50 protein-coding genes and 2 pseudogenes (1 of these 52 running past the window's edge) are annotated in these 56,186 nt (G+C 65.7%); 18 read left to right on the top strand and 34 right to left on the bottom strand.

Annotated elements, in window-relative coordinates; translation table 11 throughout:
- The 3 genes from ligD to ACREPD_RS03260 all read right to left on the bottom strand — a co-directional run.
- Positions 1 to 1,962, bottom strand: the 5' portion of a protein-coding gene (ligD, locus tag ACREPD_RS03270; RefSeq protein ID WP_431597957.1) for a DNA ligase D. 540 nt of this gene lie to the left of the window's left edge; only the first 1,962 of its 2,502 coding nucleotides appear in the window; it begins with the start codon at positions 1,960 to 1,962; its stop codon lies beyond the left edge, outside the window.
- 6 nt (positions 1,963 to 1,968) lie between these two features.
- Positions 1,969 to 2,916 (bottom strand): Ku protein, encoded by a 948-nt coding sequence (locus ACREPD_RS03265; RefSeq protein ID WP_431597956.1) that lies wholly within the window; start codon positions 2,914 to 2,916, stop codon positions 1,969 to 1,971.
- 102 nt (positions 2,917 to 3,018) lie between these two features.
- Complete coding sequence (locus ACREPD_RS03260) at positions 3,019 to 3,417, bottom strand: hypothetical protein (RefSeq protein ID WP_431597955.1); 399 nt, start codon at positions 3,415 to 3,417, stop codon at positions 3,019 to 3,021.
- A gap of 159 nt (positions 3,418 to 3,576) precedes the next feature.
- Here ACREPD_RS03260 and ACREPD_RS03255 point away from each other — a divergent pair, with 159 nt between their 5' ends.
- Positions 3,577 to 3,924, top strand: a complete 348-nt coding sequence (locus ACREPD_RS03255; protein ID WP_431597954.1) for a hypothetical protein — start codon at positions 3,577 to 3,579, stop codon at positions 3,922 to 3,924.
- A gap of 121 nt (positions 3,925 to 4,045) precedes the next feature.
- Here ACREPD_RS03255 and ACREPD_RS03250 read toward each other — a convergent pair whose 3' ends face one another.
- Entirely contained in the window at positions 4,046 to 6,130 is a 2,085-nt protein-coding gene (locus tag ACREPD_RS03250) for a TonB-dependent receptor family protein (protein WP_431597953.1), read from the bottom strand.
- Positions 6,131 to 6,331: 201 nt separating this feature from the next.
- Between ACREPD_RS03250 and ACREPD_RS03245 the strand changes: the two genes are divergently transcribed.
- The 3 genes from ACREPD_RS03245 to ACREPD_RS03235 all read left to right on the top strand — a co-directional run bounded on the left by ACREPD_RS03245 (position 6,332) and on the right by ACREPD_RS03235 (position 9,716).
- Positions 6,332 to 7,534, top strand: coding sequence for an aromatic amino acid transaminase (locus tag ACREPD_RS03245; RefSeq protein WP_431597952.1), 1,203 nt, complete (start codon positions 6,332 to 6,334; stop codon positions 7,532 to 7,534).
- A gap of 269 nt (positions 7,535 to 7,803) precedes the next feature.
- Positions 7,804 to 8,820, top strand: coding sequence for a class 1 fructose-bisphosphatase (locus tag ACREPD_RS03240; RefSeq protein ID WP_431597951.1), 1,017 nt, complete (start codon positions 7,804 to 7,806; stop codon positions 8,818 to 8,820).
- A gap of 185 nt (positions 8,821 to 9,005) precedes the next feature.
- Positions 9,006 to 9,716, top strand: a complete 711-nt coding sequence (locus tag ACREPD_RS03235; protein WP_431597950.1) for a 2OG-Fe(II) oxygenase — start codon at positions 9,006 to 9,008, stop codon at positions 9,714 to 9,716.
- A 353-nt stretch (positions 9,717 to 10,069) separates the two neighbouring features.
- Here ACREPD_RS03235 and ACREPD_RS03230 read toward each other — a convergent pair whose 3' ends face one another.
- From ACREPD_RS03230 to ACREPD_RS03205, 6 genes are all read right to left on the bottom strand, one after another.
- Positions 10,070 to 10,438 carry a DUF6404 family protein gene (locus ACREPD_RS03230; protein ID WP_431597949.1) on the bottom strand — a complete coding sequence of 123 codons (369 nt, stop codon included), beginning with the start codon at positions 10,436 to 10,438 and terminating at the stop codon, positions 10,070 to 10,072.
- Between the two features lie 158 nt (positions 10,439 to 10,596).
- A complete protein-coding gene (gene hxsA / locus ACREPD_RS03225) occupies positions 10,597 to 11,151 on the bottom strand; it encodes a His-Xaa-Ser repeat protein HxsA (protein WP_431597948.1) in 555 nt (184 codons plus the stop codon).
- A gap of 2 nt (positions 11,152 to 11,153) precedes the next feature.
- Positions 11,154 to 12,323 (bottom strand): His-Xaa-Ser system radical SAM maturase HxsC, encoded by a 1,170-nt coding sequence (gene hxsC / locus ACREPD_RS03220; protein WP_431597947.1) that lies wholly within the window; start codon positions 12,321 to 12,323, stop codon positions 11,154 to 11,156.
- A complete protein-coding gene (hxsB, locus tag ACREPD_RS03215) occupies positions 12,310 to 13,806 on the bottom strand; it encodes a His-Xaa-Ser system radical SAM maturase HxsB (protein WP_431597946.1) in 1,497 nt (498 codons plus the stop codon). The genes hxsC and hxsB overlap by 14 nt, the downstream gene beginning before the upstream one ends.
- Complete coding sequence (locus tag ACREPD_RS03210; RefSeq protein ID WP_431597945.1) at positions 13,793 to 14,101, bottom strand: hypothetical protein; 309 nt, start codon at positions 14,099 to 14,101, stop codon at positions 13,793 to 13,795. The genes hxsB and ACREPD_RS03210 overlap by 14 nt, the downstream gene beginning before the upstream one ends.
- Before the next feature lie 139 nt (positions 14,102 to 14,240).
- Positions 14,241 to 14,867, bottom strand: coding sequence for a response regulator transcription factor (locus ACREPD_RS03205; RefSeq protein WP_431597944.1), 627 nt, complete (start codon positions 14,865 to 14,867; stop codon positions 14,241 to 14,243).
- A gap of 814 nt (positions 14,868 to 15,681) precedes the next feature.
- Between ACREPD_RS03205 and ACREPD_RS03200 the strand changes: the two genes are divergently transcribed.
- From ACREPD_RS03200 to ACREPD_RS03185, 4 genes and pseudogenes are all read left to right on the top strand, one after another.
- Positions 15,682 to 15,906: a hypothetical protein gene (locus ACREPD_RS03200; RefSeq protein WP_431597943.1), complete on the top strand. Its 225-nt coding sequence runs from the start codon at positions 15,682 to 15,684 to the stop codon at positions 15,904 to 15,906.
- A 292-nt stretch (positions 15,907 to 16,198) separates the two neighbouring features.
- Positions 16,199 to 17,260 carry an alpha/beta hydrolase gene (locus ACREPD_RS03195; protein WP_431597942.1) on the top strand — a complete coding sequence of 354 codons (1,062 nt, stop codon included), beginning with the start codon at positions 16,199 to 16,201 and terminating at the stop codon, positions 17,258 to 17,260.
- Positions 17,257 to 17,754, top strand: a pseudogene (locus ACREPD_RS03190) ((R)-mandelonitrile lyase); the annotation flags it as partial. The gene ACREPD_RS03195 and the pseudogene ACREPD_RS03190, both read left to right, overlap by 4 nt.
- A 12-nt stretch (positions 17,755 to 17,766) precedes the next feature.
- Positions 17,767 to 18,420 carry a carboxymuconolactone decarboxylase family protein gene (locus tag ACREPD_RS03185; RefSeq protein ID WP_431597979.1) on the top strand — a complete coding sequence of 218 codons (654 nt, stop codon included), beginning with the start codon at positions 17,767 to 17,769 and terminating at the stop codon, positions 18,418 to 18,420.
- A gap of 83 nt (positions 18,421 to 18,503) precedes the next feature.
- Here ACREPD_RS03185 and ACREPD_RS03180 read toward each other — a convergent pair whose 3' ends face one another.
- Together ACREPD_RS03180 and ACREPD_RS03175 are read right to left on the bottom strand one after the other, a co-directional pair.
- Entirely contained in the window at positions 18,504 to 18,995 is a 492-nt protein-coding gene (locus ACREPD_RS03180) for a hypothetical protein (protein ID WP_431597941.1), read from the bottom strand.
- Between the two features lie 247 nt (positions 18,996 to 19,242).
- Positions 19,243 to 20,313 carry a hypothetical protein gene (locus tag ACREPD_RS03175; protein WP_431597940.1) on the bottom strand — a complete coding sequence of 357 codons (1,071 nt, stop codon included), beginning with the start codon at positions 20,311 to 20,313 and terminating at the stop codon, positions 19,243 to 19,245.
- Positions 20,314 to 20,616: 303 nt separating this feature from the next.
- Between ACREPD_RS03175 and ACREPD_RS03170 the strand changes: the two genes are divergently transcribed.
- Entirely contained in the window at positions 20,617 to 21,216 is a 600-nt protein-coding gene (locus tag ACREPD_RS03170) for a hypothetical protein (protein WP_431597939.1), read from the top strand.
- Between the two features lie 52 nt (positions 21,217 to 21,268).
- Here the strand turns inward: ACREPD_RS03170 and ACREPD_RS03165 are convergent, their stop codons facing one another.
- The 17 genes from ACREPD_RS03165 to dnaA form a co-directional block, all read right to left on the bottom strand.
- Positions 21,269 to 21,700, bottom strand: a complete 432-nt coding sequence (locus tag ACREPD_RS03165) for a hypothetical protein (RefSeq protein ID WP_431597938.1) — start codon at positions 21,698 to 21,700, stop codon at positions 21,269 to 21,271.
- Positions 21,701 to 21,920: 220 nt separating this feature from the next.
- Entirely contained in the window at positions 21,921 to 23,012 is a 1,092-nt protein-coding gene (locus ACREPD_RS03160; RefSeq protein WP_431597937.1) for a PA0069 family radical SAM protein, read from the bottom strand.
- 307 nt (positions 23,013 to 23,319) lie between these two features.
- Complete coding sequence (locus ACREPD_RS03155; RefSeq protein ID WP_431597936.1) at positions 23,320 to 24,063, bottom strand: pyridoxine 5'-phosphate synthase; 744 nt, start codon at positions 24,061 to 24,063, stop codon at positions 23,320 to 23,322.
- A 4-nt stretch (positions 24,064 to 24,067) separates the two neighbouring features.
- On the bottom strand, positions 24,068 to 24,337 hold the full coding sequence (locus tag ACREPD_RS03150; RefSeq protein WP_431597935.1) for a hypothetical protein: 270 nt from the start codon (positions 24,335 to 24,337) through the stop codon (positions 24,068 to 24,070).
- Positions 24,338 to 24,405: 68 nt separating this feature from the next.
- Complete coding sequence (cls, locus tag ACREPD_RS03145) at positions 24,406 to 25,875, bottom strand: cardiolipin synthase (RefSeq protein WP_431597934.1); 1,470 nt, start codon at positions 25,873 to 25,875, stop codon at positions 24,406 to 24,408.
- A gap of 103 nt (positions 25,876 to 25,978) precedes the next feature.
- Complete coding sequence (locus tag ACREPD_RS03140; protein WP_431597933.1) at positions 25,979 to 26,392, bottom strand: ExbD/TolR family protein; 414 nt, start codon at positions 26,390 to 26,392, stop codon at positions 25,979 to 25,981.
- A gap of 3 nt (positions 26,393 to 26,395) precedes the next feature.
- On the bottom strand, positions 26,396 to 26,821 hold the full coding sequence (locus ACREPD_RS03135) for an ExbD/TolR family protein (RefSeq protein ID WP_392923058.1): 426 nt from the start codon (positions 26,819 to 26,821) through the stop codon (positions 26,396 to 26,398).
- 57 nt (positions 26,822 to 26,878) lie between these two features.
- Complete coding sequence (exbB, locus tag ACREPD_RS03130) at positions 26,879 to 27,640, bottom strand: TonB-system energizer ExbB (protein ID WP_431597932.1); 762 nt, start codon at positions 27,638 to 27,640, stop codon at positions 26,879 to 26,881.
- Between the two features lie 86 nt (positions 27,641 to 27,726).
- The gene (locus tag ACREPD_RS03125) at positions 27,727 to 28,395 is read right to left on the bottom strand and encodes an energy transducer TonB (RefSeq protein WP_431597978.1); all 669 of its coding nucleotides are present in this window, start codon (positions 28,393 to 28,395) and stop codon (positions 27,727 to 27,729) included.
- Between the two features lie 145 nt (positions 28,396 to 28,540).
- Entirely contained in the window at positions 28,541 to 29,728 is a 1,188-nt protein-coding gene (locus ACREPD_RS03120) for a tetratricopeptide repeat protein (RefSeq protein ID WP_431597931.1), read from the bottom strand.
- A gap of 132 nt (positions 29,729 to 29,860) precedes the next feature.
- Positions 29,861 to 30,667, bottom strand: coding sequence for a M48 family metallopeptidase (locus tag ACREPD_RS03115; protein WP_431597930.1), 807 nt, complete (start codon positions 30,665 to 30,667; stop codon positions 29,861 to 29,863).
- Positions 30,668 to 30,737: 70 nt separating this feature from the next.
- Complete coding sequence (locus tag ACREPD_RS03110) at positions 30,738 to 31,577, bottom strand: CPBP family intramembrane glutamic endopeptidase (RefSeq protein WP_431597929.1); 840 nt, start codon at positions 31,575 to 31,577, stop codon at positions 30,738 to 30,740.
- A 73-nt stretch (positions 31,578 to 31,650) separates the two neighbouring features.
- On the bottom strand, positions 31,651 to 34,110 hold the full coding sequence (gene gyrB, locus ACREPD_RS03105; protein ID WP_431597928.1) for a DNA topoisomerase (ATP-hydrolyzing) subunit B: 2,460 nt from the start codon (positions 34,108 to 34,110) through the stop codon (positions 31,651 to 31,653).
- Between the two features lie 110 nt (positions 34,111 to 34,220).
- Positions 34,221 to 35,318 (bottom strand): DNA replication/repair protein RecF, encoded by a 1,098-nt coding sequence (recF, locus tag ACREPD_RS03100; protein WP_431597927.1) that lies wholly within the window; start codon positions 35,316 to 35,318, stop codon positions 34,221 to 34,223.
- Positions 35,319 to 36,265: 947 nt separating this feature from the next.
- Positions 36,266 to 37,366, bottom strand: coding sequence for a DNA polymerase III subunit beta (gene dnaN / locus ACREPD_RS03095; RefSeq protein WP_431597926.1), 1,101 nt, complete (start codon positions 37,364 to 37,366; stop codon positions 36,266 to 36,268).
- Positions 37,367 to 37,387: 21 nt separating this feature from the next.
- On the bottom strand, positions 37,388 to 37,639 hold the full coding sequence (locus tag ACREPD_RS03090; RefSeq protein WP_431597925.1) for a hypothetical protein: 252 nt from the start codon (positions 37,637 to 37,639) through the stop codon (positions 37,388 to 37,390).
- Between the two features lie 17 nt (positions 37,640 to 37,656).
- On the bottom strand, positions 37,657 to 38,991 hold the full coding sequence (gene dnaA, locus ACREPD_RS03085; protein ID WP_431597924.1) for a chromosomal replication initiator protein DnaA: 1,335 nt from the start codon (positions 38,989 to 38,991) through the stop codon (positions 37,657 to 37,659).
- A 252-nt stretch (positions 38,992 to 39,243) separates the two neighbouring features.
- On the opposite strand from dnaA, the gene rpmH reads away from it, so the two are divergent.
- The 6 genes from rpmH (at position 39,244) to ACREPD_RS03055 (ending at position 47,059) form a co-directional block, all read left to right on the top strand.
- The gene (rpmH, locus tag ACREPD_RS03080; RefSeq protein ID WP_006404565.1) at positions 39,244 to 39,384 is read left to right on the top strand and encodes a 50S ribosomal protein L34; all 141 of its coding nucleotides are present in this window, start codon (positions 39,244 to 39,246) and stop codon (positions 39,382 to 39,384) included.
- Positions 39,385 to 39,389: 5 nt separating this feature from the next.
- On the top strand, positions 39,390 to 39,878 hold the full coding sequence (gene rnpA / locus ACREPD_RS03075; RefSeq protein ID WP_421568190.1) for a ribonuclease P protein component: 489 nt from the start codon (positions 39,390 to 39,392) through the stop codon (positions 39,876 to 39,878).
- Positions 39,878 to 41,581 (top strand): membrane protein insertase YidC, encoded by a 1,704-nt coding sequence (gene yidC / locus ACREPD_RS03070; RefSeq protein ID WP_431597923.1) that lies wholly within the window; start codon positions 39,878 to 39,880, stop codon positions 41,579 to 41,581. The genes rnpA and yidC overlap by 1 nt, the downstream gene beginning before the upstream one ends.
- A gap of 131 nt (positions 41,582 to 41,712) precedes the next feature.
- Positions 41,713 to 44,385 (top strand): polysaccharide deacetylase family protein, encoded by a 2,673-nt coding sequence (locus ACREPD_RS03065; protein WP_431597922.1) that lies wholly within the window; start codon positions 41,713 to 41,715, stop codon positions 44,383 to 44,385.
- Between the two features lie 3 nt (positions 44,386 to 44,388).
- Complete coding sequence (gene mnmE / locus ACREPD_RS03060) at positions 44,389 to 45,732, top strand: tRNA uridine-5-carboxymethylaminomethyl(34) synthesis GTPase MnmE (protein WP_431597921.1); 1,344 nt, start codon at positions 44,389 to 44,391, stop codon at positions 45,730 to 45,732.
- Positions 45,733 to 46,003: 271 nt separating this feature from the next.
- Positions 46,004 to 47,059 (top strand): glycerophosphodiester phosphodiesterase, encoded by a 1,056-nt coding sequence (locus ACREPD_RS03055; protein WP_431597977.1) that lies wholly within the window; start codon positions 46,004 to 46,006, stop codon positions 47,057 to 47,059.
- A 133-nt stretch (positions 47,060 to 47,192) separates the two neighbouring features.
- Here ACREPD_RS03055 and ACREPD_RS03050 read toward each other — a convergent pair whose 3' ends face one another.
- A complete protein-coding gene (locus tag ACREPD_RS03050) occupies positions 47,193 to 47,963 on the bottom strand; it encodes a rhomboid family intramembrane serine protease (RefSeq protein WP_431597920.1) in 771 nt (256 codons plus the stop codon).
- A gap of 97 nt (positions 47,964 to 48,060) precedes the next feature.
- Entirely contained in the window at positions 48,061 to 49,020 is a 960-nt protein-coding gene (locus ACREPD_RS03045) for a TerC family protein (RefSeq protein ID WP_421568183.1), read from the bottom strand.
- 280 nt (positions 49,021 to 49,300) lie between these two features.
- Between ACREPD_RS03045 and ACREPD_RS03040 the strand changes: the two genes are divergently transcribed.
- Positions 49,301 to 50,473: a class I SAM-dependent rRNA methyltransferase gene (locus ACREPD_RS03040; protein ID WP_431597919.1), complete on the top strand. Its 1,173-nt coding sequence runs from the start codon at positions 49,301 to 49,303 to the stop codon at positions 50,471 to 50,473.
- 11 nt (positions 50,474 to 50,484) lie between these two features.
- Positions 50,485 to 51,753 carry a dipeptidase gene (locus ACREPD_RS03035; RefSeq protein ID WP_431597918.1) on the top strand — a complete coding sequence of 423 codons (1,269 nt, stop codon included), beginning with the start codon at positions 50,485 to 50,487 and terminating at the stop codon, positions 51,751 to 51,753.
- 38 nt (positions 51,754 to 51,791) lie between these two features.
- Here ACREPD_RS03035 and ACREPD_RS03030 read toward each other — a convergent pair whose 3' ends face one another.
- The 3 genes and pseudogenes from ACREPD_RS03030 to ACREPD_RS03020 all read right to left on the bottom strand — a co-directional run bounded on the left by ACREPD_RS03030 (position 51,792) and on the right by ACREPD_RS03020 (position 55,059).
- Positions 51,792 to 53,222 carry an amino acid permease gene (locus ACREPD_RS03030; protein ID WP_431597917.1) on the bottom strand — a complete coding sequence of 477 codons (1,431 nt, stop codon included), beginning with the start codon at positions 53,220 to 53,222 and terminating at the stop codon, positions 51,792 to 51,794.
- Positions 53,223 to 53,448: 226 nt separating this feature from the next.
- Positions 53,449 to 54,075 carry a leucine efflux protein LeuE gene (gene leuE / locus ACREPD_RS03025; protein ID WP_431597976.1) on the bottom strand — a complete coding sequence of 209 codons (627 nt, stop codon included), beginning with the start codon at positions 54,073 to 54,075 and terminating at the stop codon, positions 53,449 to 53,451.
- A gap of 13 nt (positions 54,076 to 54,088) precedes the next feature.
- Positions 54,089 to 55,059, bottom strand: a pseudogene (locus tag ACREPD_RS03020) (LysR family transcriptional regulator).
- An 87-nt stretch (positions 55,060 to 55,146) separates the two neighbouring features.
- Here ACREPD_RS03020 and ACREPD_RS03015 point away from each other — a divergent pair.
- Positions 55,147 to 56,154, top strand: coding sequence for a zinc-binding alcohol dehydrogenase family protein (locus ACREPD_RS03015; protein WP_431597916.1), 1,008 nt, complete (start codon positions 55,147 to 55,149; stop codon positions 56,152 to 56,154).
- Positions 56,155 to 56,186: the final 32 nt, after the last annotated feature.

Below are 56,186 nucleotides of genomic sequence, written 5' to 3'. Positions count from 1 at the left end.
GGGGTGCAGCTCCAGCGTGTTCATCTGCACCAGCTGCAACAGGCCGTCCACGTCCTCGATGTAGAGATAGTCCTCGCGGCCGCTCTTCTGCTCCAGGGGAATAGCCTTCACCGCCTCGCCCAGCCCGGTGCCATGGTGCTTCTGGAAGAAGCACTGCTTGTCCACGCCGTCGGGGCAGCGCAGCAGTGACAGCGGGCGCCGCGCTACTTCAGGCAGGATCCAGCGCGCCATCTGCCGGTAGTAGTCGGCCACATCGCCCTTGGTGAGCTTGGCCTTGGCGAACACCACGCGTTCGGGGTGGGAGATGTTCACCTCATTCGCTGCGTGATCCGACGCTTTCGCTTTGGCAGCAGCCTTCGTCGGCTTCGCGGCCTTGCCCGGTGACGCCGCGCCCAGATCGGTGGCCGTCTTGTCCTCGCGCAGTCGCTTGAAACTCGCCTGGCGCAGCAACCCTTCCTTTGCCCAGCCACGGAACGCGACGTCGGCGACCAGTGTCGGTTTGACCCAGTGCACGCTGCCCGCTTTGAACGGCACGTGCGAGGGAAGCTCGACAGCGGCCTTGTCGGTATGCAAGGCCTTGAGCTGGCGATGCATCGACGCCAGCTTCGCGTCGTCGAACCCGGTGCCCACACGCCCCACGTAACGCAGCGCCCCCTTGTCGGGCGTGGCCATCAACAGCGAACCGAAGCCGCTGCGCGAGCCCTTCGGATCGGTATAGCCCACCACCACGAACTCGTCGGTGTTCTCGTGCTTGATTTTGACCCAGCTGGGCGAGCGCGCGTTGACGTACGGCGCGTCCACGCGCTTGCTGATGATCCCTTCAAAGCCGGCGGTGCCGCTGGCATCGAACACCGCAGGCCCATGGTCCAGCACATGGTCGCTGTAGGCCAACGTGCCGGGCACATCGCCCAGCAGCTCCTTCAGCAGCGCCTTGCGGGCCAGCAACGGCGAGCGGCTGATATCCACGCCGGCCACGCCCGGCATGTCGAACACCACATAGCGCAGCGGCTGCTTGGCGGTGCCGTCGATGACCTTCTGCAGCGCGGTGAAGTCGCTGCGGCCCTGTGCATCCAACACCACCAGCTCGCCGTCCAGGCGCAGGTCGGTGACCGGCAGTGCGGCGATGGCCTGCACGACTTCCGGAAAGTCCCCGGTCCAATTCAGGCCGTTGCGCGAGCGCATCGCCACCACGCCGTCGCGCACGTCGGCCAGCAGGCGGTAGCCGTCCCACTTGATCTCGTGCAGCCACGCTTCGCCGTCCGGCGCGCTGGCGCGGTGGTCGGTGAGCTGCGGCTTGAAGTCGTGCGGGTAGGGGGTGGCACGTGCGTGCTCCAGCGCCAGCGCGCGCTTGGCCCAGCGCGCGTCGGCGTTTCTGCGCACGGCAGGTTTATTCTTCGCTGCCTTTGCCGTGCTGTTGCGCCCGTTCGCTGCGCGCTTCGGCGGTACGGTTTCTTCCAGCAACGCGTCGGCATCCGCATCGCGCGCGTCTTCGTCATCGCGCTTGATCAACAGCCACTGGTGCTGCTTTCCCTTCATAGTGGTGCGCACCAGCTTCCAGCCACCCTTGAGCTTGGTTCCGTGCAGCACGAAGTCGACCTTGCCGGCGGCAATCGCCTCCAGCGGGTCGCCATCGCAGGCCCAGGTGCCGTGGTCGTACACGTCCACATGGCCGGCACCGTAGTGGCCTTCCGGAATGTCGCCCTCGAAGGTGGCGTACGACAACGGATGGTCTTCCACCTCCACCGCCAAGCGCTTCTCGCCTACGCGCAACGAGGGCCCCTTCGGAACCGCCCAGCTCTTGAGCGTACCGTCGGCTTCCAGGCGGAAGTCGTAGTGGCGCGAACTGGCGTGATGCAGCTGCACCACGAAGATCGGTCGGCGCGCGGCAGCACCACGACGTTCGTCGTCGGGTTCGGGGGTCTCACCAAAGCGGCGTTTGCGGCGGTATTCCTGCAGCGACATGTCCGCTTACCCGGCCTTGCGCGTGGTGCTGCGCTTGGTGGCCTTCTTGGTGGCCTTGCTCGCCTTCGTCGTTGGCTTGGCGGTCTTGGCCGCCTTCTTCGCCGGCGCCTTCTTCACCACCTTGGACACGGCCGCGCTCTTCTTGGCCGGGGTGCGCTTCTTCGCGTCCAGGCTCTTCTGCAGCAGCGACATGAAGTCCACCACGTTGGTGGTGGCGTCATGCGGGGTGGCCGGTTCGTCTTCCACCTTGGTGGTGCCGCCCTTGGATTTGATGCGCTTGGTGAGCAGGGTCTGCAGGCGTTCGCGGAATTCGTCGTGGTAGTCGTCGGGCTTCCACTCGCCGGCCATGGATTTGATGAGCTGCTCGGCCATGGCCGTTTCCTTGCTGCTGATCCGGTACTCGGACAGCGAGCCGCTGGGCAATTTGTAGTCTTCCGGGTCCACCAGCTCCTGCGGGTAGCGCAGGATCATCAGCACCAGCGCGTCGTCGTGCGGCATCACCGCGCACAGGTACTCACGGGTGCGCACCACCACGCGCGCGATGCCAACCTTGCCGGTGCTGCGCAGGGTTTCGCGCAACAGCACATAGCCCTTCTCGGCCTTCTTGGCGGGCACCAGGAGGTAGGGCTTCTCGTAGTAGCGCGGGTCGATCTGGCCGGCATCGACGAAGCTTTCCACTTCAACGGTTTCGTGGCTTTCCGGCGCGGCGGATTTGATATCGCTTTCTTCCAGCACGACATAGCTGCCCTTGTCGTACTCGTAGGCCTTCACGATGTCCTTCCACGGTACTTCCTCACCGGTATCGGCGTTGACCCGCTCGAATCGGATCGGCTTGCGGTCGCGTGAATCCAGCATGCGGAACTGCAGGTCGACCTTGCGTTCGCCCGACATCAGCGACACCGGCACATTCAGCAGCCCGAACGACAGGGTTCCGGTCCAGATCGGTCGGGCCATGGCGGTGCCACTCCACTGCGGAAACGAGGGAGGCCAGCTGTACCGCGCAGGGCGTGAAACGCCTGTGTCCGCGGCGTGCAGGCCGGCTGCACGGCCGCCGGCTTACTGCAGCAGGCCGTGCACCGCGGCGGCGGGCATGTGGTCCAGCGCCAGCCAGGCGTCTTCCACGATGGTCCGGGCCTGCAGCCAGCCCAGCCGCGACTGCCCGCGCATCTGTTCCCAGTGCTCGGCCAGTTCACCGTCGGTATCGTCGTCGTTGCCACGCGGCCAGTCCGCGTAGTGCGTGGTCAGCGCGAACGCGTAGGCGGGGTAGAGGTCCTTCCAGCTGCGCCGGCCTTGTGCACGGCGGCGCTCGTAGTCATTGCGCATGTACTGCAGGTAGTCCTGCGCCACGGCCTGCGGGTCTTCGGCATGCGTGTCGCGTCCCCGGCGTGTGCTCCGTTGCGGTTGCAGGTAGGCGTTGAAGAGCGCGGGCGCGGCGCGGCGGTCCAGGCGGGGCATGGCACGTCTCCTGCGGTGGGGCAGGCAGGAATAGCCCCGCCACCGTTAGCCAGACGTGACAGATCTGTTGAGGGTTTCCACGTTTCTTCGCGGCGGGCTTCACGGCAGGCATCCACCGTAGGTGGGTACGCTTCCACCACCGCTCCCTGGAGACACCCCATGCAACGCGATCCCCTGCGCGAAGCCACTGCCCCGGTCCCCGGCGAGCAGCGTGCCAAACATGACCTGCAGGACGCTGAAGACCGCGGCGCCGGGATGCCTGCGCCGGAGGAGAAGGCCAGCAGCAGCGGCGCGGCCGATCATCTGCCCATCGCCGCCAGCTCGTCGCACGGTTACCGCGACCGCAAGGACCCCACCGGCGCGCCCGCACCGGCGACCAAGGAAAGCGAGCACCAGCGTAGCGAGCGCAAGGCGCACGCCAGCGACAACCAGGACGAGGCGCTGGACGAAACCTTCCCGGCCAGTGACCCGACCTCGCCGTTCGTGCCGGCCAAGCCACCGCGCTGAATGGGCGTGGCGCGTGAGGCGGTCGCGCGGGTCCGGTTGTTCAGCCACGCAGGGCGTGGCTCTACGTGACCGTTCAAGGTTTGCGGGTAGAGCCACGCCATGCGTGGCTGTTCGCGGGCCGTCAGCGCCACGTCCATTGCGCGCCGACGCTGTAACGCCGGTCCGGCCCGGGCTCGAAGAAGCGCTGGTTGCCATCGTTGACGATCACCGAACCGATGTAGCGCTGGTCCAGCGCATTGTCGATGCGCGCGAATACCCGCAACGCGCCCTGCGCGGTCGTCCAGCGGTGCGCCGCCTCCAGGTTCAGCAGCGCGTAACCCGGTGCACTGTCGGTGGCCAGGTCGTTCACCACCGTGTCGCTGGAGGCCACCACTTCACCCGCCCATTCCCACTCACCCGGGCGGTAGTCCACGCGGCCGAACCACTGCTGCTCGGGCACCCCGGGCAGGCGTGAGCCCGCCGCCACCGGCGTATTCGGCGTAGCGCAGTTGCTGGCGGCGCACACCAGGTAGGGCTCGCGCACGGTGGCTTCCACGTAGGTATAGGCCAGCGTGGCCTGCACCTGGGCGCCCAGCGGCAGCTGCAGGCTGGCCTCGGCGCCCTGGCGGCGGGTCTTGCCGATGTTGCGGTAGGTGCTGCGCCCGAACGTGTTGCTGGCCACGGCCAGCTCGTCGTCGGTGTCGGCGCGGAACAGCGCGGCATCGAACGCCGCCCCGCCGCTACCCCGCCATTTGCCACCCAGTTCCAGGTTGCGGCTGCGCGCGGCCGACAGATCCAGCGCCAGCCCCGCCTGCCCGTCGGCCCGGTAGCCCAGCTCGTTGAACGTAGGCGTCTCAAACCCGCGCCCTGCCGAGGCGTACACCCGCCACGCGTCGCTCGGGTGGAACACCACACCGGCCACCGGGGTGGTGGCGTCGTAGTTGCGCGCGCCGCTGTCGTCGGGATTGCGCGCGGTCACGTAGCGGTCCTCGGAGCGGAAGCGTACGGTGCTGTGGCGCGCGCCCAGCAGCAGCGACCAGCGCGGCGCCCACTGCCAGAACGCCTGCGCGAACTGGTCCACGTTGCGCACCCGGTCGCGCTGGTCGCGGCGCAGTGCGCCCCGCACGCCCAGCTGGTCACCCACGAAGTTCTCGTAACCGCGCCGATTCTGCAGCTGCTGGTCGGCATTGGCGCCGATCACGAACTCCAGCGGCCGCCCCGCCACCTGCCCCTGCCACGCCCAGCGCGCGTCCAGCCCGCCGTAGCCGCCGTCCAGGTCGATCACCCCGCCGGCATGCAGCGGGTTGGCCTGCGGGCCCGGCGGGATGGCCAGGTACTGCTCCACGCTGCGCTGGCCGGCGTAGCCCATGGTGCGCCAGGTCTGCGCGCCCTCGGTACGGGTGAATACCAGCCCGGCCTGGCCCTGCCGGGCCGATTTGCGGGTGTTGTACTGGGTGGCAACCGCAGTGGCCTGGCGCGGGTCCTGGCGCACCTGCTCGCGGGTCAGGCCCAGCGGGTCCTGCGCGTCGGGGGAATCGAAGTAATTGAGCACCAGCTCCAGCTGGCCATCTGCGACATCCGTACCCAGCCGTGCATTCAGCGATTCGCGCCGCGCGGCGCTGTGGTCGCGCCAGCCGTCGGTGCGGAAGTGGTTGGCGGCCACGTTGTAGCGCACCGGTCCCTGCTCGCCGCGCAGCTGCGCGCCCGCACTGAGGGTGGCGTCGCTGCCGGTGGCCACGCGCAGCCGCCAGGGGTCGCCGGCCGCGCCGTCGGCGCTCCACACCTGCACCACGCCGCCGGAGGAGTTGCCGTAAAGGGCCGAGAACGGTCCCCGCAGCACCTCCACCCGCTCTGCGGAGAGCAGGTTGGCGTGCGAGAGCTGGCCCTGGCCGTCGGGCATGGTGGCCGGCACGCCGTCCACCAGCACCCGCACCCCGCGCACCCCGAAGGTGGAGCGCGCGCCGAAGCCGCGAATGGAGAGCTGGGTGTCCTGCGCCAGGTTTTGCCGGTCGCGGGCCACCACGCCGGGAATGCCGTTCAACGCCTCGCTGAGCTGGGCCAGGTTGCCGTTGGCGTCATCACCCAGCCAGACCGTGCTGATGGAGGCGGGCAGGTCCACGTCGGCGACCTGCTGTCCGCGTGCCGCCTGGACCTGAACCGTGGGCAGCCGTTCAATCGGCGGCGACGGCGGGGCAGCGTTCTGGGCCTGTGCCAGGTTCGGCAGCATGGCGGCCGATATCAGCGCGCAGCAGCACGCCAGCGGGGTGGGACGGAACGGGCGCAGAGGGGTTCTCCTGAATTCGGGGGTCCGCACGCAATGGTACGGATCCAGACGTGACGGCGTCTGCCGCGCCCGCGCCACGGCTTTGTTACGATTAACTCGTTTCGCGCACACCTCCCCCCTTCCGTCATCCGAATGAGTACCGCCGTGTCCTTCTTTGCAAATGTGGAACTGGTCCCAGGCGACCCGATCCTGGGCCTGACCGAGGCGTACAACGCCGACAGCCGTCCGACCAAGGTCAACCTGGGCGTGGGCATCTACTACGACGAGAGCGGCCGCATTCCGCTGCTCCGCGCCGTCAAGCAGATCGAACAGCAGCTGGCCAATGAGGCCAAACCGCGCGGCTACCTGCCGATCGACGGGCTGCCTGCCTACAACCAGGCCACCCGCGAACTGGTCTTCGGCAAAGACTCGCCGCTGCTGGCGGCCGGCCGCGTGGCCACCTCGCAGACCGTGGGCGGCAGTGGCGCGCTGCGCGTAGGCGCGGATCTGCTGCACCGCCTGCTGCCGCACGCCACCATCGCCATCAGCAACCCCAGCTGGGAAAACCACCGCGCGGTGTTCGGCGCGGCCGGCTTTGACGTGGTGGAGTACAGCTACTTCGACCCGACCACCCACGGCGTGGATTTCGCCGCGATGCTGGCCGATCTGAACAAGCTGCAGCCGGGCACCGTGGTGCTGCTGCACGCCTGCTGCCACAATCCCACCGGCGCCGACCTCACCGTGGCGCAGTGGAAGCAGGTGGCCGAGCTGCTGAAGGAACGTGAGCTGTTCCCGTTCATCGACATGGCCTACCAGGGCTTCGACAAGGGCATCGATGAAGATGGCGCCGCCGTGCGCATCATCGCCGAGGCCGGTATCGACAGCTTCGTGGTCGCCAACTCGTACTCCAAGTCGTTCTCGCTGTATGGCGAGCGCGTGGGCGCCCTTTCGGTGGTGGCCCCGGATGCGAACGCCGCCAAGGCCGTGCAGTCGCAGGTCAAGCGCATCATCCGCACCATCTACTCCAGCCCGTCCACCCACGGCGCCGCCCTGGTGGCCGGCGTGCTGACCAGCCCCGAGCTGCGCCAGCTGTGGGAAGCGGAGCTCACCGAGATGCGCGAGCGCATCCACGCCCTGCGCCACGGGCTGGTGGACAAGCTGGTGGCCGCCGGTGCGCCGGAGTACGCCTTCATCAACGACCAGGCCGGCATGTTCTCGTACTCGGGCCTGACCCGCCCGCAGGTGGACCGCCTGCGTGACGAGTACGGCATCTACGCCGTCGGCACTGGCCGCATCTGCGTGGCCGCGCTGAACCAGGGCAACCTGGAGTACGTGGCCAAGGCCGTGGCGACGATCGCCAAGGGCTGAAACCGCAGGTTTATTTGAGGAGGGTATCGACCAACGGTCGATACCTACCCGGCGGGCAGCTGGTCCGCCGGGGCTTGCCCCGATAGCACACGACCGTTGGTCGTGTGACGGCGTAACGCGCCGCGCTCTTCGCCTTGCCCCGAACGCGTACCGACCAACGGTCGGTACCTGCCGGCGTTGCGTGTAACCGCTTACGTGTTCCCCCAACCTCGTAATGCCGCCACCAACGGGCCACAATACGGCCCCCAAATGTCTGTGGCAGCCATTCCATGTCCCGTACGTCGCTTACCCGGTACCTCATCGAAGAGCAGCACGCCGGCCGCATCAACGCCGACCTGCGCCAGCTCATCGCCGTTGTCGCCCGTGCCTGCACCAGCATCTCCATCGCGGTGAGCAAGGGCGCGCTGGGTGGCGTACTGGGCGAGGCCGGCACCGGCAATGTGCAGGGCGAAGCGCAGAAGAAGCTGGACGTGATCAGCAACGAGATCCTGCTCGAGGCCAACGCCTGGGGCGGCCACCTCGCCGCCTGCGCCTCCGAGGAAATGGACCACTGCCAGCCCGTGCCGGACACCTACCCGCGCGGCGACTTCCTGCTGCTGTTCGACCCCCTCGATGGCAGCTCCAATATCGACGTGAACGTCTCGGTCGGCACCATCTTCTCCGTGCTTCGCTGCCCGCCGGGCACCGAACAGCCCAACGACGCCAGCTTCCTGCAGCCGGGCACCAGCCAGGTGGCCGCCGGCTACTGCATCTACGGGCCCAGCACCCAGATGGTGCTCACCGTGGGCCACGGCACCCATGCCTTCACCCTGGACCGCGAGAAGGGCGAGTTCGTGCTGACCACGCCGGACATGCAGATTCCGGCGGACACCCAGGAATTCGCCATCAACATGTCCAACCAGCGCCACTGGGAAGCGCCGATGCAGGGCTATGTGCAGGACCTGCTGGAAGGCAAGGAAGGCGCGCGCGGCAAGAACTTCAACATGCGCTGGATTGCCAGCATGGTGGCCGACGTGCACCGCATCCTCACCCGCGGCGGCATCTTCATCTACCCGTGGGACAAGAAGGACCCCACCAAGGCCGGCAAGCTGCGCCTCATGTACGAAGCCAACCCCATGGGGCTGCTGGTGGAACAGGCCGGCGGCGCCGCCACCACCGGCCGCGAGCGCATCCTGGATATCCAGCCCGACCAGCTGCACCAGCGCGTGCCGGTGTTCCTGGGCTCGCGCAACGAAGTGGCCGAAGCCACCCGCTACCACCGCGAGCACGACACCGCGCAGGCGTAACCGGGTCTCGGCGACCGGCGCACCACCATCTGGGGTCGCCGACTGGGTAGAGCGGACTGTTAGTCCGCTGCCGTACCGCGACGCACGCCACACCTCTGAAAAATCCCCCGTTCCCGCACATGGCAACGGGGTGACACCTGCACCAACACAGGTCACCATCGGGTCAAATGCCCACGGATGACCCCATGACGGCCGAAACACCGCTCGACTTCATAGAAGTAATCCACAACGCGATCCCCGCCGAAACCTGCGCCGCCATTCGGGCCCAGATGCGCGCCAGCGCACAGTTGCAGCCCGGCGAAGTAGGCAGCGGCGTGTTCCCGGAACTCAAGCACAGCAAGGATCTGCGCATCAGCGGCCGCGCCGAGTGGCGCCAGGTGGAAATACAGCTGCAGCAGGCAGTATTCAGCGCGGTTTTGACTTATCTACGCCGTTATCCACAGGCGCTGATCTCCCCACTCATGTTGCAGGTGCAAGACAACGATGGCACCACCCGCCGCCTGAGGGCCGAGGATTTCCCCGGCATGGACGACAACGCGCTGTCCGAACTGGCCCGTACCTGCCTGCGCCCGGGCGCCATCAACCTGCAGTGGTACGCGGCAGGCGAGGGCGGTTACCCGTACTGGCACTGCGAGCTGTACCCGCGCGACGCGGCCGGGGAAACCCTGCACCGGCACCTGCTGTGGACGCTCTATCTCAATGATGAATTCGAGGCGGGCGAAACGGAGTTCCTGTTCCAGGACCGCAGGATCGCCCCGCGCACCGGCAGCCTGCTGATCGCGCCCACCGCATTCACCCACACCCACCGGGGCAACCGCCCGCAGGGCGGGGACAAGTTCATCGCGACAAGCTGGATCCTGTTCCAGAGCGCGGAGAAGCTCTACGGCGGCGCGTGAGGAGTGCCAACCAGTTCACGTAACTGAGCACCATTCGGGATGATGCGGAGCTGATGGCGTCAATCAGTAGGCAACGCCCACTTGATCCGAAAGTTCAAAAGAAACAATCGACTTCGCTTCCTCCGCATCGGTTGGCATGGTAGTCCACGGAGCTCAAAAACTCCAAAAAGGCAAAATATCTGGATGCCCCATGTCGGGAGGGTGGCTAATACAACACCCTCATGTGGGAATACGCCCGCCGTCTGCCTTTTGCGGTTTTTGACCTCCCGACGCCCTCGTCCTCACCGGCGAGGGCCCCTCAACGTGGGAGACACCGGCTGCGGGCTGCCGTCGCGCACCACACGCAGCTCAACTCAGTAGTCCCGCCAGGCCGGCAGGCGCAACCGCTTGCGCTGATGGTGTGCCATGCCCGCGATCACGAACCCGAAACAGGCCGCGCCGAGCGCCGCAAACACGAAGGACGTTGCATCGAGGTGTCCTGGGATATAGGGCAGGCTGGTCCAGCCGATCAACCACAGGATTCCCCACACGCCACCCAAGGTAAGGGTGTTGGCCCAGAAGCCTCGGAAGAGAGGCGGGGTACAGTTCCACCCCAATCGCCATGCCAGGCGACATGCAGGAGGCGCTGCAAAGCTGAGGTGCTCGCCACGCGCCACCAAGTCATTCTGCAATCGGCGGACCTTGTCCCCGAATGGCTCCGCTGATCCTTCTACACTCGTCATTGCTTCCCGTTCCAACACATTGTTCGATCTACTCAGGCAACTACTGAATTCCTGGCGCTCAGGTCCACGTACAGCGCTACGGAGCTTGCACGGATCGTAGCCGTACTTTTTATGGGTGCGCATCAGAAAAATCTGATCAGGATGTTGGTTTCAGGCACTCAGAGGCGTATGCCCAGCGCATCCAGCGTCGGCGTGGTCATCGTGCCGGTGGCGCGAATGCCGTGGGCAAGCTGGAACATGCGCAGCGCCGACTGCGTCTGCTGGGTCAGGGTGCCATCGATTGCGCCAGGGTCGTAGCCCTTGGAGTGCAGCGCCGCTTGCACGCGCATGATGAGGAGCTTCAGCGCGTCGGCGTCGCGGCCCTCGGAAATTGGTTTTGCAGGCTGGAGCGTCTGGCCGCTGCTCCGGGTAGTGGCAGGCGCGGTGTCACTGCTCGGTGGAGGCGTGTAGGTGGCCGGCGGCGGCGTATAGGACCGATATGAGCTGCCCGATCCAGACGAGTGGGAGCTGTGCGAGCTGTGCGATCGGTGTGAGCTGTGGCTTCGATGCCCGGCATACAGGTTGTGGCGTCCGGCATTGAGCGACGTGCTCAGGACGGTGGCGTACCTGCCATCCAGTTCTGCAAGCCGGGACAGATCGGACTGCCCCTTGGGTGGCTCCGTGCCGACGGCCCCCAGGGTCGCGGCGCCGATGATCATGAGTGCGTTGGACATGATTAGGGTTCCAGAACAGGAGAGACAGCGCGGCTGGTCCACGCCGGTGTGACCCACGAGAAGAATCCGCCGCAACGCCGCCGAACGGTACAGGCTTCACAGGCGGGTAGGTAGTCGTTCTTCCAGGGGGAAATGCTTTGAACCGCATAAGGCCACAGGGAGCGGTCCAGCGTGCACAACTGCAGGTTGTAGAGAGAGACGGAAATCCCGCCTTCAGCAAGCGTTTCCACGGCTGCGGCCAGCACTGCCCTGTAGTCGGCCGGGTCGGCCCAGAGTTCGCGCTGATGCGCCCTGGCGAAGCCAATGGGCTCAATCCCCATCAGGGCGACGTGCTCCACGAAGGGCAGGTTCCGCCAGATGTAGCGGGCCAGCTGCACCAGTCGCTCAAGGGTCGGTCGAACCAGTACCACCCGAATCTCAACGCGCTGCTCTGCGGCGTCGAGTGCATACAAGCCACGCAGGGTCTGGGCGAAGGCACCCTCGCTTTGCACGACATAGTCATGAAGCGCGTAGTGGTCCCCGTAGAGGGGCACACCCCAGCTCAGGTTCGGATGGAGGCCGGCAAACTGGGCGTGCAGGCCTGGATCGCGTAGCCGCCCGTTGGAGAGGATATGAACATGCGTATCCGGTAGCGCTGTCGCGCACTTCCGGACAACGTCGACCAGACCCTGTCCCAACAGGGTGGGCTCGCCACCGGTGATCGCCAGCGAGGGCTCCTCCCGGTCGATCAGCTCGATCAGTTCGAGCAGGTGCTGGATGCGCCAGTTGTCTTCAACCTCCCGCGGCGGCTGCGAACACATCAGGCAGTAGCTGTTGCACCGCTCTGTGGCGAACAGCACGTTGCCGGCATCGCCGCGCCGGTAGCGGATCGCCACCTTGTGCCCCGTTGGGTTGAGCTCGACAACGTCCCCCGGCTTGCAGATGCCCGGCGCTCCCCGCAAGTGAACAACGGGGAGCGTACTTGCCACCGCTGCGCCTGGCGGCGGCATCACGGCTCCCCAGGGAAGCTGCAGCAGGGATTCACTCAACTGCCGGGGAGTGACGTTCCGAAGGTCCAGCGCAAGGCGTTCGAAGGGCAGGCGAGACTGAGCGAAATCGCCCAGGTCCACCACCTTCAAGAGCGACGCCTTGGCAGACGGCGACAGTTCCGCCTTGGTCTCAAGCGGCAACATCGGCAACCTCGTCAGTGGATGCCTTGGGGATCGCCCAGGATCGGAGCAGGCGCCGGGTCCACGGATCTGCAGTCTCGTAGCGCTCCAGGAGAAAGTCGAACAGACCCATGTTGCGCTTGCAGAAATCGCTGCTCGGCCTGTGCCCGATGACGTCGCCCTGACGGGCATAGTGTTCAATCGGCTCCGCCCCGCACAGGGGTACGAACGCGCAATCGGCGCAGGTCGGCAATGCCTCTGCCACGCCGGCGTCCAGCAGGCGGGCCATCGCGGGAGATGCCAGCCAGTGGGCCACCGGCTGGGACACGTCGCCCAGTGAGAACGTGCTGTCGCCCATGGCGGCGAGCATCCTGGCTTCGTCGGAGGGATACACGCGTCCGTCGTGATCGTAGATCACGGCACCCAGCCCGGCGCCCGACGGCGAACGCAGGTCGACATAGCCGTGACCAAAGGAGGTGAAGAGCTGGGAGAGCAGCAGGGAGGCGTAGGTTTCCTCCATCGCATAACCCGAGCGATTGAGCGTAACCAGATGCGCGAAGGCCCGCCGGTAGAAGCCAATGTAATCCGCCGTCGAGTAACCGGTACGTGCGGCCGTGCGGGTGGCGAAGCCGTAGGGGCTCAATGGCCGCAGCGAGATGCTGTTGAAGCCCAGCTTCCGATACTCGTCGATGATGGCTTCCGGGACCTCAAGGCTGCGCCGCGTCAGTGTCGTCAACGCCGACACCCCCTCCGCGCCGAGCCACTTTCGGCCCAACTCGATGCCATCAAGGGTTCGGCGGTAGCTGTCGCGGCCGGGGCGTGGTCGATTCGCGTTGTGAAGCCATTCCGGGCCGTCCAGGGACGTGGAGAGCTTGAATCGGTGCTCTGCAAGGAAGGCCAGTTGGGTTTCGGTGAGGTCGTGCAACGTAGACGCCAGGACGAACCGCAGGGAGCGCCGGGCCGACTGGTTGCGCTCCACGATGCGCCGGGTGATTGCCATCACCTGATCAACGTTGAGCAGGGGTTCACCGCCCTGGAATTCGATGGTGAGCTCTTGGCTTGGCCACTCGAACAGGCGCTCCACGGCCTGTTCGGCGTGTGGTCCGGTCATGTCGAACTGGGTCGCGGTGGTCTCCTGGCGGGAAACCTGACAGTAGCTGCACGTGTGATGGCAGCGCAGCGAGACCACGAAGATGTGGAGGGCCGGGCCACCGAGGATGTACGACTTCCGGCTACGTATTTGACTGAGCAGTGGAGACAGGCTGCTGCGGTCGATCCCGGCCATGACCAAGTGGCGGGCTTCCAGGTCGGCAAAGAGTGGCGAATCGGGGGTCAGTTCATGGGAAACAAGACGCTGGACATCGTCCATGCCCATCACCAACCAATCGCCCGCCATCGAGGACACGAACGCCCGGTCCATGTCCCACGGCAGCCGCCGGAACCGAAATGGCAGGATTCGATACGCCTGCGGGCCGACAAACGCCTGCGGGAGCCTAAACCGGGACATCAACGCCTACCGGAGGCCGGGCCTGGAGCAACGCCGCCCGGATCAGTTCTTCCTGCAACCCCGCCGTCTCCGCGCGGACCGATGCCCTGAGGCGCTCATCCAGCAGATCGCGCGAGAATCGTTCGGTGATATCGGATGGGAGCGCTTCGCGCTCCTTGGCCGAGAAAATGACGACCAGACTGCCGTCCTGGATTTCCAGCGTCACATTCATTTCGCCCGTGTGGCGATGCGCCGCACGAGCCACCACCTCATCTGAATATAGACGCCGATCAACCGTGTAGTGCGAGCGTTCCATTGCCCATCCCCTTTCCCTTTGGATGATCGAGAGTTTCGGCGATCTACTCTGTGGACCGAGCATCAAGCGGGTGCGCGGCGCAGTCAATAAGACGTTTCTTATTTCCTCCAGCTGATCCTGTCCCCCCTCTTCCGGGCGACTAGATGAAGCCTTCCGCCTTGGCGCGGGAGATGAGCTGGATGGTGTTGTTCACGCCCAAGTGCTGCATCAACGCGTACTTGTGTGATTCCACGGTTCGGCGCGAGAGCTCAAGTTCGGCGGCAATCTGCTTGGCAGAAAGTCCACGCTCCGCCAGCTTCAACACGGACAGCTGCGCGCCGGAGGGAATGAAGCGTGCCGCGCTGTGGCGATAGCTCATGGCCACCGCCACCCCCTGGCTGATGAACATCTCACCCCGCATGGCGTGCTCGATTGCCGTCAGCAGCTCGTCACCCGATGCCTGCTTCAGCACGTACCCTTTCGCCCCCGCCGCGATTGCCTTGCGCGCGAGGGCAGGATCGTCGTACATGGTCAGCATGACGACCGGAACAAGGAAGCCGAAGAGCCGCATCGCCTCCAACGCCTGTATGCCGGAAATGCCCGGCAAGCCGATGTCCAGCACGACCACGTCGGGCGATGCGAGCAGCATCGCGGCCAGCAGGTCTTCGCCCGAGAACACGACATCGACGCTGCGTACATTGCCTCTGAGCAGGCGCTGGACGCCGTGGGCCACCACGACGTGATCATCCACCATCAGCACCTGAAGGCCGGAAATAATAGGCGCCATGGAATCCCCCGATTCGACCCTCACGTCCTGCTACAGGCTGGTTGCGCGCTCTCCCTGGCGGGTGCACAGATCCTTCCATGGCCAAAAAATGCTACCGGGCAGGTGAAGGCGGCGCGAATGTCTGAAGACACGGGGGGATAGGTTTCAAACGGCTACGTTCCTGCACCATGGCAGCTCATCCGTGTAACTTCTTCGCGACCACACTTTTCTGAGATCGCGAGCTGCTTTCCAAACTGATATGCGGTGAAGAGTACCGAGAGCAAGATGCATGACGCCAGAAATGCAGTCCGATGCCGGCTGTCTCGCAATGCGCTTGCCGAAACGCAGAGGAACGCCCCCACGAAAAAGATGGGATCACCGCGAAGCCCGAGAGAGACAAGTACGGCCGCGCTTCCCAGCGTGAGCAGCAGGTACATTGTGGAGGTAGTCTTCACGTCTGTCATGGTGGCTCTGCGCCGAGTAGGAAAAGAGGTCCACGGGCCCGGTCTTCTGCAGCATCTTTAGTGCGATTGGATGCCATTCGAAACTCTACTGTCTGTCAAGGATCAGGAGCAAGTGAATCAAGCGGTTCTGCCAGTGAAGTTACTCGAATTGCGGGCGCTGGAGCAATGAGCCTATTCTCATATGCCGTTTCCTGGTGACGATGGTCCTCGGTTGCCATTGATGCCTCACGGGGTCTCGCGCGCATTGGCGAAGTAGCGGCCAATTGCGACATTGTCTTGATGGACCCTTCGCCACTCATGGCGGTTCCTGGAGCGAGTATCCAGTGATCGTATGTTGACAACAGAGATTCATAGATTGAGCTTCCATATCCATGAAAGCCTCGACCTTAATCTCGACCCTGGTGATTGCCTGTTCACCGTCGATCGCGGCAGCGAATTCCAAGCCCTACGAAGCCGGGTACGCACTTGGCGCTTCGGTGGCGCGGGCTGTTGACACCTACGGACCCTATCTAAGGTATATCGCCTTGGCTGGCGTCATTGGTTGGCTGGTATCGCGGCGAGCGAAGGCAAAGCGCCGTCGAGACATTGATGCCTAGCTGTTGTGCGCACTCGCAGCGATCCGCGCCAGGGAAGTTGCAAAGAGAACCCAACAGACACGAAGTCGGCGAGTTGCGCAGCTTGCCCTTGTTGGGCTGACTGTGTGGACCTTGATCGCGCACTGTGTTGCGCGATGAATGACGCCGACTCATATCAATAGTGCATGACTGATATCCAGCTGATGCACTGTTTCTATCAGTCCATGGCAGTTAGCTTCTAGTCCTGACCCGAGAACGCCCGTGCGCAACGCGCGCTGGGCTGGGTGGCAATTCCGGACTGGGAGACCCCTTCATGAAGCACACCCTGCACGCCACACTGTTGGCACTGACAATCGGCCTGGCCGGCGTCGGCAGCGCCGCCGCCGCCGACTACGCGCTCAACCCCTACACCCTGGCCTACGACGGCGCGATCACCCGCAATGCACCGGGCGAGGTCAACATCCATCCGGTGACCTACCCGCTGGATGGCATCCAGATCGCGGCCAACGTGTACACGCCCGCCCACTATGACCCGGCGAAGAAGTACCCGGCCGTGGTGGTCGCCCATCCCAATGGCGGGGTGAAGGAGCAGGTGGCCGGTCTGTATGCGCAGCGCCTGGCCGAGCAGGGCTACATCACCATTGCCGCCGACGCCGCCTACCAGGGCGCCAGCGGTGGCCAGCCACGCAGTGTGGACAAGCCCGCGCTGCGCATCGAAGACATCCACGGCATGGCCGACTACATCACCCGCTATCCCGGTGTGGACAGCGCGCGCCTGGGCCTGCTGGGCATCTGCGGCGGCGGCGGCTATTCGCTGGCGGCGGCGCAGACCGACAAGCGCTTCAAGGCGGTGGCGACGATCAGCATGTTCAACTCCGGCCGCGTGCGCCGCAACGGCTATGTGGATTCGCAGCTGCAGACCCTCCAGCAGCGCCTGCAGCAGGCGTCGGAGGCGCGCGCGCAGGAAGCCGCCGGCGGCGAGGTGCAGTACACCGGCGATGCCAAGCTCACCGACGCGCAGATCGCCAAGCTGCCGTACGACCTGTACCGGGAGGGGTTTGCGTACTACGGGAAGACCCATGCGCATCCCAATTCCACCTTCCGCTACACCACCAGCAGCCTGCTGGACCTGATGCGGTTCGATGCCACCGATCAGATCGCGCTGATCAGCCAGCCGCTGCTGATGATTGCCGGCAGCAAGGCCGACAGCCTGTACATGACCGAAGACGCCTTCGCCAAGGCGACCGGCACCACCGACAAGGAGCTGGCACTGCTGGACGGCGCCACCCATATCGAAACCTATTGGGTGCCGCGCTATGTGGACACTGCGGTGGGCAAGCTGACCACGTTCTACGGCCGGACGCTGGCGCAATGACCGGCGATCGCACGCCCGCCGGTTCCAAAGCGTTGCTCGGCCTTGCACTGAGCGTTGCCGCCCCGTTTGCCGGTGCGGCCGAAGCTGCCGAAGCGGTTGAGCAGAGAATCACCCGGGCGGGCACGCAGTCGTCGCTCACGGGCGCGGCCGCCAACTTCGTCGGCAAGGTGCGGGTGGATCCGCTGTTCCCGGCGGACCCGCGTGTTCCGGTCACGGCCGCGTATGTCAGCTTCGAGCCGGGAGCGCATTCGGCATGGCACAGCCATCCGGCAGGCCAACGCCTGGTGGTGACCGCCGGTGTCGGGTTGACGCAGGAATGGGGCAAACCCGTGCAGCAGATCCATCCTGGCGACGTGGTGGTCTGCCCCGCAGGCGTGAAGCATTGGCACGGTGCGGCACCCCACAGCGCGATGACGCATCTGGCGGTGACCGGGACGCTGGAGGGGACGACGGTGACCTGGCTGGAGCAGGTCAGCGATGAGCAATACCGCGAGGCCACTGCGGCCATTGGTGCACCGGTAGCCGGTGCACTGTCAGCCCGGCAACAGGCGATACCGCTGATTGCGGCAGCCGTTGCCAGCAGCAACATGCCGCAACTCAACGCGGCGCTGCACCGCGGGCTGGATGCCGGGCTGACGCTCAGTGAAGCCAAGGAGATTCTGGTGCAGCTGTACGCCTATGCCGGCTTCCCGAAAAGCCTCAACGCATTGGGTGAGTTGATGGCAGTGGTGGAGGCACGCAAAGCGCAGGGCATCGTAGACGCGCCAGGGCAGGCGCCGCGCGGCGAGATTCCGGTGGGCGACGCGCTGCGGGCGGTGGGCACGGCCAACCAGACCCGCATCTCCGGTGCACCGGTGACGGGACCGGTGATGGCGTTCGCCCCGGTGATCAACCAATACCTGCAGACGCACCTGTTCGGCGATATCTTCGAGCGTGACAATCTGGACTGGCAAAGCCGCGAGCTGGCCACGGTGGGTGCACTGGCGGCCATGCCCGGGGTGGAGGCGCAGTTGCGCTCACATATGGCGGCCAGCCAGCGTGTGGGGCTGAGCCGCGCACAGTTGCAGCACGTGGCCGAGCTGCTTGCCCACAGCGGCGACGTCGCCGCATCTGCACGCGCGGTGCAGGCACTGGAGCAGGCACCGGCTCCTTCGCGCTGATCAACTGCAACCCATCAACGCCGTTCAGAGCCGATGCGCGCTGTTCTGGTGTGAACAGGAGCGCGCTTTGACGAAAGGCGCGCTCAGTTTTCCTGATAGTCGCTTTCATCGTACGTGCCCGCGACCGTGCAGGTCAGCTGCACAGTGCCACCTTCGCCAAGCATGAGCTCGCCCATCTTTGTCGTACGTCCACCGGCTGCGTTGAGCTTGGCCGCCTTGCGTACGGCGGCAGCAGTGACGCTGAGATCGGCGGTGTAGCTTTCGCCCATCTCGCCGTCCGGGTCGATGAAGATGGACACCTCGCGTACCGGCAGGCCGAACGCGGTAAACGGCACGGGCGGCTTGATCGGCTTGAGTGCGCCGGTTTCATCGCGGGGCAGGGCCTTCCACGCGGCAGCGGCGGCGTCAGGCTTGGCCCGGCATTCCAGTGCTGCCTGGATGGCAGGCGCGGCGGCCTGCCATTGCACTGCGTCGAGTGCGTGTGCCGCTGGCGCGGCCAGTACGCTCACCAGCAACGGGGCGAGGGTCTTGATTCGTGCGCCGCGTAGCGACGGCATCCACTGGATCTTGGTCATTGAAAGGCATTCCGGTTGCACTGTGGGGGTTCAATTGCGAGAGACCGCCGCGGCGGTGACTCAGGCAGCACCAGTCTACTGTGCAACTACGGGCTGAAATGCATCAGGCCGCCCATTGGCGGCCTGATGGTCTACACGGCTGTGACGCTTAGAAGAAGATCGCGTACAGGATCAGCAGCGGGATCGGTACGCCAAGTGCCCAAAGCAGCAAGGTCTTCATGGTCAGTCTCCTTGTTCGATGATGGAGTTACAGGTCGCGGCGACGGCCGCCCCACGTGGCACTCAGGCTCGCAAAGAAGGCGCCGATCAGCAGCGTGATGAACAGCCACAGCGCGGCATAGGCGGTGGCCTTGCGTGCGTCGTCTGCTACCTGCTTGGCCTTGTTCTTGGCTTCTTCCAGGGCAGCACGCATGCGCGTCTGGATGTCGGTGACGCGCGCCTCTGCTTCGGCCTGGCTCATGCCGGTTTCGCGAGCTACCACCTGCGCCAGATACGCCTTGTCCGCCGGATTCAGCCCTTCGGACTGCAGGCTGGTGACGATGATGCGGTTTACTTCAGCACGCACCTCGCGACGATCGCCACCCGGACCCTGGCCGGGCCTCGGGCCCTGCGGCGGAATCGGGCGCGGCGGCGGCGGAACGGTGCCGGGCGTAGGGCCGGCGGTCATTGCCGAGGGATTCATCGGCGCGGCAGGATCTGCCGTCATTGGAGCCGGCGCATTGGCCGGGTTCGAGGTGCTGCGGAAGAACGAATCCACCCAGTAATTCAGGTCGCCTTCTTCCGAGCCCATGGCTGCGGTGCCGGCACCTGCAGCAGCCGCACCGGCCGTGGTCGCAGCGCCGCCTGCGGCCGCGCCCACCGTCTTGACGCCGGTTCCGAGAATGCCGCCAATGGCCGAGGTCAGCAGGCCAGCGGTCAGCAGCGTGGCCGCCGCCCAGGAAACGAAGCCGTGGGCGGTATCGCGGAAGTAGGTTTCATCGCCGTGGATGCGGGTCCACTTCGTGCGCAGGCGCCCGGCAAGATAGCCGCCGAGGCCGGAGGCCGCCAATGCGGTGAAGGTCAGCCACACAATGCTGCCCCAACCGAAGGTTTCCTTGGAGACACCGTCGAACGACCACGGCGACACCGAAGACAGGCCCAGGCCGATACCGAGGATCAGCAGGACGAGCGAAAGCGCAGCGGCAGCGACCGCGCCAGCAAGAATTGCGCCCCACGACACGGCGCTTTCCGGGGCAGGTTCAATGACGGATGTCTGGGTAACGACGGCGATGTCGGGCCCGGACGCCCCGGGCTGGGGATACTCGATTCGGCTACTCATGGGCAGTGCGTTCCAATTGAATGCTGCAAATGCAGCTGGCCCTGAGGCTGCGCGCGAGGCCGTGAAATCGGTGAGACATGGGTTTTCACTTGGCGTATGCGCGCTGATCGTTTGAAGGACACGCCGCGACGGGGTAGAGCGGACTGTTAGTCCGCTGCTTGCGAAGAGCAGCGGACTAACAGTCCGCTCTACCCCGCCGGGTGCATTCTGCGCAGTGGTCTCGCCGGCCTTCGCATTGCTATCCGCCTCCGATCGGTCTCTTCAGGCGTGGTAGATTCGCGACGAAAGCATGGGGACACTGGCATGACCAAGCGGTCTGTTGGAGATGAAATTTCTGCACCCGATCGCGGTGACGCCGCGCGCACGTCGGATCTGCGCGCGCGTTTGATGTCGATCACTGCCTTCGCGTTGATTGCGGGTTGCGCGAATGGTTGGCAGCTCGGCAATGGTGGTTCGGCGGCAGCCAGCCTGGCCATTGAATCAAGAAGTGAGAGCGTGATGGACCGCCTCAAGCAGGATGTTGATCGACTGCTCAATACTCGGTTCGATGATGTTGAAGCACTGGACCGGCAGCTTGGATCTCAGCTCGGGCCAGTGCGGCAAGAAGGGCAATTCAACGTGCGCCATGCGCAGGGTGGGAACATTGCGGGCGCTGCGCTGGAGGGTATGGAGCTTCGGAGCGCGCAGGACGATCCCAGCCACGCAACGTTGGTTCTCGAACTCGCACCTTCTGGTCTGGCCATGGAAGATGCGCCCTGGCCCGCAGCGGTTTTGTATCCACCTCGCCCTGATGCGCCTGAATCCACTGCGCATTGGTCGCTTCAGGTAGGCAACGCATCGGTAGTGTTCGGTCTGGCACCGGACCAGGTGCACGTGCGCTACATATCAATCAGCAAGCGCTAAGCACCCGATCCGTCCCGGCGGGGTAGAGAGGACTGTTAGTCCGCTGCCTCGCTCACCGCGAATCCGGGACCAGCGCATCGATACGCACCCTCTCTTCTGGGCAGTGCGCAGGAATGGCGGTCGCCTGTGCGCCGGCCTCCGCGCGTGAGGTCTCGCCACCACCGTACCGGGAGCGCGTGCCGAGCCTCAGTGTCTGACCGGTCGCGTCATCCCTTATCTCCCCTAACTCCCGGTCGAGCGAGAACCTGGGTCCGAAAACCACCGCACGATCGGCTCCCTTGCTCCGGAGCACGAAGCATCCATCGCTATCGACAATTCGGCCCTGCAGCAACCCTGTCAGGGAGATCTCTCCAAGCCCTTCCTGGGCCGGCAAACGGGTGAGGAAGGGCGTGCTGCCGTCGCGCGCACCGCTGCTGGAAGCGCAGCCTGAGAGCGCGGCAATGGCGAGGACGAGCGCGGCACGATGCATGAGGCAGGGCTTCATTGTGGTGTGTCCGGATGCCTGAGCTTACAGCTGAGGTAGAGCGGACTGTTAGTCCGCTGACTCGCAGCGAAGGCAGCGGACTAACAGTCCGCTCTACCCCGTCGTGCGCGTCTTGAGGATCGTGAGGGTCGTGAGGGTCGTGAGGGTCGTGAGGGTCATGCGGGTCATGCGGGTCGTGCGGGTCATGTGCGTCGCGTGCGTCACGCGCGTTGTGTGCCACTCAGAACAGCTGGCCCTGCGGCGAATCCGCTCGCGGCGGCAACGGCCGCAGAAACTTCGTGCAGTCCAGTTTCGGCCAATGGCTGTTCTGCGCGTTGAAGCCGATGCGCTTGCGGGCCAGCTTGAAGCGGTTGGACAGCAGATCGGCATACACGCCTTCGCCGCGCATGCGGGTGCCAAATTCGCTGTTGTAATCCTTGCCGCCGCGCAGCTGGTTGATGGTGCTCATCACATGCGCAGCGCGGTCGGGGTGGTGGGTGTCGAGCCAGTCGCGGAACAGCGGCGCCACTTCCAACGGCAGGCGCAGCAGCACGTAGCCGGCAGTGGATGCACCCGCGTCGTGGGCGGCTTCGAGCACCGCTTCCAGTTCGGCATCGTTGATCCAGGGAATCACCGGGGCGACCATGACGCCCACGGGAATACCGGCCTCATGCAGGCGGCGCATGGCGCGCAGGCGCGCATGCGGGGCGGAGGCCCGCGGTTCCAGTTTTGCCGACAGGTGCGGGTCCAGCGAGGTCACCGAGAAGTGCACACTGACCAGGTTTTTTTCGGCCAGCGGTGCGAGCAGGTCGATGTCGCGCTCGACGAGGGCGTTCTTGGTGATCAGCGAGAACGGGTGCTGGGTTTCCAGCATTACTTCGATCAGCTGACGGGTGATCTTGAGCTTGCGCTCGATCGGCTGGTAGGCGTCGGTGTTGATGCCCAGCGCGATTGGCTGCGGCACGTACGCGGGCCGCGAGAACTCCTTGCGCAGCAACTGCGGGGCGTTGGTCTTGGCGAACAGCTTGGTTTCGAAGTCCAGGCCCGGCGAGAGGTTGAGGTAGGCGTGGGAAGGACGGGCGAAACAGTACGAGCAGCCGTGCTCGCAGCCCCTGTATGGATTGACCGATTGGCTGAAGCCCACGTCCGGGGACTTGTTGCGGCTGATGATGCTGCGTGCGGTTTCGGCGCGCACTTCGGTGCGAAGGCCGGGGGCGGCGAATTCTTCGCTGTCGTCGGGGTCCCAGCCGTCGTGCACCGCTTCGCTGACGGTGACCTCGAAGCGGCCCGCCAGGTGTGTGGTGGAGCCTCGGCCCTTGATCGCGATACCCATCTTCAGAGGCTATCGCTGCGACGTCTCATGGAATGAGACGTTCGGTCGGGGAGGGGCGTGGGCGTCGGGGTGTGCATGGGTTAGTAGTATTACTAACCACAGGTGCGTAGGGAAGTGGAATCCGTGGCGCCGTTGGGTTTCGGCTGAATGGTTTGGGTTTGTTCCCCAGGGTTATCCACAGGGGTGACGGGTGGGGCGGTTTGGCCGCGAAGAGCGGCCGGGCAGAGCCCGGCGCTACGGGATTGCGCAGCGTTCCGGGGGCGGCGGGTTCCGGCATTGCCGGATCGCGGTCCCCGGCTGGCGTTGCTTACAGCAGCGCCAGGTAGCCCTTTACGGTGCTGTCCAGGCCCGCGTAGAGGGCCTCGCTGATCAGAGCGTGGCCAATCGACACTTCGAGGACGTTGGGCACCGTTTGCAGGAAATCGCGGAGGTTTTCCTGGGAAAGGTCGTGGCCGGCGTTGACGCCCAGCCCCGCAGCCTGGGCACGGCGGGCGGCGTCGGCGAACAGGGCGAGCATGACGGTGGCATCGCCAGCCGCATGCGCTTCCGCGTACGGACCGGTGTAGAGCTCGATGCGGTCGGCACCGATGGCTGCTGCCTGTTCCAGGTCCGGGTTGCCGGCATCCACGAACAGGCTGACCCGGCAGCCGTACGACTTCAGTTCGGCGATCAAGGGGCGCAGGCGCTCGGCGTCGCGGCCGAAGTCGAACCCGTGGTCGGAGGTGAGCTGGCCGTCGCTGTCGGGCACCAGGGTGGCCTGGGCCGGGCGGGTCTGCGCGCACAGCGGCAGCAGGCCGGGGTAGCCCTCACGCGGGGGCGCGAAGGGGTTGCCTTCGATATTGAACTCGACGCCGCGTGCGCGGGTCAGCGCCGACAGCGCAATGACGTCCTCGGCGTGGATATGCCGGCGGTCAGGCCGCGGGTGCACGGTGATGCCGTGCGCACCGGCGTCCAGGCAGGCGCGCGCGGCCTGCAGGACGTCCGGGTCGCTGCCGCCGCGCGAGTTGCGCAGGACGGCGATCTTGTTCACGTTGACGCTGAGCTGGGTCATGGGCTTACGGGATATCGGTCTCGTCGCGCTCGGCGTCGCGGCGGGCCTGCGCCTGCTCGCGCAGCCGGCGCAGTTCGGTGGGGTCGATGACGCTGTGGATGTCGTCGTGCATGCCGCTCTGTGCGTCGCCGAACTGGGCCACATAACGCCCCCGCACCCAGGCGAGGAAGAACAGCAACGCGCCCAGCAGCGAGAGCAGCATGATGCCGGTGGACGGTGTTTTGATGGCGAAGGCGAAGCAGCCGATGGCCAGCAGCAGGAACAGCCAATACATTGTCATTACTCCCCGTTTTGACCGGCCCAGTGTAGCGCCGGCACCCTCGCGGGTTCCACGTGGCCGGGTTAAAGAAGCGGCGAGGCCAGCCGGGCGAAGGCCTCGGGTACGCGGTGCAGCCACAGGGACCGCTTGCGGTCATTGCGCACCGGGGTGGCGGCGGCAAACTCGGCGGCCAGGATCGTTTCCAACGCCGCCACGCGGTCGGGGCTGGTGATCATCATCGACAGCTCGAAGTTGAGGCGGAAACTGCGGTGGTCGAAGTTGGCGCTGCCGGCGATGCAGACGTCGTTGTCGGCAATGAACGCCTTGGTGTGCAGCATGCGCGGTCCGTATTCGTAGATCTTGACCCCTGCCTGCAGCAGCTCGTCGAAGTACGAGCGCGCGGCCTGGGTGACGAACCAGGAATCGCTCAGCTTGGGCACCAGCAGGCGTACGTCCAGCCCGCCCAGCGCGGCGGAGGTCAGGGCCATGCGCGCGGCCTCGCCGGGCACGAAGTACGGGGTGACCAGCCAGACCCGCTCGCGCGCTTCGTGGATGGCCGCCACCTGCAGGCGGTGGATGGTTTCCCAGGAGGAATCCGGCCCGGAGACGAGCACCTGGGCATTGATCGGGCCCTCCTGGCGGCTCGGCACATCGTTCGGCCACAGCTGTGCGATGGCGAAGCGTTCCTTCGGCTCGCCGGTGGCGTAGATCCAGTCTTCGACGAACACCAGCTGCAGGCTGCGCACGACGTGGCCTTTGAGCCGCATGTGCAGGTCGCGGTAGGCGTCCGGATTGCGGCTTTCGTCTTCCTCGTCGGTGATGTTGATACCGCCGGTGAAGGCGACCCGGCCGTCGATCACGACCAGCTTGCGGTGGGTGCGCATGTTCAACCACGGCCGCTTGAACGGCTTGAGCAGCTGGCGCGGATGGAACCACGCGACCTCGCCACCGGCGTCGAGCAACGGCTGCAGGAAACGCGTGCGGATGGCCGAGGAGCCTACCGCATCGAGCAGCAGGCGCACGCGCACGCCCGCGCGGGCACGCTCGACCAGGGCGTCGCGCAGGGCGGTGCCGGCATGGTCGGGGTTGAAGATGTAGTACTCCACATGCAGGTGGTCGCGGGCCTCGGCCACGGCGGCGATCAGGGCCGCGTAGGTCTGCGCGCCATCCACCAGCCATTCGACCTCGGTGGCCGAGCTGGGTGCCAGGCCGGTGGTGGCCTGGGCGATCTTGGCCAGCTCGGTGCAGTCGGCATCGGGCGGGCACACGCTGCTGTAGTGCTCCATGCCGGAGCGGGCACGACCGCGGCGCAGCCGCTGCCGCTTCACCTTCTGCGGGCCGAGCAGGTAGTAGATGAAGAGGCCGAGGTAGGGCAGGGCGGCCAGCGAAAGGATCCAGCTGAGCGTGGCCACCGGTTCGCGCTTCTGCAGCATGATCCAGCCGGTCAGCCACAGCAGGTACAGCACGTAGGCGGCGATGAGCAGCGGGCGCAGGTGCGGAACGGCATCCAGCCAGTGGAGCCAGTCGGCGAGCGCGGGGTAGGTGGCGAGCATGCGCGGATGATAGCCGGACAGACGCGTCCGCTGTGTGCAACAAAAAAAGCGCCCCTGTTTCCAGGGGCGCTTTCCAGTCGCGTCATGACTTGGGTCTTGCGTATTACTGCTGCTGGAACCCGATCTTCTTCATCTGCGCGTTCTTCGCGGCGGCCAGAACCTTGGCCATCACGTCGTACTCGGAGTCCGGGCTGGCATCAATGCGCAGTTCCGGCTGGTTGGTCGGGTCACGCTGCACTTCCTGCTCCATGCGCTGCTGGAGTTCGCCCGTAGCGATCGGGCTGTTGTTCCAGGTCACCTGGTTGCTGGCGTCGATCCGCAGCTCAATCGGCGGCGGCGGCTCGACCAGCTGCGGCGGTGGGTTGAGCACGCGCTGCGGCAGGTCCACGGCGATCGGGTACGTCATGATCGGCGCGGTAACGATGAAGATGATCAACAGCACCAGCATCACGTCCACGAGGGGCGTGACGTTGATGTCGGCCATGGGGCCTTTGCCACCACCACTACTGAATGCCATGGCTTATTGCCCCTTCTCTTTGGTGGCAACGAAGCCAACGTCGAGCATGCCCTGCTCCTGCGCAATCTTGGTCATCTCGTTGATGACACGCATCTTGGTGGTGCGGTCACCACGCAGATTGAGCGGGGGCTGGGGGGTCTGCTGGGCGGCGGTCGCCAGGCGCGACTCGAGAGTCTGCTTGTCGATCTCTTCGTCGTTCCAGTAAATCGAGCCGTCTTCCTTCACCGCCAGGGTGATGGGGCCCTTGCGATCAGCCGCATCTTCCGGCTTCTGCACCAGGTTGGCCTCGGGCAGGTCGACCTTGACCTTGTGGGACATCAGGGGCGCCGTGATGATGAAGATGATCAGCAGCACCAGCATCACGTCCACGAGGGGCGTAACGTTGATGTCGGCCATGGGGCCGCCGCTGTTACCACTACTGAAAGCCATAACGGGCTCCGTCTAGATCGTGTTGACTACGTTCTCGCTGGGTACAGCGCGTCGCAATTAGCGGACGCGCGAACCGGTGGCGAAGAAGTCGTGCAGGTCGTGAGCGAACGTATCGAACTTGCTGATCGTGGCGCTGTTGATCTTGCTGAAGAAGTTGAAGGCGAACACGGCCGGGATTGCCACGAACAGACCGATGGCGGTCATGATCAGGGCTTCACCCACCGGGCCGGCAACGGCGTCGATCGAGGCGGAACCGGTGGCACCGATCTTGATCAGCGCGCCGTAGATGCCCCACACGGTACCGAGCAGACCCACGAACGGAGCGGTTGCGCCGACGGTGGCCAGCAGGGTCATGCCCGACTGCAGGTTGTTGCTTTCGCGGGTCACGGCCTGACGCAGGGCGCGGTCGACGAACTCCGAACGGCTCAGGTTTTCACCCAGGCCACCGGTCGAGCCGCCTTCGGCACGCTGGTGGTGGGCAGCTGCCTGGGCAGCGTCCAGAGCGATCTTCGAGAACGGCTCGGAAGCCGGCTGTTCTTCCATCGCACGGATGGCGTCCTGCGCGTTCGGGGTATCCCAGAACAGGCTCACAACCTTGTCGGCAGCGCTCTTCAGGCGGGTAGCACGGAAGATGTTGATGACGGTCCAGTACCAGGACATGGCCGACATGATGACCAGGGTCAGCAGCACGACCCAGGAGACCGCGAAATCACCCGGCTTGGTGGTCATTTCGTGGAGAAGGTGTTCGAAGCCCATCTGCGAGAGGGCGTTCCCAGAGTTGCCCCCGGCAGCAGCGGCGATGAAGAGTTCCTGCAGCATGACGCTTACCTTTGTTGTGTGTGGTGATGAATGGTGTTGCTAGTAAATAACCGGCAGGGCGGTGGCCGGCGGGCCACCCACCACTGTCAGTTCAGCGCAAAGTTGACCGGGACGCGAACGCGACCTGCGACCTTCTTCCCGCCCGACTCCGCAGAACGGAAGCTCCACTTGCGAGCTGCTTCCATCGCGGCGCGGTCGAGGTCACGGTTACGGCTGGACTTTTCGACCGACACATTGGTGACGTTGCCATTGGCATCGACATCAATGATCAGGATGACTTCACCCTGGATACCTGCGCGGAATGCGGCCGGCGGGTAACGCGGGGGGTTCATGTTCTTCGACGAGATATCGACGCTGGCCTCGATGGAACTCGGCGGCTGCGGCGGACTCGGCGGAGACGGCGGCGTAACGATGTCGTTTGCACGCGGTTCCGGTACGTCAACCACCGGTGCCTGCGGCGGCGGTGGCACCGGCGAGGGCTTCGGCGGCGACAGGTTCTTGACCGGCGGCGGCGGCGTTTCAGTCGGCGGCGGCGGCGGCGGCGGCGGTGGGGGCGGCGGCGGAGCGTCGACCAGGGTCACCATGATGTTGCGTTCCTTCTCCGTAGCGGCCTTGGGGGCCACGGCGGGGATCAGAAGCAGCATCAGGGCGGCGAGATGCAATGCGATTACAAAGGCGATACCCACGATGCGCGGCCAGCTGAGGCCGGTGTCATCGCGTTGTTCGTACCTGTGAACGACTAGTTGTTCCGTCATGCGCCAAGAGCTCATTAGTGGGGCCGGGTACCCGGGGACAGGTAGCCCATGATCAGCGGTGCATGACACCGCAGGAACCTCCAAGCTTATACCAATCCTGAGCGCCTGCGCATGAATGTCGCAGGCGTTCAGGCGTTATTCCTACTTACTTCAGGTTGATGATTTTCTCAGCATCCTTGGGGTTCTTCACGCCCTTGGCCTTCGCCTGGCGCGCGGCCTCCTTGGCCTCCGGAATGCGACCTTCGGCATGCAAAACGCGTGCCAGATTCAAGTAGGTTTCACCGTCCTTGGAAAGCGGGGCAGCCTTCTGCCACGCTTCGATCGCCTTGTCCGCCTGCTGCGGGTCGGAGTAGTAGTACGCCTGGGCCAGGGCCAGGTAGACCTGGTAGTCCGGCTTCAGGATGCCCTTCTGCAGCCCGTCGTTGATGACGTTGATGACTTCCTTTTCCTTGTTCTCGGTGTTGGCGTAGATCGAGTAGAGCTGCTTGTACTCGCGCTCGTCGGTCAACTTGCCCCCCTTGTACAGGGTGTCCATCACCGCAGCGGCCTTGTCCATCTGGTCCGCCTGCATGTACATACTGGCCAGGTTCATCTGGGCCTTTTTGTCTTCCGGGTTGCGCTTGGCAATGGCCTCGGCTTCCGCGACGGCTTCACCGGTCTGGCCGGCTTCGGACATGGCGGCCATGAGCAGCTGGCGCCAGTTGTCCTTGGCGTCGGCGCCGGCAGCGGCGATGGCCTGCTTCAGCACCGGGATGGCTTCCTGGTAGCGCTCCTGCTGATACAGGGCCTGGCCCTTGATGATCAGCTGCTCCGGCTTGGCCGACTTGGTTTCGGCGAAATACTTGTCCAGCGTGGCCAGACCGGCGGCCGTCTCGTCGTCCTGGATCTGCAGCTGGCCCAGCATCAGCATCGACTGGTAGTGGCCGTTGTTGTCCAGGCCACCCAGCTCCAGCACCTGCTGCAGGTACTTCTTGGCCGCCGCATTGTCGTCCGTGCCGTAGGCCGCCTGCGCAGCCAGCTGCGCGGCCAGCGACTTGTCGTACGCGTTGGCGGCGCTGTTGGCGAGGATTTCATCGGCCAGTGCGCGGGTTTCGGGGAACTTCTGATCGTTGTAGCTGTCGATCAGTTTCTGCAGCTGCTTGCCCAGCTTCGGCGATGCCTTGATGTTCGGTTCGGCGCGGGTGGCGTCCGGGAACATCACCTCGGCCTTGGCCTGCTTGGCACCGCCACGTTCGCTGCGGCTCTGGGCCACGGCATCAGTGACCACCACGCCACCGAGGGCGGTCGCGATCAGGAGGGAAAGCACGGCTTGCTTGTGGTTGCTGAAAATCATCGTTCACCTCGATCAAACCGCCGCGGCGGCATCAATACGGACTGTCAGAAAAATCTGAGCCGCCAAACGTATCAGAAACTGATGGCGTGAGAAATCGTTTCCGATGCTGCAATACAGCATCCTTTAGTCGCATTACCCGCACTTCGGACGCCGCCCGGCCGCCTGGGCCTGCTGGAACACGCCGCTCAGGGCCGGGGCATCGCGCTGAAGTTCGCGGATCCGGTTGGCAGGATCCGGATGGGTGGACAGCCATTGCGGCGAACGACCACCACTGGCGGCCATCATGTTCTGCCAGAGATTGACGGCCTGGGCCGGATCGAAGCCCGCCTCGGCCATCAGCCGCTGCCCGACCACGTCGGCCTCGCTTTCCTGGGTGCGCGAGCCTGGCAGCAGGAACGCCGCCTGGGCGCCGGCACCGCCGAGCTGGTTGACCGTGCTGGCCGCGCCCTCGCCGTAGGCTGCGCCGGCCAGCACGCCGAGTACGGCCAGGCCGGTCTGCGTGCCCATCTGGCGGGTCAGGCGTTCCTCGTGGTGGCGCGAAATGACGTGGCCGATCTCATGCCCGATCACGGCGGCGAGCTGGTCCTGGTTCTTTGCCACGGTGAAGATGCCGGTGTTTACGCCGACCTTGCCGCCGGGCAGGGCGAAGGCATTCGGCTCGGGGTCGACGAACACGGCGGTCTCCCACCGTACGCCACGGTACTGTGGCGGCAGCTGCGCGACCAGCGCATTGACCACGCACTGCACATAGCCGTTCTGGCGGCCATCGGTGCTGACTTTTTCTTTCTGCTTGGTCTCCGCGAAGGCCTGCGCGCCCAATTGATCCAGTTCGGCCTGCGATACGCCGCCCACCATCTGCCGGCGCCCGGTGGGCGAGGTGGTGGTGGCGCAGGCGCTGACCAGCAGTGTGATGGCAAGCCCGAGCAGTAAGGGTTTCAAGGCGGGGACTCCCGTGTTCATGTCTGCAGTGTGGCGGGGTGGGTTGTAAGGTTTCGTCAAGCCGGCGGGGTCAGTGCATGCCCAGGAACATCAGCGCGCCCAGCGCGATGGCATTGTTCAGGCCATGCGCGACAATCGGCGCCCACAGGGTGCCGGTGCGTTGGTAGAGCCAGGCGAATGCGGCGCCCATGCCGCCGTAGACCAGCCACAGCTGGGCAATTTCCCACGGGCCGTTGGCACTGGTGCCGGGCACTTCATGGACCAGGGCGAAGGCCAGGCTGCTGAGCAGCATGCCCAGCCAGGGGCGGCCGGCCTGCCACAGGCGGCCGAAGAGTACGCGGCGGAACAGCAGTTCTTCGTAGGCCGGTGCCAGTACGACCGCGAACAGCGCCAGGAACCAGGGGAAACGCGCCTGGGCCTGCTCCATCAATGCCAGGTTGGTGGGCACCGGTTCAACGCCGGCCTGCTTGGCCAGCCACGCGATCAGGTTGCTGCCGATCACCACGCCGGCGGCGACGAGCAGGGTCCAGCCCCAGGTGGAGGGCCGACGCGCGGCCTGCAGCGAAGCGCTGCGCTCCGCGCCATCGGCACGCCGGCGCAGGAAGTACAACAGCAGTGCGGCGCCGCCGGTGGCGAACAAGGCCATCAGGATCTGCGCAAGAGCACCGGGTTGGCCCACCTGCTGGACCAGGCCTTCGTCGAGGCTGACGCCCCCTTGACGTGCCACGACGACCGCGCGGTACAGACCCCAGAACAGGCCACCGAGCATGCTCAGGGCCAGCAGGGCGAGGGCGGCAAGGCCGAAATCGATCAGGAAACCCGCGAGCGGGGAGCCGGGCTTTCGCGGAGGAGGCTGCGGCAGGGCAGGCGGCAGCGGAGGCGTGGCGGACGCCGGGGCAATAACGGACATCGGGTTCCTGGCAGCAAGAGGCGGCGGCCGGGCCGGTTGCAGGTCGCAACCGGCCGGCCCTGTGCCGATTGTGTCAGATATCCAGGTTGGCGACCCGCAGCGCGTTGTCTTCGATGAAGTCGCGGCGCGGTTCGACCACATCGCCCATCAGGGTGCTGAAGATCTGGTCGGCAGCCACCGCGTCTTCGATCCGCACCTGCAGCAGGCGGCGCGTATCGGGGTTCACGGTGGTGTCCCAGAGCTGCTCGGGATTCATTTCACCCAGGCCCTTGAAGCGCTGGATCTGGCGCCCCTTCTTGGCTTCGTCCAGCAGCCAGTTGCGCGCGTCGGAGAAGCTGGAGATCTCACCCGACTTCGCACCACGCACGATCTTGGCACCGTCGCGAACCAGGCCATGCAGCAGCAGCGAGGACTGGTGCAGGGCACGCAGTTCGCCGGTTTCGAACGCCGACAACGGCAGTACCTGGATCAGCTCTTCGCCCATGTGGCGGCGGGTCACCAGCAATGCTGCCGGACGCTGTTCGGTGGGTTCCTGCAGTTCCAGGCTGAAACGCGGCGAGCCCAGGCTGCCCCGGTTGAGGCGGGTCGCCAGTGCGGCCAGGCCTTCATCGGCACCCGCCTTGCGCAGGTGTTCCAGGTCCATCGGGGTGAAATCGACCAGTGCTTCGAGCAGCTGGCGATCGTAGCGATGGGTGTTGCGGCCGATCGATTCCTGCGCCGACGCGTAGGCGAGCAGCAGCTTCTCCAGTGCAACGCCTTCGATGGCCGGCTCATTGTCGGCCGGAATCAGCGAGGCGTTTTCCACCGCGTTGCTGGCCAGGTAGGCGTCCAGCGCGGGGTCGTCCTTGAGGTACAGCTCCTGCTTGCCCTGCTTGATCTTGTACAGCGGCGGCAGGCCGATGTAGATATGGCCGCGCTCGATCAGCTCCGGCATCTGCCGGTAGAAGAACGTCAACAGCAGCGTGCGGATATGCGCGCCGTCGACGTCGGCGTCGGTCATGATGATGATGCGGTGGTAGCGCAGCTTGTCCGGGTTGTATTCGTCGCGGCCGATGCCGGTACCCAGTGCAGTGATCAGCGTACCGACCTGGTCCGAGGCGAGCATGCGGTCGAAGCGGGCGCGTTCCACGTTGAGGATCTTGCCGCGCAGCGGCAGCACGGCCTGGTTCTTGCGGTTGCGGCCCTGCTTGGCCGAGCCACCTGCCGAGTCACCCTCGACGATGAACAGCTCGGACAGCGCCGGATCCTTTTCCTGGCAGTCGGCCAGCTTGCCGGGCAGGCCGGCGATATCCAGCGCACCCTTGCGGCGGGTCAGGTCGCGGGCCTTGCGCGCCGCTTCGCGCGCACGCGCGGCGTCGACGATCTTGCCGGCGATGGCCTTGGCTTCGTTCGGGTTTTCCTGCAGGAACTCTTCCAGGCGCTGGCCGAAGGCGCTTTCCACGGCCGGGCGCACGTCGGAGCTGACCAGCTTTTCCTTGGTCTGGCTGGAGAAGCTCGGGTCCGGCACCTTCACCGACAACACGGCGATCATGCCTTCGCGCATGTCATCGCCGGTCAGGTTGATCTTGGCCTGCTTGGCGATGCCGTTCTGCTCGATGTAGTTGTTGAGCACACGGGTCAGCGCGCCGCGGAAACCGGCGAGGTGGGTACCGCCGTCCTTCTGCGGAATGTTGTTGGTGAAGCAGTACATCGTTTCCTGGTAGGAATCGGTCCACTGCAGCGCCACATCCACGGTGATGCCGTTGGATTCACCGGTGACCGAGATGACGTTCGGGTGCAGCGGGGTCTTCAGCTGCGCCAGATGCTCCACGAAGCTGCGGATGCCGCCTTCGTAGTGGAAGTCATCGCGACGGCCATCGCCACGTTCGTCGCTGAGGACGATCTTGACGCCGGAGTTGAGGAACGAGAGCTCACGCAGGCGGCGGGCCAGGATGTCGTAGTGGAATTCGACGTTGTCGTGGAATGCCGTCACCGACGGCCAGAAGCGCAGGGTGGTACCGCGCTTGGTGCTGGCTTCGACCTGATTGAGCGGGCTGACGGCCGCGCCATCGGCGTATTCCTGATGGAAGTGGAAGCCGCTCTGGAAGATATCCAGCGTCAGCTTCTGCGACAGCGCGTTGACCACGCTGACGCCGACGCCGTGCAGGCCGCCGGAAACCTTGTAGCTGTTGTCGTCGAACTTGCCACCGGCGTGCAGGACCGTCATCACGACTTCTGCGGCAGACACGTCGCGGCCGAGCTTCTGGCTCATCTGCCCGTGCTTGCCGGTCGGAATACCGCGGCCGTTGTCGGACACCGACACCGAGCCATCGGCATGGATCGTGACCGCGACGTGGTCGGCGTGGCCGGCCAGGGCCTCGTCGATGGAGTTGTCGACAACCTCGAACACCATGTGGTGCAGACCGGTGCCGTCATGGACATCACCGATGTACATGCCAGGACGCTTGCGGACCGCCTCCAGGCCTTCCAGGGCGGTGATGCTGTTGGCGTCGTAGTTGCCGCTCGTTGCCGGGGTGTTCTGTTCTTCAGTCATTGCGCTTGCCATAGGCTCCGCAGTTCGGGCCGCCGCCGTAGGGCGGGGCACCGATGGATAAGGGGTTGCAACAGCAATTATACCAGCCGGGCGCGTCGGGCCCTGCGGCACTATGGCACAAGCTGGACCTGGCCATGTTCCACGTGGAACCGGGTGATGTCGGTGCGGTCGATCAGTGCCGCCGGGGTCTCCGTTGCGGTGATGAATATCTGGGCCGGCCCGTTGCGCAGGCGGTCCAGAACACGGCGTTGGTGGCTGCGGTCCAGCTCGGAGGCGATGTCGTCCAGGGCGATCACCGGCCATTCGCCGCGCTGTTCGGCGTAGTCCTCGGCTTGGGCGAGCAGGCAGGCGAGGGCGGTGAGCTTGGCCTGCCCACGCGAGAGTGCATCGCGCCCCGGAATCGCGGCGAAGCCCACACTCCAGTCTGCCCGGTGTGGCCCTACGGAGGTATATCCAGCCAGGCGGTCGCGGTCCCGCGCCAGCAGAAGGGCATCGGCGAGCGATAGCTCCTGTTTGCGCCAGCCGGGACTCAACGTAAGCGACTGGATGCCCAGTGTGGGCGCCAGTTCCTGCGCCAGGGCCACGGTCCTGTCCTGGAGGCGCTCGAGATAGTGCTGGCGGCGGCTGTTCAACGGCTCGCCGGCCTCGGCAAGCTCGTGATCCCACGCATCCAGGGCGTGTGGGTGCCCGCCCTGCTTGAGCAGCGCATTGCGCTGCTTCAGGGCGCGGGAGTAGCGCCGCCACAGTCCCAGGAAGTCAGGTTCCACGTGGAACAACCCCCAATCCAGGAACCGACGGCGCGGTTCGCCACCGCCGCTGACCAGCGCATGGCTGCCTGGTTCGAAGGTCACTACGGCCAACGCGGCACAGAGATTACCCAGCTGGGCGACATCTTCGCCGTCCAGCCGCCCCTTCCAGTCCTGGCCGCTGTGACGCAGCCCCGCCTTGCGCCGCGTGGAGGCGTCGGCGCCTGCGCGCTGTTCGTCCCACTCCACAAAGACCTCAAGGGCATCGGTCCCGTGGCGCACCAGGCCGTCGCGCACCCGCCCACGGAAGCTGCGGCCATAGGCCATCACGTGCAGCGCCTCCAGCACGCTGGTCTTCCCGGCCCCGTTATCCCCGGTAATCAGGTTGATTCCCGGTTGTGGAGCCAGTTCCACGTGGTCAAAGCGGCGAATCTGGTGAAGGGACAGGCGGCGGATGTGCATTCAGATCGATCGACGCCAACTAAGGCGGGGGACGTGGGAGTCAGTCGATCAGCTTACTGCATCGCCGGCAGTCTCGCGGCCCAGTGCCGTGTCGGTGGTACCGGCAGTGGGATACCGCAGAACAGTTCCACGTGGAAAAGGAGCCTTCGCAACCGGCGTGAATTCCTTCAAATCTGAGCGCAGCGCAGGGCTGCAGCGCTGCAGATCTCGAGAAATTTCGACGTTTGCTCCAGTCGGGCATCTTTCGTCGACAGCCCACGTGCCCCTGATTCTTTGAATTCTGAAACCGTGCCCCGGCTGGGCCTCTGCAGATTTCAAAGAAAAAGACGGCCTGCTCTTTCGCTGTCCACAGGGGCCATGTATGACTTATGCACAACCTATGTGCAGTCTGTGGATAAAAAGACAGCCCGAGACCCCCTTGAAAGATATCCACAGGTTGAACCCCAGGCTCAGGGGCCTTTTTACACGGGGTTTCGATGCCATATAAACCAATACTTTCAACAACTTAAGGTACTTTTCAACCAAATCTGGCTCTACCACCACCACCTAGCTTTAGATTTATATACAGTTTTTAAAAGCTTAGAGCTGCGATTCAGAGCCAGACCAGGAGCCAAAACCAGAAACCAACGGCGGCCTGGTTTCAGGCTGTTGATGTATCCAAATCCAGATGGGCACGTAGCAGGTCGTAGGTCCTGCCCAAGGCTGGACACCGCGCGTAGCGCGGCACAACCGTCCAGGATCGGGATCACATCGGTGATCCGCAATCCGTCCGACGTTTAGACCTGCCGAAGCCGATCGTCAGGTGTGCAGAATGCAAGAGCGAAGAGCAGCCACGCATGGCGTGGCTCTACGGCGCCGACACCGCCGATGCTCCACGTGGAACCATAAAAAAACCCGGCACTCAGGCCGGGTTTTCTCAATCACGTTCCACGTGGAACCAGACCAGGTCAGAGGCGCAGCGGCATGACCACATGACGCGACTTCTCGCTGCTGGCTTCACGAACCAGGGCCGAGGAGTTCGAATCACGCAGCTGGATCACCACGTGCTCATCGCGCAGCGCAGACAGCGCATCCAGCAGGTAGTTCACGTTGAAGCCGATGGCCAGATCGCTGACGGTGGTGTCCGCTTCGATCTCTTCCTGGGCCTCTTCCTGCTCCGGGTTGTGCGCGCTGATCTTCAGGTTGCCCGGCGAGACTTCCACGCGGATACCGCGGTACTTCTCGTTGGACAGGATCGCGGCACGTTGGAGCGAGGCACGCAGCGCCTCACGGTCGACCTTCACTTCGCGGTCGGCGCCGATCGGAATCACAGCCTCGTAATCCGGGAAACGGCCATCGATCAGCTTGGAGGTGAAGGTCACATCGTCGCGCTTGACGCGAACGTGGCTGCGGCCGACTTCCAGCTCGATCTCGCGATCACCGCTTTCCAGCAGACGCTGCAGCTCGGTCACGCCCTTGCGCGGCACGATGATCTGGCGCTTGGCGCCGCTGGTCTTCTCCAGCTCGGTCTCGCACAGCGCCAGACGGTGGCCGTCGGTGGCAACGGTACGCAGGGCATCGCCGCGCAGATCGAACAGCAGGCCGTTGAGGTAGTAGCGCACGTCCTGCTGGGCCATGGCGAACGCGGTGCGCTCGATCAGTTCCTTCAGGGTCGCTTCGCCAATGGCTACGCGCTCGGTCGCTTCAACTTCGTCTACCGACGGGAAGTCGTTGGCCGGCAGGGTTGCCAGGGTGAAACGGCTACGGCCGGCCTGCACGGTGATCTTGTCACCGGCCTGCGAGACGGTGATCCGGCTGCCGTCGGGCAGGGCACGGATGATCTCGAACAGCTTTCGGGCCGGGATGGTGGTTTCGCCGTCTTGGGCATCTTCCACCGCGATCCGCGACACCATTTCCACTTCCAGGTCGGTACCGGTCAGCGAAAGCTGGCCGTTCTGGACCTGAACCAGGAAATTAGCCAGAACCGGCAGGGTCTGGCGGCGTTCGACCACGTTGACGACTTGTGCCAACGGCTTGAGAAAGGCTTCGCGCTGCAGTGTGAAACGCATGTGGTTCCGTGCCCCTATGCTTTAAAAAGATGTGGAATAAATCAAAAGCTTGGTGGTGATGGTCGAGCCAGAATTGCGGGAAAACACATCTAAGTATTTGTAAATAAAGGCAATTTTCGCCTTGAAACCCTCTGCACTACTACCCCCCAAGGGGTGGGGAAGCCTGTGGATAATTTTCGTCGTCACTCCGACGTCGTTTTTATCCACAGCATCTCCCTCGCTTGTACCCGGATTTTGCACCGTTTTATGCGATGACGCCTCTGCGGCGTGCATGCATCATTCGCTCAACCTCACTCACTCAACTTCCGGATCAACTTGTCCCAGTCTTCCCGCAACTTGCCGTCGGTCTCCATCAGCGTCCGGATCTGCCGGCACGCATGCAGCACCGTGGTGTGGTCGCGACCGGCGAAGGCGTCGCCGATCTCGGGCAGGCTGTGCTCGGTCAGTTCCTTGGTCAGCGCCATGGCGACCTGGCGCGGACGGGCCAACGAGCGGGTCCGGCGCTTGGACAGCAGATCTTTCATCTGCAGCCCGTAGTAGTCGGCAACGGTTTTCTGGATGTTGGGAATGCTGATCGCCTGCTGCTGGGCACGCAGCAGGTCGCGAAGGGTCTCCTGGGCGAACTCGGTGGTGATCGCGCGGCCGGTGAAGTTGGCGCGGGCGGTCAACGTATTCAGCGCACCCTCGAGGTCGCGGACGTTGGAGCGCATCTTCTTGGCAATCAGAAACGCCACATCGTCGGGAATCTCGGCACCGCGCTCGCGCGCCTTGGCCAGCACGATCGCGGCGCGGGTCTCGAAGTCCGGCGGCTCGATGGCCACCGACAGGCCCCAGGCCAACCGCGACTTGAGCCGTGCTTCCAGCCCTTCGACTTCGCGCGGGTAGCGGTCGCAGGTGAGGATGATCTGCTGCTTGCCGTCGAACAGGGCATTGAACGTGTGGAAGAACTCTTCCTGGGTTCGGTCCTTGCCGGCGAAGAACTGGATGTCATCGATCAGCAGCGCGTCCACCTGCTGGAACTGGCGCTTGAACTGATCCATGCTTTTTTCCTGCAACGCACGGATCATGGCGCTGAAGAACTGTTCCGAGCGCAGGTAGAGCACCTTGGCGGCCGGATTGGCCTGGCGCATGGCATTGCCGGCCGCGAACATCAGATGGGTCTTGCCCAGGCCGGTGCCGCCGTACAGCAGCAGCGGGTTGTGCGAACGGTCGCCCGGCTTCTGGGCCGCCTGGAACGCCGCGGCCAGACCCAGCTGGTTGCTGCGGCCTTCCACGAAGTTGGCAAAGGTGTAGTGCGAATCCAGGTTGCCGGCGAACGGCACCAGCGGCTCGGCCACGGCGGTCGGCGCAAACGGAGCCGAATTCGGCGCAATCTGCGCCTCCACGGCCCGCGGGCGCGAGCCGATTTCAAGAAATACGTCGCCGAAACCGGCGAAATGCGCCCACAGTTCCTTGATGCGCGGCAGGTACAGCTCGCGCACCTGGTCGACGATGAAGGCGTTTGGCGCATAAAGCACCAGGCAGTCCGCGCGCAGATCAGCCTGCAGCGGCTTCAACCAGGTGTGAACATCCTCGGGCGGGAACTCCGCTTCAAGGCGTTCGAGACAACGGGACCAGGCATCCATCGGCAATAATCGTCTGGGGCCAGCGTACAGGCGTGGGAAACCGCCGCACCGAAGGCCGGAAGGGGAAAGAATGGATGGCGCAGACTACCACCGACGCGGGGGTCCGGGAATGGTTGTCCCAAAGTTATTCACAAAATGATCCACAGCTATTGCACAGGCCGGTGAAATCCCGTAGTGACATAGGCTTGACGCGACCCGGGGTAGGTCTATAGAATTTCCGGTTCTTTCCGTCCCCTTCATATAGAGGCCCGCATGGCCACCAAGCGCACTTTCCAACCCAGCAACCTCAAGCGTAAGCGCGACCATGGCTTCCGTGCCCGTATGAAGACCGCTGACGGCCGCAAGATCCTGTCGCGTCGCCGCGCCAAGGGCCGTAAAGTCCTGAGCGCTTGATTGCAATGCCGCTTCCCGCGGCAGACGCAATCCTGACTGTGAGCAGTTCCGACCCGCGCAAGCGATTCCCTCGCTCTGCGCGTGTTCGTACGCGTGCCGAATATACAACGGTCTTCAACGGCGCCCGCCGTGTGTCCGAACCGCTGATGACCCTGCACTGGCTGAAGAGCGACACGCCAGCCAGGCTGGGTCTTGCCGTTTCGCGCAAAGTCGACCCCCGAGCCGTGGGTCGCAACCGAGTCAAGCGTGTGCTGCGCGATGCCACACGCCACCTACGGCCGTGGCTGAGTGCCGGCGATTATGTCGTTGTCGCCCGTAGTGCCGCGCGTACCGCAAGCAATACCGAGATCCGGCAGGCCTTCGAACGCCTGCTTCGCCGGTTGGGCACATTGCCCATGCCGGGCGCGGACGGCACAATGCCGCCGCCCGGGGTTGCACCCCATTCCCAGTCCGAGCCGGCACCTGCTGCCGGCCACGTCGAGCCCGCACGCTGATGAACCAGACCCGCGTTTTCCTGATTGTTGCCTGGCTGATGGTGGCCGTTCTGCTGTGGATGGAGTGGGGCCGCGACACCGCTGCGCCGACGTCCACGGCGCCCGTGGCCGCCCAGACCCAGGGCAGTGTCCCGGGTGCGGCGGGCACGGTGCCCGGCGCCAACGTACCGCAGGCCCCGGGCAGCGCCCCGGTGACCCAGCCGACGGCGCAGGCCCAGGCCGGCGCGCAGCGCGTGACCATCACCACCGACGTGCTGCGCCTGGTGCTGGATGGGGGCACGGTGCTGGACGCCGAGCTGCTGCAGTTCCCGCAGACCAAGGCCGAGGGCAGCCCGCCGTTGCGCCTGCTGACCGAAGAGCCGACCCACCCGTACCGCGCGGTGACCGGCTGGACCAGCCAGGACAAGAGCATGCCGGTGCCGGAAGCCAATGGCTTCACGCTGGTGGGCGATGCCAAGGACTTCGTGCTGGCCAAGGGCCAGAACGAGCTGCAGATCCCGTTCATCTGGAATGGCCCGAACGGCGTCAGCATCCGCCGCACCTTCACCGTCAGCCGCAACGAGTACGCGGTGAAGGTCAAGGATGAGGTGATCAATGCCGGCACCGCGCCGTGGAGCGGCTACGTCTACCGCACGCTGGACCGCACGCCGACGATCCTGTCGCGCAGCATGACCAACCCGGACTCCTTCAGCTTCAACGGCGCGACCTGGTTCGATGCCGACAAGAAGTACCAGCGCCGCGCCTTCAAGGACTATCTGGAAGACGGCCCGCTCAACCAGCAGGTCACCGGTGGCTGGGTGGCGATGCTGCAGCACCACTTCTTCACCGCGTGGATTCCGCAGAAGGACCAGGCCGCGAACTACTCGCTGAGCCAGCATGACGGCCGCGACCAGATCCAGGCCACCGGCCCGGCGTTCACCGTGGCTCCGGGCCAGCAGGTAAGCAGCGAAGCGCGCCTGTGGGTGGGTCCGAAGCTGGTCAACCAGATTGCCAAGGAAGACGTGCCGGGCCTGGAACGCGTCGTCGATTACAGCCGCTTCCCGATCATGGCCGTGATCGGCCAGGGCCTGTTCTGGGTGTTGAACCAGGTCCACAAGGTCGTCAACAACTGGGGCTGGGCCATCGTCGGCCTGGTGGTGCTGCTGAAGCTGGTGCTGTACCCGCTGTCGGCGGTGCAGTACAAGAGCGGCGCCAAGATGCGTCGCTTCCAGCCGCGCATCGCGCAGCTGAAGGAACGCTATGGCGATGACCGCCAGAAGTTCCAGACCGCGATGATGGAGCTGTACAAGAAGGAGAAGATCAATCCGATGGGCGGCTGCCTGCCGATCCTCATCCAGATGCCGATCTTCTTCGCGCTGTACTGGGTGCTGGTGGAATCGGTGGAACTGCGCCAGGCCCCGTGGCTGGGCTGGATCCAGGATCTGACCGCACGCGACCCGTACTTCATCCTGCCGGTGATCAACATGGCGGTGATGTGGGCCACGCAGAAGCTGACGCCGGCACCGGGCATGGACCCGATGCAGGCCAAGATGATGCAGATGATGCCGCTGATCTTCGGCGTCATGATGGCCTTCATGCCGTCCGGCCTGGTCCTGTACTGGGTGGTCAACGGCAGCCTGGGCCTGCTGCAGCAGTGGTGGATGACCAAGCGCCACGGCGGCGAGCCGCTCCCGGCGATTGCGACCCCCACCAAGAAAAAATGATCGGTAGAGCCGACTGTTAGTCGGCTGGCTTCCAGGCTGACCTTCGAAAAACCCGCCCCCCGGCGGGTTTTTCTTTGCCGGCGATACAATCCCCACCAGCCCTACCACCCGCGCCACCCCTCGAGCCTGCCATGCCCCGTGCGTCGTCGTTGTTCCGCCTGTCATTCCCCCTGCTGCTGACCCTGGCCGTTGCCAGCTGTGGCAACAACGACCCCGCCGCGCCGAAGACGCCCACCCAGCCAAGCGCCCAGGCCGCCGCCGCCGCCGATCCGGCCGCCGCGCCGCTGCTTACCGCCCTGCAGAAGCAGCTCGATGGCCACCGCCGCATCATCGTGCTGCTGGCCGACGAGGCGCAGCAAACCCCAGCCGACCGGGCCACCTCCAGCCAGATTGGCCAGCAGCTGTTCCACGACGGCCTGGAACAACGCCAGGCCATCGCCGCGCTCTTCAACACGCTGCTGAGCGGCAGCGCGCCGCAGCGCTTCACCACCCTCGGCACGGTGCTGGACTACATCGAATCGGCGCCGGAGCTGTACGACGCCGACCGCCTGGCGTTCCGCGAAGTGCTGCGCGATCTGCATGACCGCATCGGCACCGATTCCTCGCTGCCGGCGGTGAAACTGCACCAGCGCGTCGGCGAAGACCTGGAGGCGCTGGATGAGATCGAGCGCAACTACAACCAGGAAATCACCCGCATCTTCAGCCGCTTCGAGCGGACCCGCGCGATCGCCCTCAAGCGCGAGAAGTGGGATGACTACATCGCCCACCTGCGCACGCAGTACACCCGCGACGCGATCCTGCGCGACTACGGCGTGATCGAGCCCTACCCGATGTCGATGAAGGACAGTGACCGAGAGATCTTCGGCCGCGACCTGCCGCCCAAGACCGTGGTGCTGACCTTCGACGACGGCCCGCACAAGGCTTATACCGACGAAGTGGTGGCGATCCTCAAGCGCTACGACGTGCCCGGCGTGTTCTTCGAAGTGGGCCGCAACCTGGGTGAGGTGCATGCCGATGGCAGCGTCAAGCTGGGCCCGCTGGCCGGCATCAGCCGCAACCTGATGGACCAGGGCTATGCGGTGGGCAACCACAGCCTGACCCACGCGCAGCTGTCGCGCACCACCGGCGATGCGCTGCGTGAGCAGGTGCTGTTCACCGACACGCTGCTCAAGGACGTGGACAAGCGCCGCGCCCCGCTGTTCCGCTTCCCGTATGGCGCACGCAATGCCGAAGGCCTGCAGCTGCTCAACGAGGCCGGGCTGAAGTCGATCATGTGGAACATCGATTCCATGGACTGGGCCGACCCGGTGCCGGAATCGATCGTGCAGCGCGTGCTCGACCAGGTGCAGAAGGAGCAGCGCGGCATCATCCTGTTCCACGACATCCACGACCGTGCGGTGAAGGCGCTGCCGCAGATCCTGGATCGGCTGATCGCCGAGGGCTACCAGTTCGCCGGCTGGAACGGCCGCGAGTTCACGGTGAGCCGCCCGCGTAGTGCCGCCGCCAGCGAAGCCACGGTGACCACCGGCTACGAGAAGTCGTGGGCGATCGTGATCGGCATCGACGAGTACGCCAAGTGGCCGCGGCTGGAGTACGCCAGCCACGATGCGCAGGCCATTGCCGACACGCTCACCGGGCAGTTCAAGTTCCCGTCCTCGCAGGTGATCGTGCTGAAGGACAAGCAGGCAACCCGCAACAACATCCTGGCCGCGTTCCACGACCGGCTCGCCGATGACCGTACCGGCCGCAACGACCGGGTGTTCGTGTTCTTCGCCGGGCATGGCGCCACCCGCCGGCTGGCCTCGGGCCGCGACCTGGGCTACATCATCCCGGTGGATTCGGACCCGAACGAGTTCGCCACCGACGCGATCGCGATGACCGACATCCAGAACATCGCCGAAAGCATGCAGGCCAAGCACGTGATGTTCGTCATGGACGCCTGCTACAGCGGCCTGGGCCTGACCCGCGGCGGTCCGTCCTCGTCCGCGTTCCTGCGCGAAAACGCCAAGCGCAGCGCGCGGCAGATGCTCACCGCCGGCGGCAGCGACCAGCAGGTCGCCGACAGCGGCCCGAACGGCCACTCGGTGTTCACCTGGGTGCTGCTGCAGGCACTGGCCGGCAAGGGCGACCTCAATGGCGACGGCCTGATCACCGGTACCGAGCTGGCCGCCTACGTGGCGCCGGCGGTGTCGGCCGTGTCGCAGCAGACCCCGGCATTTGGCAGCCTGCCCGGTTCGCAGGGCGGCGAGTTCGTGTTCCAGGTGCCCGACAGCCAGGAATACCTCAATGCCGATACCAGCCAGCTCTCGGCCGATGCGATCGCGCTCAACAACCGGGTGGATGCGGCGCAGGACGCCAAGCCGCCGGGCGAGGCGCCGGTGACCGTGGCCGACCTGCAGGGCGGCAAGAGCACGCTGGTGGTGCCGGCGGCGGTGCCCACCTCCGACCGCCAGCGCGCGCAGCAGGCCAACGACCGCGGCCTGCAGCTGTACCGCGAGAAGCGCTACGACGAGGCCGCGGCGCAGTTCACCGAAGCCCTGAAGCTGCGCCCGGACTTCGCCCAGGCCGCCAACAACCTCGGGTTCGTCTATTACCGCCAGCAGCGCTATGCCGAAGCGGCGCGTTGGCTGGAGAACACCCTGAAGATCGATCCTTCGCGTGCGGTGGCCCACCTCAACCTGGGCGATGCCTATTTCCATGCGGGCAACACCGCCAAGGCGAAGCAGGCCTACACCACCTACCTGGCCTTGCAGCCGCAGGGCAGTGGCGCCGCCCAGGCCCGCGCGCAGCTGGAGAAGCTCTGAGCCATGAACGCCTCTGCTGACACCATTGTCGCGATCGCCACCGCGCCCGGTGCCGGCGGGGTCGGCATGCTGCGGGTTTCCGGCCCGCAGGCGCTGGGCATTGCCATCGCGCTGGGCTGCCCGCCACTGCAGCCGCGTCATGCCCACTACGCGCGCTTCCGCGATGCGGCCGGCGAGGTACTGGATGACGGCATCGCCTTGTACTTCCCGAATCCGCGCAGTTTCACCGGCGAAGACGTGGTGGAGTTGCAGGGCCACGGTAGCCCGGTGGTCCTGCAGCAGCTGGTCGCCCGTTGCATCGCGCTCGGGGCGCGGCAGGCGCGGCCCGGCGAGTTCAGCGAACGGGCCTTCCTCAACGGCAAGCTCGACCTGGCCCAGGCCGAGGCCATCGCCGACCTGATCGCCGCCAGCGATACCCGCGCCGCGCGCGCCGCCCGCCGTTCGCTGGACGGGGTGTTCTCGCGCCGCGTGGACGCCGCCGGTGAGCAGCTGGTGCGGCTGCGCATCCACGTGGAGGCGGCCATCGACTTCGCCGACGAGCCGCTCGACACTCTGGGCGGCGAGCAGGTGCGGCTGGGCCTGGGCGAGGTGCTGCGCGCGCTGGTGACGCTGCGCGCGGATGCCGAACGCGGGCGCAAACTGCGCGACGGTCTGCACGCCGTGCTGGTCGGGCCGCCCAACGCGGGCAAGAGCTCGCTGCTCAACGCGCTGGCCGGCAGTGAGCGCGCCATCGTCACCGACATCGCCGGCACCACCCGCGACACCCTGCGCGAGACCATCCGCATCGACGGGCTGGAGCTGACCCTGGTCGACACCGCCGGCCTGCGCGAGGGCGGCGACGCCATCGAACGCGAGGGCATGCGGCGTGCGCGCGCGGAGATGCAGCGCACGGACCTGGCCATCATCGTGCTGGACGCCCGCGATCCGCAGGCCGGCCACGCCGCGGTGGCCGATGCGATCGCCGACGTGCCGCAGCAGCTGTGGATCCACAACAAGAGCGACCTGCTGGAGGCACTGCCGGCCGACATCGACGCCAACGTGGTGCATGTCTCCGCCGCCACCGGCCAGGGCCTGGACCTGCTGCACACCCGCCTGCGCGAACTGGCCAGCGGCGGCGCGGGCGACAGCGTGGAAGGCGAGTTCTCCGCCCGCGCCCGTCACGTGGAGGCCATCACCCTGGCGATCGGGCACGCCGAACGCGCCGAAGCCGAGCTGGTGCACGAACACTTGGAGCTGGCCGCCGAGGAGCTGCGGTTGGCGCACGAAGCACTGGGGGAGATCACCGGGCGGATGAGCGCCGACGATCTGCTGGGCAGGATCTTCTCGAGCTTCTGTATCGGGAAGTAATGCGAGGGACACGCATGGCGTGTCGCTACGACCGGTGTAGGGACACGCCATGCGTGTCCACGCTGTCCGCCTGCCGATGCCGTCACCCCAAAGACTGTGACACCAGTCTTTGTTTCTTGCCGCTGTAACACCGCACCACCACAATACGCGCGTTCATTCCACGCCCCCGCCGCGTCGGCGCGGGCCGCCGTACCAACAGGGGTTTGCAGTGTCGAAGTCGTTGTGGGGTAGTGCCTTGCTGTTGTCGCTGGCCGTGGCACCATCGGTGGCCATGAGCGCCGAATCCAATTCTCCCGCGCCGCGCAAGGCGGCGGTGTATGGCCATCGTGGCGCCAGCGCGCTGCTGCCCGAACACACCTTGGCGTCCTACGCCCAGGCCATTGCCGATGGCGCCGACTACATCGAACCCGACCTGGTGATGACCAAGGACGGGGTGATGGTGTCGCGCCACGAGAACGAGATCAGTGGCACCACCGACGTCGCCGCCCATCCCGAGTTCGCCAGCCGCAAGACCACCAAGACCATCGACGGCGAGCGCGTCGAGGGCTGGTTCACCGAAGACTTCACCCTGGCCGAGCTGAAGACGCTCTACGCCCGCGAACGCCTGCCGCAGCTGCGCAGCACCGGCTTCGATGGCCAGTTCCGCATCGCCACGCTGGACGAGATCATCGCCTTCGTCGTGCAGCAGGCCGGCCGCGCCAACCGTGGCATCGGCCTGGTGCCGGAGATCAAGCACGGCACCTACTTCAAGGGCATCGGGCTGCCGATGGAGGACGCGCTGGTCAAGGCCCTGCAGGCCAACCCGTATACCAAGGTGGCCCCGGTGACGATCCAGTCGTTCGAGGTCGGCAACCTGCGCTATCTGCGCAACACGCTGGGCCGCGACAGCAACATCCGCCTGCTGCAGCTGCTGGGCGACCCCAGGCAGCAGCCGGGCGATGTGCTGGCCGCCAAGGGCAGCCAGCGCTACGCCGACATGATCACCCCGGCCGGGTTGGACCAGATCGCCGGGTATGCCGACGGGATCGGGCCGAGCCTGCGCATGGTGATTCCGCTGGACGCCACCGGGCGCCTTGGCACGCCGACGTCGCTGGTGCGCGACGCGCATGCGGCCGGCCTGATGGTGGTGCCGTATACCTTCCGCCCGGAAAACCCGTTCCAGGCCGCCGAGTTCCGCAAGGGCGAGCCCAACGCGCGCAATGCCGAGGGGTCGGTGGCCGAGATGCGCGCCTACCTGGCGACCGGGATCGATGCGTTCTTCACCGATGACCCGGCGCTGGGGCGCAGGGCGGTGGATGGGGATGGAGCGGTGCCCGCCGCCCGTTGATCGCGCGTATCGACCAACGGTATGCCCGCCTTGGGCGGGCACCCTTCGGGCCGTCGCAAGCGACGTTAGAAACGGCACTGCCGTTCCTTGCGATACCTACCGGTAGCACCCGACCGTTGGTCGGGTGACGGTTTCAACGTTCGTCAGGCCGCCGGAACGGCAACACCACGAAGTCATGCCCCTCGCGCGGCTGCCACAGCACCGGCACGCGGGTGGGTGAGGGCGGCTCCAGGTCGCCGTCGCGCTGCATCTCATAGCCGTCTTCGTCCTCGTCCTCCCAGCTGTAGCGCTTGCGCGGAGCCATCGGGTCGGACAGGCGGAACAGCAACGCGCTGACGATGCCGCCCAACGCGCCGCCCATGTGCGACTGCCAGGACACGCCCGGCTCGTGCGGAAGGATGGTGATCAGCATGCTGCCGTAGAACAGGAAGGCGATCAGGCCGGCAGCAATCGCCGGGCGATCACGGCGGAGCAGGCCGAGCACGAACACCAGGAACATCAGCCCGTGGGTGATGCCGCTGGCGCCCAGATGGTGGCTGCCGATATCGCCCAGCAACCATGCGCCCAGACCCGAGCCGATCCACAGCAGCGGCAGCGCGCGCAGCGTGGCGTTGGGATACACGCTGCCGGCCAGGGTGCCGAGGATGAGCAGGGCAATGCTGTTCGCGCCCAGGTGCTGGACCGAACCGTGCAGCAGCGGCGCGCCCAGGATGCCGAGCAGCCCGGTCTTGTCCAGCGGCGCGACGGCCCAGGGCCGCCAGTCGAAATGCCCTTGGGCGGAGAACACCGCCACCAGCACCAGCACGAAGGCCAGGCTCAGGTTGAACGCCCGCATCACACGACCACGGTCGTTGCGGGGAGAGACCGGCGGCTCGCCGGCAGGCAGGGGCAGGTTGGCGTTCATAACCAAAGGGATTGCGTCGCGTCAGCCTGAACACAAGGGCAACGCGGCGGGAGAGAGTAGTGCCGCCGGCGGGACAATCCCGCCGACGGCATGCAGGTCAGGCGTGACCGCCTTCTTTCGGCGGGTTCTTCAGGCTCAGCACCACCGTGGCGGCGATGATCAGGGCCACCACGCCCAGCGAGATCGGGGTGGGGATCTTGAAGATGTCGATCAGCATCATCTTGATGCCGATGAAGGCCAGCACCAGGGCCAGGCCGTACGGCAGCAGGTGGAAGCGGTCGGCCATGCCGGCCAGCAGGAAGAACATCGCGCGCAGGCCGAGCACCGCGAACACGTTCGAGGTCAGCACGATGAACGGGTCGGTGGTGATGGCGAAGATCGCCGGAATGCTGTCCACCGCGAAGATCACGTCGGTGACGGCAATCAGGATCAGCACCACGAACAGCGGGGTGTACCAGCGCTTGCCGTCGCGCATGACGCTCATGGCGTTGCCGGCGTAATCCGGCAGCAGGCGCAGGTGCTTGCGCATCCAGCGCAGGGCGGGGTTGGTCTCCAGATCCGGCTCCTGGCCGGCGGAGAACCACATCTTCCAGCCGGTGAAGAGCAGGAACGCGCCGAACACGTAGAGCAGCCAATGGAACTTGGTGAGCAGCACGCTGCCGGCGAAGATCATGATCGTACGCAGCACGATCGCGCCCAAGATGCCGATGATCAGCACCTTTTGGCGCTGTTCCTCGGGCACCGCGAAGTAGCCCATGATCATCAGGAACACGAAGATGTTGTCGACCGCCAGCGCCTTCTCGACCAGGTAACCGGTCAGGAACTCCAGGCCCACCTTGTTGGCTACCACCTGGCCGGCGGTCTCGTTCAGGTAGTACCAGAGGCCGCCGTTGAAGGCCAGGGCCAGCACAACCCAGCCGATGGACCACCACAGGGCCTCCTTGAAGGTGACCTTGTGCGGGCCGCCGTGGCGCATCAATACCAGGTCGACCAGCAGCGCGATGATCACCACCGCGCCGAAGCCGCCCCACAACCACAAATTACCGATCGTCTGCATGGGTTTTTCCGTTGGATAAAAGAAATGCCTCAAGCCGGACGGCGAGGATCTGCAACGGAGGATCAGAGGGGATCCGGGGACAGAGCTTCGCCATACGGCGAAGGTCTCGCTCGCAGTCCCACCGGGTGGGACTGCCGTTGCACCGGAGCCTGCGGGCTCGAATTGACGGCGACAACGTCTGGGAGCTACTCCCCTTCTGGCGCCGATTCTGCGGGGTCGGGGGGCCGGCGTCAAATAGCCCGCCTGCCGGGCCGGGCCGGTGCCCGTCTACAATAGGCCCATGAATACTGTCCCCACTCCCGTAGTCCGCCTCAAGAACGCCTGGCGCTCCAGCCACCCGTGGATCTTCCAGAAACTGGTCGAAAAGCCCGTCGTCCGGCCCAAGCCCGGCGCCATCGTCGACGTGGTTGGCGTGGACGGGGAGTGGATCGGTCGCGGTTTCTACAATGGCCATTCGCGCATTGCCGTCCGTATCCTGGAAACCGATCAGAGCGTCCCGGTGGACGCGGGCTGGTTCTCGCGGAAGATCGCCCAGGCGGTGTCGCTGCGCCGTGACGTGCTGAAGCTGGACGCCGTGTCCGATGCCTGGCGCGTGGTCCACAGCGAAGGGGACGGCCTGTCCGGCCTGGTCGTGGACCGTTATGCGGACCTGGTGGTGGTCGAATTCTTCGCCGCCGGCATGTTCCGCCACCGCGAATGGGTCTACGAGGCGCTGCGCGAGCAGTTCCCGGGCTGCCGCTTCCACAGCTTCGCCGACGAACACGTGCAGAAGCAGGAAAGCTTCGACTTCCACGGCAACACCACCACCGAAGCGGCGGTCATCACCGAGTACGGCGTGAAGTTCCGCGCCGACCCGGCGGGTGCGCACAAGACCGGCTTCTTCGCCGACCAGCGCGAGAACCGCGAGTGGCTCAGCCAGCAGGTCGAAGGCAAGAGCGTGCTCGACCTGTGCTGCAACACCGGTGGCTTTGCGGTGTATGCCGCCGTGCGCGGCGCCTCGGACGTGGTCGGCATCGATATCGATGAAGACGTGATCAACATCGCCAAGGGCAACTCGCGCCTCAACAACGTGCGCCCGAAGTACATCCAGTCCGACATCTTCCCGTGGCTGCGCGACGCGGCCAACCGCGGCGAGAAGTACGACGTGGTGATCCTGGACCCGGCCAAGATGACCCGCGACCGCGACCAGGTCATCAGCGCGCTGAAGAAGTACCTGGACATGAACAAGCTGGCGCTGGGCGTGGTCAAGCCCGGTGGGCTGTTCGCCACGTTCTCGTGCACCGGCTTGGTTGCCGAGGACCAGTTCCTGGACATGCTGCGCCGTGCGGCGTTCTACTCCGGCCGCACCATCCAGATCCTCAAGGTCGCCGGTGCCGGCCCGGACCACCCGTTCATGGCCCACGTGCAGGAATCGCGTTACCTGAAGGCTGTGTTCTGCCGCGTGTTGGATTGAAGAGAGGCGTCATGACGTTGCGCAGTCTTTCCCTGCTGGTGTCGCTGGCGCTGTGCGCGCCGTTGTCCGCCCACGCCGTCGAGTTCACCGCGCAGGAGCTGGCGCGGGCTGCCACGCTGCAGAACAAGCTGCTGACCCTCGACAGCCATCTCGACACGCCGGCCAACTTCCACCGCGAAGGCTTCGACATCCTGCAGCGGCACGACCACAACGCGCTGTCGCAGGTGGATCTGCCGCGCATGCGCGAGGGTGCGCTGGACGGCGGCTTCTGGGCCATCTACACCGACCAGGGCGACCGCAGCCCGGCAGCGCACCAGCACGACCGCGATGCCGGCCTGCTGCGGTTGATGGAAATCCGCGAAATGCTCGCCGCGCATCCGGACACCTTCGCGCTGGCGCTGACCCCCGCCGATGCCGCCCGCATCAAGGCCGCCGGCAAGCGCGTGGTCTACATCAGCATGGAAAACGCCAGCCCGCTGGTGGATGACCCCTCACTGCTCAGCTTCTATCACCTGGCCGGCCTGCGCCTGCTCAGCACGGTGCACTTCGCCAACAACGAGTTCGCCGATTCGGCCACCGACAGCAAGGGCGCCGAATGGAAGGGCCTGAGCCCAGCCGGCAAGGCGCTGGTGGACGAGGCGGTGCGGCTGGGCATCGTCATCGACCAGTCGCACGCGTCGGACGCGGTGTTCGACGATCTGATCCAGCGCATGCCGGTGCCGTTCGTGCTGTCGCACAGCTCGTCCAGGGCGATCTACAACCATCCGCGCAACCTCGACGACACGCGGTTGAAGCAGTTGGCCAAGGCGGGCGGCGTGATCCAGGTGAACGCGTATGGCGGCTATCTGATCCCCACTGGCAAGAACGATGCGCGCACGCAGGCCGAGGCGGACCTGATGAAGCAGATCGGTGCCGAGTACGACGACCTGAGCATGGCCCAGGGCGAAGCGTTGAAGCAGGGCCTGGCGGAGATCGACCAGCGCCTGCCGCTGCGCAAGGCCACGCTGGACGACTTCTTCGAGCACGTCGAGCACATCCTGGCCGTCGTCGGGCCCGAGCACGTGGGCATCGGGCTGGACTGGGATGGCGGTGGCGGCCTGGCCGACCTGCAGGATGTGAGCGCGCTGCCGAAGATCACCGCGTGGCTGCTGCGCAAGGGCTACACCGAGCAGCAGATCGCGGGCATCTGGGGCGGCAACCTGCTGCGGGTGATGCAGCAGGCGCAGGATTACGCCGCGCAGAAGGGCCGCACCACCAACGGTGGCGCGCTACCGCGGTAACGGCGTGGGAGCCGGGTATTGCCCGGCTCCCAAATACTTCAGCGCCCGATCAACGCATTGCGGCGGCTGTACAGGAAGTACACCGCCAGCCCGATCACGTTCCAGATCAGGAAGTACACCTGCGTGCTGGTCGGCAGGCTCATGAACAGGTAGATGCAGCCCAGCGCCGCCGCCGGGCCGATGAACCATGCCACCGGCGTGCGGAAGGTGCGCTTGGCATCCGGCGCACGCTTGCGCATCACCACCAGGCAGATGCCCACGGCGGTGAAGGCCGCCAGCGTACCGGCGTTGGCCAGCGCGGCAATCTCGTCCAGCCGGGCAACGCCCGCCAGCGCCGAGACCACGGCGGCACTGAACAGCGTGGTGGCCACCGGGGTGCCGGTGCGCTTGTTCACCGCAGACAGCCCGCGCGGCAGCAGGCCATCGCGGCCCATGACGAAGAACACGCGGCTCTGGCCGAACAGGAAGGCCAGCAGCACGGTCGGCAGGGCGAGGATTGCGACCACGCCAATCACCGCCGCGGCCTTGGGGTGACCCAGTTCGCGCATGATCAGCGCCAGCGGTTCGGCGCTGTGGCCAAACACCGCGTAGCTCATCGCGCCGATCGCGGCCAGCGCCACCAGCATGTAGATGATCGTGCAGCCGACCATCGAGCCGATGATGCCGATCGACAGGTCACGGCCGGGGTTCTTGGTTTCTTCGGCGGCCGTGGAGATGGCATCGAAGCCGTAGAACGCGAAGAAGATGATCGCCGCGGCGGCCATCACGCCACGCTCCACGCCGTCCGGGCCGAGCGTTTTCGCGAAGCCATGCGGCATGAACGGATGCAGGTTGGCCGCATCGAAGGCCGGCAGTGCGACCGCGACGAACACGCCCAGCGCGATGATCTTCAGCACCACCAGGATCGCGTTGAGCGTGGCGCTTTCCTTGGTGCCCAGCATCAGGCCGCCGGCCACCACCCAAGTGATGACCACGGCAGGCAGGTTGAACATGCCGCCTTCCACATGCGGGCCGGCTGAAAGGGCCAACGGCAGCCGGATGTCGATGCCGAAGTTGCCGTGCATCCATTCCAGGAAGCCGACGAAATAGCCCGACCAGCCCACCGCCACGGTACTCACCACCAGCGAGTACTCCAGGATGAGGCTCCACCCGACCACCCACGCGAAGATCTCGCCCAGCGCGGTGTAGCTGTAGGTGTAGGCACTGCCGGCGGCCGGCATCATCGTGGACAGTTCGGCGTAGGACAGCGCCGCGCAGGCGCAGACCGCGCCGGCGATGGCGAATGAGATCAGCACCGCCGGGCCGGCCAGGTTCGCGCCGACGCCGATCAGCGTGTAGATGCCGGTCCCGACGATGGCACCAATACCGAGCGCGATCAGGTGCGGCCAGCTCAGCGTGCGCGCGAGCTGCCGGCCGGCTTCATGGACGGTGACGGAATCCAGCGACTTGCGCCGTAGCAACGATGACATGGGACCTCACGTGATGACTGGTATCGACAAGTGCCCGAGTGTGACCGAACGCGGCGCAGCATTACTACTGCCGGGCGTCGTGATTCCCCTGACGATCATTTCAAACAATCGGGTTTGACGAATCTGGCACAAATGAGCCGCACCGGTTGTTCAGCCACGCATGGCGTGGCTCTACGTGTGGACCGCACCCTGCGGTAGAGCCACGCCATGCGTGGCTGCGCATCCGTCAGCCGCTCAACCCCAGCCGTATCCCGAAGCCCACCAGGAACACGCCTGCCACGCGCCGGAGAAGTACCCCCACACGCGGGTGCTGGATGATCCGACGGCGCAGCAGGTTGCCCACGCCGATCAGCACCGAGCAATACGCCAGGCTCAGCACGAAGATCAGCACCGCCATGGTCGCAAAGGTCGCCACGCCCTGGTGGCGTGCCGGGTCGATGAACAGCGGCAGGAAGGCCATGTAGAAGATGATGGCCTTGGGATTGAGCAGGCTGATCAGCACCGCCTGGCGGAAATAGTGGCCCGGCTGCAGGCGGATGCCGCTTTCCTCGCCGGGTGGCGGCGCCGGGCGCAGCAGGCCGATGCCCACCCAGACCAGGTAGGCCGCGCCGAGGTACTGCACGGCGTGGAATACCAGCGGGTTGGCCTTGAGCAGGGCGGCCACGCCGGCCACCGCCAGCCACATCAGGATCTGGTCGCCCAGCAGCAGCCCGAACAGCGCTGTGTAGCCGCCGCGCACGCCGCCGCGGCCGGTGGCGGTGAGCAGGGTGAAGGTACCCGGGCCGGGCAGCGCCAGAAACACCAGCACGGCGATGACGAAGGTCCACAGGTCCTGGATGCCCATCCACGGCATGGCGGCGACTCGACTACGGGGGGCGGCCATTGTCGGCTACCCGGCGCCGGCTCAACAGCGCTGCGGCGCACGTCCTGGCAGATCGGTCAGCAGCGGTTGCAGGCGTTGCGCGCACAGCGCATGCAGTTGGCGGATCGCAGGCGAGAACTGCTTGCGATGCGGGCATACAAGATTCAACGGCAGGCTGTCGCCAGCGCCCCCCATCAACACCTGCAGGCGCCCGGCGCGCACGTCCTCGCAGACGTCCAGCCACGACTTGAACACGATGCCTTCGCCGGCTACCGCCCAGCGCCGCACCACGTCGGCGTCATCGCAGACCAGCTGGCCACGCACCGGCACCACCACGCGCCGCCCCTCCTGCTCGAAGCTCCAGCGGTCATATGGGCGCCCGGCCAGCTGGTAGACCAGACAGTGGTGGTCCTTGAGCGCCTCCAGCGAGGTGGGCACGCCATGCCGCGCCAGATAGGACGGCGCGGCCACCAGCACGCGGCGGTTGTCGGGCAGCAGCGGCAGCGCCACGTAGCTGGCGGTGTCGAAACGGCCCAGCCGGAACGCGATATCCACCGGATCGCGGAACACGTCGGCCACCTGGTCGGACAGCAGCAGGCGCAGCTGCAGCTTGGGATGCGCGGCGCGGAACTCGGTGAGCCACGGCAGCAGCACGTTGCGGCCCAAGTCTGACGGGGCGGCCACCTGCAGCACGCCGCGTAGCTCGGCATCCTCGCCGCGCACCCGCGCCTGGCCCTAGTGCAGGGTGTCCAGCAGGTCCTGCGCGTAGGGCAGGTAGACCACGCCTTCGGCGGTGAGGCGCAGGCTGCGGGTGGAGCGCACGAACAGGCGCAGGTCCAGCTCGCGCTCCAGCCGGGCCACCGCCGCGGCCACCTGGCCGGGCAGCAGGTCGGCCTCGCGCGCTGCACTGGAAAAGCTGCCCAGCGCGGCGGTGCGGACGAACAGCTGCAGATCCTCGAAGCGGACCATTTTCATTCCAGGAGTGAAAGTGCTGCTGCATTCTGCGCCTTTCCGGCCGGGGCAGGGCAGGCGAACCTGAGCGCCTCACCCAAGGATCTCCCCATGAAAGCCATCGCCTATACCCATCACGGCCTGCCGATCACCGAGCCGACCGCCCTGGTCGACATCACCCTGCCGGTCCCCGCCCCGGGCCCGCGCGACCTGCGCGTGCAGGTCCGCGCGGTCTCGGTGAACCCGGTCGACACCAAGATCCGCCGCAACGTGGCCGTGGACGCCCCGCGCGTGCTGGGCTGGGACGCGGTCGGCATCGTGGATGCGGTGGGCAGCGAGGTGACCCTGTTCCAGCCCGGCGACGCGGTCTTCTACGCCGGCGACATCAACCGCCCGGGCAGCAATGCCGAGTACCAGCTGGTGGACGAGCGCATTGTCGGGCGCAAGCCGGCCAGCCTGGACGACGCGGCCGCCGCCGCGCTGCCGCTGACCGCCATCACCGCGTGGGAGCTGCTGTTCGACCGCCTGCGCGTCGCCGAAGGCGGTGGCGAGGGCCAGACGCTGCTGGTGATCGGTGCCGCCGGCGGGGTGGGGTCGATCCTGGTCCAGCTGGCACGCCAGCTGACCCGGCTGACGGTGATCGGCACCGCCTCGCGTCCGGATACCCAGGACTGGGTGTATGCGTTGGGTGCCCACCACGTCATCGACCACAGCCAGCCGCTGACCGAAGGCCTGGCGCGGATCGGGATCGAGAGCGTCTCGCACGTGGCCAGCCTTACCCACACCGACCAGCACTACGCGCAGATCGTGGCCGCGCTGGCGCCGCAGGGCCAGCTCGCGCTGATCGACGACCCGGGCCAGCTCGATGTGATGGCGCTCAAGCGCAAGAGCCTGTCGCTGCACTGGGAATCGATGTTCACCCGCTCCAGCTTCAGCACGCCCGACCTGCAGCAGCAGCACGTGCTGCTCAACCGGGTGGCCGAGCTGGTCAACAGCGGCGTGCTGCGCACCACGCTGGGCGAGAACTACGGCCGCATCGACGCGGCCAACCTGCGTCGCGCGCATGCGCACATCGAAAGCCACCGCGCCGTCGGCAAGGTCGTACTGGAAGGCTTCTGAGGCATCGCGGGCCGCTCCGGGACGTCCGGAGC

This window comes from Stenotrophomonas sp. (genome assembly GCF_050737075.1).
Taxonomy (GTDB): domain Bacteria; phylum Pseudomonadota; class Gammaproteobacteria; order Xanthomonadales; family Xanthomonadaceae; genus Stenotrophomonas.
Note: the sequence above shows the minus strand (reverse complement) of the source record. Positions and strands in the feature narration are given on the sequence as shown.

What these genes read in the sequence shown, in the direction of transcription:
- hxsC (WP_431597947.1), bottom strand. Translation starts at nt 12,323, where the DNA reads ATGTTGCCGCTTGAGACCAAGGCGGAACTGTCGCCGTCTGCCAAGGCG.
- ACREPD_RS03180 (WP_431597941.1), bottom strand. Translation starts at nt 18,995, where the DNA reads ATGACCAAGATCCAGTGGATGCCGTCGCTACGCGGCGCACGAATCAAG.
- ACREPD_RS03135 (WP_392923058.1), bottom strand. Translation starts at nt 26,821, where the DNA reads ATGGCTTTCAGTAGTGGTAACAGCGGCGGCCCCATGGCCGACATCAAC.
- ACREPD_RS03205 (WP_431597944.1), bottom strand. Translation starts at nt 14,867, where the DNA reads ATGGCGCCTATTATTTCCGGCCTTCAGGTGCTGATGGTGGATGATCAC.
- ACREPD_RS03155 (WP_431597936.1), bottom strand. Translation starts at nt 24,063, where the DNA reads ATGACCCAGCTCAGCGTCAACGTGAACAAGATCGCCGTCCTGCGCAAC.
- ACREPD_RS03260 (WP_431597955.1), bottom strand. Translation starts at nt 3,417, where the DNA reads ATGCCCCGCCTGGACCGCCGCGCCGCGCCCGCGCTCTTCAACGCCTAC.
- ACREPD_RS03165 (WP_431597938.1), bottom strand. Translation starts at nt 21,700, where the DNA reads ATGAAGCCCTGCCTCATGCATCGTGCCGCGCTCGTCCTCGCCATTGCC.
- ACREPD_RS03195 (WP_431597942.1), top strand. Translation starts at nt 16,199, where the DNA reads ATGAAGCACACCCTGCACGCCACACTGTTGGCACTGACAATCGGCCTG.
- ACREPD_RS03250 (WP_431597953.1), bottom strand. Translation starts at nt 6,130, where the DNA reads ATGCTGCCGAACCTGGCACAGGCCCAGAACGCTGCCCCGCCGTCGCCG.
- rnpA (WP_421568190.1), top strand. Translation starts at nt 39,390, where the DNA reads ATGCCGCTTCCCGCGGCAGACGCAATCCTGACTGTGAGCAGTTCCGAC.
- rpmH (WP_006404565.1), top strand. Translation starts at nt 39,244, where the DNA reads ATGGCCACCAAGCGCACTTTCCAACCCAGCAACCTCAAGCGTAAGCGC.
- ACREPD_RS03200 (WP_431597943.1), top strand. Translation starts at nt 15,682, where the DNA reads ATGAAAGCCTCGACCTTAATCTCGACCCTGGTGATTGCCTGTTCACCG.
- ACREPD_RS03030 (WP_431597917.1), bottom strand. Translation starts at nt 53,222, where the DNA reads ATGTCATCGTTGCTACGGCGCAAGTCGCTGGATTCCGTCACCGTCCAT.
- ACREPD_RS03050 (WP_431597920.1), bottom strand. Translation starts at nt 47,963, where the DNA reads ATGAACGCCAACCTGCCCCTGCCTGCCGGCGAGCCGCCGGTCTCTCCC.
- ACREPD_RS03035 (WP_431597918.1), top strand. Translation starts at nt 50,485, where the DNA reads ATGACGTTGCGCAGTCTTTCCCTGCTGGTGTCGCTGGCGCTGTGCGCG.
- ACREPD_RS03015 (WP_431597916.1), top strand. Translation starts at nt 55,147, where the DNA reads ATGAAAGCCATCGCCTATACCCATCACGGCCTGCCGATCACCGAGCCG.
- cls (WP_431597934.1), bottom strand. Translation starts at nt 25,875, where the DNA reads ATGCTCGCCACCTACCCCGCGCTCGCCGACTGGCTCCACTGGCTGGAT.
- exbB (WP_431597932.1), bottom strand. Translation starts at nt 27,640, where the DNA reads ATGCTGCAGGAACTCTTCATCGCCGCTGCTGCCGGGGGCAACTCTGGG.
- ACREPD_RS03235 (WP_431597950.1), top strand. Translation starts at nt 9,006, where the DNA reads ATGACGGCCGAAACACCGCTCGACTTCATAGAAGTAATCCACAACGCG.
- ACREPD_RS03150 (WP_431597935.1), bottom strand. Translation starts at nt 24,337, where the DNA reads ATGTATTGGCTGTTCCTGCTGCTGGCCATCGGCTGCTTCGCCTTCGCC.
- hxsB (WP_431597946.1), bottom strand. Translation starts at nt 13,806, where the DNA reads ATGTCCCGGTTTAGGCTCCCGCAGGCGTTTGTCGGCCCGCAGGCGTAT.
- recF (WP_431597927.1), bottom strand. Translation starts at nt 35,318, where the DNA reads ATGCACATCCGCCGCCTGTCCCTTCACCAGATTCGCCGCTTTGACCAC.
- ACREPD_RS03125 (WP_431597978.1), bottom strand. Translation starts at nt 28,395, where the DNA reads ATGACGGAACAACTAGTCGTTCACAGGTACGAACAACGCGATGACACC.
- ACREPD_RS03140 (WP_431597933.1), bottom strand. Translation starts at nt 26,392, where the DNA reads ATGGCATTCAGTAGTGGTGGTGGCAAAGGCCCCATGGCCGACATCAAC.
- ACREPD_RS03055 (WP_431597977.1), top strand. Translation starts at nt 46,004, where the DNA reads ATGAGCGCCGAATCCAATTCTCCCGCGCCGCGCAAGGCGGCGGTGTAT.
- ACREPD_RS03160 (WP_431597937.1), bottom strand. Translation starts at nt 23,012, where the DNA reads ATGGGTATCGCGATCAAGGGCCGAGGCTCCACCACACACCTGGCGGGC.
- ACREPD_RS03065 (WP_431597922.1), top strand. Translation starts at nt 41,713, where the DNA reads ATGCCCCGTGCGTCGTCGTTGTTCCGCCTGTCATTCCCCCTGCTGCTG.
- dnaN (WP_431597926.1), bottom strand. Translation starts at nt 37,366, where the DNA reads ATGCGTTTCACACTGCAGCGCGAAGCCTTTCTCAAGCCGTTGGCACAA.
- hxsA (WP_431597948.1), bottom strand. Translation starts at nt 11,151, where the DNA reads ATGTCCAACGCACTCATGATCATCGGCGCCGCGACCCTGGGGGCCGTC.
- yidC (WP_431597923.1), top strand. Translation starts at nt 39,878, where the DNA reads ATGAACCAGACCCGCGTTTTCCTGATTGTTGCCTGGCTGATGGTGGCC.
- ACREPD_RS03230 (WP_431597949.1), bottom strand. Translation starts at nt 10,438, where the DNA reads ATGACGAGTGTAGAAGGATCAGCGGAGCCATTCGGGGACAAGGTCCGC.
- mnmE (WP_431597921.1), top strand. Translation starts at nt 44,389, where the DNA reads ATGAACGCCTCTGCTGACACCATTGTCGCGATCGCCACCGCGCCCGGT.
- ACREPD_RS03170 (WP_431597939.1), top strand. Translation starts at nt 20,617, where the DNA reads ATGACCAAGCGGTCTGTTGGAGATGAAATTTCTGCACCCGATCGCGGT.
- ACREPD_RS03265 (WP_431597956.1), bottom strand. Translation starts at nt 2,916, where the DNA reads ATGGCCCGACCGATCTGGACCGGAACCCTGTCGTTCGGGCTGCTGAAT.
- ACREPD_RS03090 (WP_431597925.1), bottom strand. Translation starts at nt 37,639, where the DNA reads ATGCACGCCGCAGAGGCGTCATCGCATAAAACGGTGCAAAATCCGGGT.
- ACREPD_RS03045 (WP_421568183.1), bottom strand. Translation starts at nt 49,020, where the DNA reads ATGCAGACGATCGGTAATTTGTGGTTGTGGGGCGGCTTCGGCGCGGTG.
- ACREPD_RS03255 (WP_431597954.1), top strand. Translation starts at nt 3,577, where the DNA reads ATGCAACGCGATCCCCTGCGCGAAGCCACTGCCCCGGTCCCCGGCGAG.
- ACREPD_RS03040 (WP_431597919.1), top strand. Translation starts at nt 49,301, where the DNA reads ATGAATACTGTCCCCACTCCCGTAGTCCGCCTCAAGAACGCCTGGCGC.
- ACREPD_RS03175 (WP_431597940.1), bottom strand. Translation starts at nt 20,313, where the DNA reads ATGAGTAGCCGAATCGAGTATCCCCAGCCCGGGGCGTCCGGGCCCGAC.
- ACREPD_RS03240 (WP_431597951.1), top strand. Translation starts at nt 7,804, where the DNA reads ATGTCCCGTACGTCGCTTACCCGGTACCTCATCGAAGAGCAGCACGCC.
- gyrB (WP_431597928.1), bottom strand. Translation starts at nt 34,110, where the DNA reads ATGACTGAAGAACAGAACACCCCGGCAACGAGCGGCAACTACGACGCC.
- dnaA (WP_431597924.1), bottom strand. Translation starts at nt 38,991, where the DNA reads ATGGATGCCTGGTCCCGTTGTCTCGAACGCCTTGAAGCGGAGTTCCCG.
- leuE (WP_431597976.1), bottom strand. Translation starts at nt 54,075, where the DNA reads ATGCCGTGGATGGGCATCCAGGACCTGTGGACCTTCGTCATCGCCGTG.
- ACREPD_RS03110 (WP_431597929.1), bottom strand. Translation starts at nt 31,577, where the DNA reads ATGTCCGTTATTGCCCCGGCGTCCGCCACGCCTCCGCTGCCGCCTGCC.
- ACREPD_RS03120 (WP_431597931.1), bottom strand. Translation starts at nt 29,728, where the DNA reads ATGATTTTCAGCAACCACAAGCAAGCCGTGCTTTCCCTCCTGATCGCG.
- ACREPD_RS03210 (WP_431597945.1), bottom strand. Translation starts at nt 14,101, where the DNA reads ATGGAACGCTCGCACTACACGGTTGATCGGCGTCTATATTCAGATGAG.